The 54,966-nt window shown below is 73.3% G+C and carries 53 protein-coding genes and 1 riboswitch (2 of these 54 only partly in view); of the genes, 24 read left to right on the forward strand and 29 right to left on the reverse strand.

Translation table 11 applies throughout. From position 1 onward, the window contains the following. Positions 1–306, forward strand: partial view of a carbohydrate-binding protein gene (locus tag ACZ6AA_RS19000; RefSeq protein WP_468457441.1) — the final stretch only. 732 nt of this gene lie to the left of the window's left edge; the window shows 306 of its 1,038 coding nt (coding positions 733–1,038); its start codon lies off the left edge, out of view; the stop codon is at positions 304–306. Between the two features lie 115 nt (positions 307–421). On the opposite strand, the gene ACZ6AA_RS19005 is transcribed toward ACZ6AA_RS19000, so the two are convergent. The 3 genes from ACZ6AA_RS19005 to ACZ6AA_RS19015 all read right to left on the reverse strand — a co-directional run bounded on the left by ACZ6AA_RS19005 (position 422) and on the right by ACZ6AA_RS19015 (position 3,641). Continuing rightward, positions 422–1,357, reverse strand: coding sequence for a 1-phosphofructokinase family hexose kinase (locus tag ACZ6AA_RS19005; protein ID WP_468457439.1), 936 nt, complete (start codon positions 1,355–1,357; stop codon positions 422–424). A 123-nt stretch (positions 1,358–1,480) separates the two neighbouring features. Beyond that, on the reverse strand, positions 1,481–2,629 hold the full coding sequence (gene nagA / locus ACZ6AA_RS19010; protein WP_468457437.1) for an N-acetylglucosamine-6-phosphate deacetylase: 1,149 nt from the start codon (positions 2,627–2,629) through the stop codon (positions 1,481–1,483). Positions 2,630–2,636: 7 nt separating this feature from the next. Further along, entirely contained in the window at positions 2,637–3,641 is a 1,005-nt protein-coding gene (locus ACZ6AA_RS19015; RefSeq protein WP_468481255.1) for an ROK family protein, read from the reverse strand. A 256-nt stretch (positions 3,642–3,897) separates the two neighbouring features. Here ACZ6AA_RS19015 and ACZ6AA_RS19020 point away from each other — a divergent pair, with 256 nt between their 5' ends. From ACZ6AA_RS19020 to otsB, 3 genes are read left to right on the forward strand one after another with little or no spacing between them, the layout of a single operon-like run. Continuing rightward, on the forward strand, positions 3,898–5,169 hold the full coding sequence (locus ACZ6AA_RS19020; protein WP_468457433.1) for an ABC transporter substrate-binding protein: 1,272 nt from the start codon (positions 3,898–3,900) through the stop codon (positions 5,167–5,169). Between the two features lie 30 nt (positions 5,170–5,199). Next, the gene (locus ACZ6AA_RS19025; protein ID WP_468457432.1) at positions 5,200–5,472 is read left to right on the forward strand and encodes a DUF3263 domain-containing protein; all 273 of its coding nucleotides are present in this window, start codon (positions 5,200–5,202) and stop codon (positions 5,470–5,472) included. Between the two features lie 16 nt (positions 5,473–5,488). Continuing rightward, positions 5,489–6,337 (forward strand): trehalose-phosphatase, encoded by an 849-nt coding sequence (gene otsB, locus ACZ6AA_RS19030; RefSeq protein WP_471459028.1) that lies wholly within the window; start codon positions 5,489–5,491, stop codon positions 6,335–6,337. A gap of 46 nt (positions 6,338–6,383) precedes the next feature. Here the strand turns inward: otsB and ACZ6AA_RS19035 are convergent, their stop codons facing one another. Together ACZ6AA_RS19035 and ACZ6AA_RS19040 are read right to left on the reverse strand one after the other, a co-directional pair. After that, positions 6,384–7,778: an alpha,alpha-trehalose-phosphate synthase (UDP-forming) gene (locus ACZ6AA_RS19035; protein ID WP_471459030.1), complete on the reverse strand. Its 1,395-nt coding sequence runs from the start codon at positions 7,776–7,778 to the stop codon at positions 6,384–6,386. 210 nt (positions 7,779–7,988) lie between these two features. After that, positions 7,989–8,972, reverse strand: a complete 984-nt coding sequence (locus tag ACZ6AA_RS19040; protein ID WP_468457426.1) for a glucosyl-3-phosphoglycerate synthase — start codon at positions 8,970–8,972, stop codon at positions 7,989–7,991. A gap of 131 nt (positions 8,973–9,103) precedes the next feature. Next, a riboswitch (SAM riboswitch) is annotated at positions 9,104–9,255 on the forward strand. Between ACZ6AA_RS19040 and thrC the strand changes: the two genes are divergently transcribed. The 7 genes from thrC to ACZ6AA_RS19075 all read left to right on the forward strand — a co-directional run bounded on the left by thrC (position 9,249) and on the right by ACZ6AA_RS19075 (position 16,263). After that, positions 9,249–10,571: a threonine synthase gene (gene thrC, locus ACZ6AA_RS19045; RefSeq protein WP_468457424.1), complete on the forward strand. Its 1,323-nt coding sequence runs from the start codon at positions 9,249–9,251 to the stop codon at positions 10,569–10,571. It overlaps the preceding riboswitch by 7 nt. Positions 10,572–10,684: 113 nt before the next feature. Next, positions 10,685–10,960, forward strand: a complete 276-nt coding sequence (locus ACZ6AA_RS19050) for a ubiquitin-like small modifier protein 1 (RefSeq protein WP_150169311.1) — start codon at positions 10,685–10,687, stop codon at positions 10,958–10,960. A 420-nt stretch (positions 10,961–11,380) separates the two neighbouring features. Then, complete coding sequence (locus tag ACZ6AA_RS19055; RefSeq protein WP_005315736.1) at positions 11,381–11,584, forward strand: cold-shock protein; 204 nt, start codon at positions 11,381–11,383, stop codon at positions 11,582–11,584. A gap of 409 nt (positions 11,585–11,993) precedes the next feature. After that, positions 11,994–13,616, forward strand: a complete 1,623-nt coding sequence (gene groL, locus ACZ6AA_RS19060) for a chaperonin GroEL (protein WP_468457422.1) — start codon at positions 11,994–11,996, stop codon at positions 13,614–13,616. Between the two features lie 174 nt (positions 13,617–13,790). Further along, positions 13,791–14,288 carry a SigE family RNA polymerase sigma factor gene (locus tag ACZ6AA_RS19065; RefSeq protein ID WP_471459033.1) on the forward strand — a complete coding sequence of 166 codons (498 nt, stop codon included), beginning with the start codon at positions 13,791–13,793 and terminating at the stop codon, positions 14,286–14,288. Further along, positions 14,281–14,811: a hypothetical protein gene (locus ACZ6AA_RS19070; protein ID WP_471459035.1), complete on the forward strand. Its 531-nt coding sequence runs from the start codon at positions 14,281–14,283 to the stop codon at positions 14,809–14,811. The genes ACZ6AA_RS19065 and ACZ6AA_RS19070 overlap by 8 nt, the downstream gene beginning before the upstream one ends. Positions 14,812–14,955: 144 nt before the next feature. Then, the gene (locus ACZ6AA_RS19075; protein ID WP_471459037.1) at positions 14,956–16,263 is read left to right on the forward strand and encodes a mannosyltransferase family protein; all 1,308 of its coding nucleotides are present in this window, start codon (positions 14,956–14,958) and stop codon (positions 16,261–16,263) included. 66 nt (positions 16,264–16,329) lie between these two features. On the opposite strand, the gene ACZ6AA_RS19080 is transcribed toward ACZ6AA_RS19075, so the two are convergent. From ACZ6AA_RS19080 to ACZ6AA_RS19090, 3 genes are all read right to left on the reverse strand, one after another. Beyond that, positions 16,330–17,571 (reverse strand): hypothetical protein, encoded by a 1,242-nt coding sequence (locus ACZ6AA_RS19080; protein ID WP_468481257.1) that lies wholly within the window; start codon positions 17,569–17,571, stop codon positions 16,330–16,332. A 155-nt stretch (positions 17,572–17,726) separates the two neighbouring features. Continuing rightward, the gene (gene murQ / locus ACZ6AA_RS19085) at positions 17,727–18,677 is read right to left on the reverse strand and encodes an N-acetylmuramic acid 6-phosphate etherase (protein WP_471459038.1); all 951 of its coding nucleotides are present in this window, start codon (positions 18,675–18,677) and stop codon (positions 17,727–17,729) included. Positions 18,678–18,805: 128 nt separating this feature from the next. Next, a complete protein-coding gene (locus ACZ6AA_RS19090; protein ID WP_289949263.1) occupies positions 18,806–19,735 on the reverse strand; it encodes a MurR/RpiR family transcriptional regulator in 930 nt (309 codons plus the stop codon). A gap of 118 nt (positions 19,736–19,853) precedes the next feature. Between ACZ6AA_RS19090 and ACZ6AA_RS19095 the strand changes: the two genes are divergently transcribed. Then, entirely contained in the window at positions 19,854–20,240 is a 387-nt protein-coding gene (locus tag ACZ6AA_RS19095) for a hypothetical protein (RefSeq protein ID WP_468457410.1), read from the forward strand. Then, positions 20,237–20,518: a DUF4031 domain-containing protein gene (locus ACZ6AA_RS19100; RefSeq protein ID WP_468457408.1), complete on the forward strand. Its 282-nt coding sequence runs from the start codon at positions 20,237–20,239 to the stop codon at positions 20,516–20,518. The genes ACZ6AA_RS19095 and ACZ6AA_RS19100 overlap by 4 nt, the downstream gene beginning before the upstream one ends. A 70-nt stretch (positions 20,519–20,588) precedes the next feature. Here the strand turns inward: ACZ6AA_RS19100 and ACZ6AA_RS19105 are convergent, their stop codons facing one another. From ACZ6AA_RS19105 to ACZ6AA_RS19120, 4 genes are read right to left on the reverse strand one after another with little or no spacing between them, the layout of a single operon-like run. Then, positions 20,589–21,860: an ABC transporter permease gene (locus ACZ6AA_RS19105; RefSeq protein ID WP_468457407.1), complete on the reverse strand. Its 1,272-nt coding sequence runs from the start codon at positions 21,858–21,860 to the stop codon at positions 20,589–20,591. Continuing rightward, positions 21,857–22,636 (reverse strand): ABC transporter ATP-binding protein, encoded by a 780-nt coding sequence (locus ACZ6AA_RS19110; protein WP_468457406.1) that lies wholly within the window; start codon positions 22,634–22,636, stop codon positions 21,857–21,859. Before ACZ6AA_RS19110 ends, ACZ6AA_RS19105 begins: the two co-directional genes overlap by 4 nt. Further along, positions 22,633–23,697 (reverse strand): peptidoglycan-binding protein, encoded by a 1,065-nt coding sequence (locus tag ACZ6AA_RS19115; RefSeq protein WP_468457405.1) that lies wholly within the window; start codon positions 23,695–23,697, stop codon positions 22,633–22,635. Before ACZ6AA_RS19115 ends, ACZ6AA_RS19110 begins: the two co-directional genes overlap by 4 nt. After that, the gene (locus tag ACZ6AA_RS19120; RefSeq protein ID WP_468457403.1) at positions 23,698–24,420 is read right to left on the reverse strand and encodes a hypothetical protein; all 723 of its coding nucleotides are present in this window, start codon (positions 24,418–24,420) and stop codon (positions 23,698–23,700) included. Between the two features lie 135 nt (positions 24,421–24,555). Between ACZ6AA_RS19120 and ACZ6AA_RS19125 the strand changes: the two genes are divergently transcribed. The 3 genes from ACZ6AA_RS19125 to ACZ6AA_RS19135 are packed head-to-tail and all read left to right on the forward strand — an operon-like array spanning position 24,556 to position 27,340. Next, complete coding sequence (locus ACZ6AA_RS19125) at positions 24,556–25,245, forward strand: response regulator (RefSeq protein ID WP_468457401.1); 690 nt, start codon at positions 24,556–24,558, stop codon at positions 25,243–25,245. A gap of 2 nt (positions 25,246–25,247) precedes the next feature. Beyond that, the gene (locus ACZ6AA_RS19130) at positions 25,248–26,810 is read left to right on the forward strand and encodes an ATP-binding protein (RefSeq protein ID WP_471459042.1); all 1,563 of its coding nucleotides are present in this window, start codon (positions 25,248–25,250) and stop codon (positions 26,808–26,810) included. Further along, a complete protein-coding gene (locus ACZ6AA_RS19135) occupies positions 26,807–27,340 on the forward strand; it encodes a hypothetical protein (RefSeq protein ID WP_471459044.1) in 534 nt (177 codons plus the stop codon). Before ACZ6AA_RS19130 ends, ACZ6AA_RS19135 begins: the two co-directional genes overlap by 4 nt. 23 nt (positions 27,341–27,363) lie before the next feature. Here ACZ6AA_RS19135 and ACZ6AA_RS19140 read toward each other — a convergent pair whose 3' ends face one another. The 3 genes from ACZ6AA_RS19140 to ACZ6AA_RS19150 form a co-directional block, all read right to left on the reverse strand. Beyond that, positions 27,364–28,590, reverse strand: a complete 1,227-nt coding sequence (locus ACZ6AA_RS19140) for a Cmx/CmrA family chloramphenicol efflux MFS transporter (protein ID WP_468481261.1) — start codon at positions 28,588–28,590, stop codon at positions 27,364–27,366. A gap of 113 nt (positions 28,591–28,703) precedes the next feature. After that, the gene (locus ACZ6AA_RS19145) at positions 28,704–29,804 is read right to left on the reverse strand and encodes a GNAT family N-acetyltransferase (protein WP_471459046.1); all 1,101 of its coding nucleotides are present in this window, start codon (positions 29,802–29,804) and stop codon (positions 28,704–28,706) included. Positions 29,805–29,813: 9 nt separating this feature from the next. Next, positions 29,814–30,461, reverse strand: coding sequence for an HD domain-containing protein (locus tag ACZ6AA_RS19150; RefSeq protein ID WP_468457391.1), 648 nt, complete (start codon positions 30,459–30,461; stop codon positions 29,814–29,816). Positions 30,462–30,701: 240 nt separating this feature from the next. On the opposite strand from ACZ6AA_RS19150, the gene ACZ6AA_RS19155 reads away from it, so the two are divergent. Next, a complete protein-coding gene (locus ACZ6AA_RS19155) occupies positions 30,702–31,382 on the forward strand; it encodes a maleylpyruvate isomerase family mycothiol-dependent enzyme (protein ID WP_468457390.1) in 681 nt (226 codons plus the stop codon). Positions 31,383–31,428: 46 nt separating this feature from the next. Here the strand turns inward: ACZ6AA_RS19155 and ACZ6AA_RS19160 are convergent, their stop codons facing one another. After that, positions 31,429–32,379, reverse strand: a complete 951-nt coding sequence (locus ACZ6AA_RS19160) for a hypothetical protein (RefSeq protein WP_471459048.1) — start codon at positions 32,377–32,379, stop codon at positions 31,429–31,431. 145 nt (positions 32,380–32,524) lie between these two features. Here ACZ6AA_RS19160 and ACZ6AA_RS19165 point away from each other — a divergent pair, with 145 nt between their 5' ends. Further along, a complete protein-coding gene (locus ACZ6AA_RS19165; RefSeq protein WP_471459050.1) occupies positions 32,525–34,831 on the forward strand; it encodes a heavy metal translocating P-type ATPase in 2,307 nt (768 codons plus the stop codon). Positions 34,832–35,004: 173 nt separating this feature from the next. Further along, positions 35,005–35,694 carry a copper homeostasis protein CutC gene (locus ACZ6AA_RS19170; RefSeq protein ID WP_468481264.1) on the forward strand — a complete coding sequence of 230 codons (690 nt, stop codon included), beginning with the start codon at positions 35,005–35,007 and terminating at the stop codon, positions 35,692–35,694. Positions 35,695–35,754: 60 nt separating this feature from the next. Here the strand turns inward: ACZ6AA_RS19170 and ACZ6AA_RS19175 are convergent, their stop codons facing one another. Continuing rightward, positions 35,755–37,803, reverse strand: a complete 2,049-nt coding sequence (locus ACZ6AA_RS19175) for a HelD family protein (RefSeq protein ID WP_468457382.1) — start codon at positions 37,801–37,803, stop codon at positions 35,755–35,757. Positions 37,804–38,172: 369 nt separating this feature from the next. On the opposite strand from ACZ6AA_RS19175, the gene ACZ6AA_RS19180 reads away from it, so the two are divergent. Continuing rightward, positions 38,173–38,382: a hypothetical protein gene (locus tag ACZ6AA_RS19180; RefSeq protein WP_468457380.1), complete on the forward strand. Its 210-nt coding sequence runs from the start codon at positions 38,173–38,175 to the stop codon at positions 38,380–38,382. A 203-nt stretch (positions 38,383–38,585) separates the two neighbouring features. Here ACZ6AA_RS19180 and ACZ6AA_RS19185 read toward each other — a convergent pair whose 3' ends face one another. After that, complete coding sequence (locus ACZ6AA_RS19185; protein WP_468457378.1) at positions 38,586–40,229, reverse strand: DNA repair helicase XPB; 1,644 nt, start codon at positions 40,227–40,229, stop codon at positions 38,586–38,588. 161 nt (positions 40,230–40,390) lie between these two features. Between ACZ6AA_RS19185 and ACZ6AA_RS19190 the strand changes: the two genes are divergently transcribed. Beyond that, entirely contained in the window at positions 40,391–40,585 is a 195-nt protein-coding gene (locus tag ACZ6AA_RS19190) for a hypothetical protein (protein WP_468481266.1), read from the forward strand. A gap of 1 nt (position 40,586) precedes the next feature. Here the strand turns inward: ACZ6AA_RS19190 and ACZ6AA_RS19195 are convergent, their stop codons facing one another. After that, a complete protein-coding gene (locus tag ACZ6AA_RS19195) occupies positions 40,587–43,040 on the reverse strand; it encodes a helicase-associated domain-containing protein (protein ID WP_468457374.1) in 2,454 nt (817 codons plus the stop codon). A 119-nt stretch (positions 43,041–43,159) separates the two neighbouring features. After that, on the reverse strand, positions 43,160–44,077 hold the full coding sequence (locus tag ACZ6AA_RS19200; RefSeq protein WP_468457372.1) for a trypsin-like serine peptidase: 918 nt from the start codon (positions 44,075–44,077) through the stop codon (positions 43,160–43,162). Between the two features lie 281 nt (positions 44,078–44,358). Between ACZ6AA_RS19200 and ACZ6AA_RS19205 the strand changes: the two genes are divergently transcribed. Further along, positions 44,359–45,606: a hypothetical protein gene (locus ACZ6AA_RS19205; RefSeq protein ID WP_471459054.1), complete on the forward strand. Its 1,248-nt coding sequence runs from the start codon at positions 44,359–44,361 to the stop codon at positions 45,604–45,606. Positions 45,607–45,667: 61 nt separating this feature from the next. Here ACZ6AA_RS19205 and ACZ6AA_RS19210 read toward each other — a convergent pair whose 3' ends face one another. The 4 genes from ACZ6AA_RS19210 to ACZ6AA_RS19225 are packed head-to-tail and all read right to left on the reverse strand — an operon-like array spanning position 45,668 to position 49,681. Continuing rightward, positions 45,668–46,642, reverse strand: coding sequence for an ABC transporter substrate-binding protein (locus ACZ6AA_RS19210; protein WP_468457368.1), 975 nt, complete (start codon positions 46,640–46,642; stop codon positions 45,668–45,670). After that, positions 46,639–47,556: an ABC transporter ATP-binding protein gene (locus tag ACZ6AA_RS19215; protein ID WP_468457366.1), complete on the reverse strand. Its 918-nt coding sequence runs from the start codon at positions 47,554–47,556 to the stop codon at positions 46,639–46,641. The genes ACZ6AA_RS19210 and ACZ6AA_RS19215 overlap by 4 nt, the downstream gene beginning before the upstream one ends. Next, on the reverse strand, positions 47,553–48,686 hold the full coding sequence (locus ACZ6AA_RS19220) for a FecCD family ABC transporter permease (protein WP_468481270.1): 1,134 nt from the start codon (positions 48,684–48,686) through the stop codon (positions 47,553–47,555). Before ACZ6AA_RS19220 ends, ACZ6AA_RS19215 begins: the two co-directional genes overlap by 4 nt. After that, positions 48,683–49,681: a FecCD family ABC transporter permease gene (locus ACZ6AA_RS19225; RefSeq protein WP_468457362.1), complete on the reverse strand. Its 999-nt coding sequence runs from the start codon at positions 49,679–49,681 to the stop codon at positions 48,683–48,685. The genes ACZ6AA_RS19220 and ACZ6AA_RS19225 overlap by 4 nt, the downstream gene beginning before the upstream one ends. A 99-nt stretch (positions 49,682–49,780) precedes the next feature. Between ACZ6AA_RS19225 and ACZ6AA_RS19230 the strand changes: the two genes are divergently transcribed. Further along, positions 49,781–50,437, forward strand: a complete 657-nt coding sequence (locus ACZ6AA_RS19230) for an HAD family hydrolase (protein WP_468457360.1) — start codon at positions 49,781–49,783, stop codon at positions 50,435–50,437. Here the strand turns inward: ACZ6AA_RS19230 and ACZ6AA_RS19235 are convergent. Continuing rightward, positions 50,401–50,664, reverse strand: a complete 264-nt coding sequence (locus ACZ6AA_RS19235) for a hypothetical protein (RefSeq protein ID WP_468457358.1) — start codon at positions 50,662–50,664, stop codon at positions 50,401–50,403. The genes ACZ6AA_RS19230 and ACZ6AA_RS19235 overlap by 37 nt on opposite strands. Before the next feature lie 210 nt (positions 50,665–50,874). On the opposite strand from ACZ6AA_RS19235, the gene ACZ6AA_RS19240 reads away from it, so the two are divergent. After that, complete coding sequence (locus ACZ6AA_RS19240; protein ID WP_030363393.1) at positions 50,875–51,258, forward strand: cold-shock protein; 384 nt, start codon at positions 50,875–50,877, stop codon at positions 51,256–51,258. 185 nt (positions 51,259–51,443) lie between these two features. Here ACZ6AA_RS19240 and ACZ6AA_RS19245 read toward each other — a convergent pair whose 3' ends face one another. The 4 genes from ACZ6AA_RS19245 to ACZ6AA_RS19260 form a co-directional block, all read right to left on the reverse strand. Beyond that, complete coding sequence (locus tag ACZ6AA_RS19245) at positions 51,444–52,307, reverse strand: 1,4-dihydroxy-6-naphthoate synthase (protein WP_471459058.1); 864 nt, start codon at positions 52,305–52,307, stop codon at positions 51,444–51,446. Then, positions 52,300–53,076 carry a futalosine hydrolase gene (locus ACZ6AA_RS19250; protein ID WP_471459060.1) on the reverse strand — a complete coding sequence of 259 codons (777 nt, stop codon included), beginning with the start codon at positions 53,074–53,076 and terminating at the stop codon, positions 52,300–52,302. Before ACZ6AA_RS19250 ends, ACZ6AA_RS19245 begins: the two co-directional genes overlap by 8 nt. Further along, positions 53,040–53,540: a DUF2771 domain-containing protein gene (locus ACZ6AA_RS19255; protein ID WP_468457352.1), complete on the reverse strand. Its 501-nt coding sequence runs from the start codon at positions 53,538–53,540 to the stop codon at positions 53,040–53,042. Before ACZ6AA_RS19255 ends, ACZ6AA_RS19250 begins: the two co-directional genes overlap by 37 nt. Positions 53,541–53,670: 130 nt before the next feature. Next, positions 53,671–54,966, reverse strand: partial view of an MFS transporter gene (locus ACZ6AA_RS19260; protein ID WP_471459062.1) — the 3' portion only. It continues 69 nt past the right edge of the window; 1,296 of the gene's 1,365 nt are visible here — the last part of the coding sequence; its start codon lies off the right edge, out of view; the stop codon is at positions 53,671–53,673.

The following is a 54,966-nucleotide window of genomic DNA, read 5'->3' on the forward strand; positions in this document are numbered from 1 at the left end:
GTCACGTGGACCGTCGACGGGATTCCCAAGAGCGGGGCCTACACCGTCTTCGTGGGGTACTCCGTGCCGGGCAAGGCCGCGGAGACCACGCTCGGGATCAACGGGACCGCCTCCGGGCGGAAGTTGAACATGGACAACTTCACCGGGGCCAAGGAGGGGGCGTGGGACAAGGGGTGGACGAAGACCTTTGCCTTCGTCCAGCTCAACAAGGGGACCAACACGGTCACCGTGTCCTGTCAGTCGGGGGACAAGTGTGATGCTGTGCTTGATCGGGTCTGGTTGAAGGCTGGGCACGTCAAGGAGTGAGGTGTTCCCCGATCCCGCCCCTTCCCGGCTGTGGGCCGGCCGGAAAGTTCCTGCGAGATGGGCTGAAAAATTCGCCGGGGCGGGATCAAAAGGGGCTGCGCCACTCGTTGGTTGGTCATGCCGCGGGTGGTTTTCCTGTCACCGCTACCTTCGGTAGGACGTCCTCGTAGACCGCCGCGTCGAACTCTCCTGCCACGGGGGCCGCTACCGTCGCCGCCGACAGGGCCACCGCCCGGGACAGGCGGTCCGGCCAGGGGAGATGGCGGACGAGGCCGGAGAGCAGGCCTGCCACGGCTGAGTCGCCTGCGCCGGTGGGGTTGCCGTGGACCGGGGTGGGGGGCTTGGCGCGCCAGGTGCCGTCGGGGGTGAGGGCGAGGAGGCCTTCGGGGCCGAGGGAGGCCACGACGGCGTGGGCGCCGCGGCGGCGGGCGTCGCGGGTGGCCTGGGACGGCTCGTGGGCGCCGGTGAGTTCGGCGAGTTCGTCGGCGTTGGGCTTGACGATGTCGGGACGGGCGGCGACGCCGCGGCGCAGTGGTTCGCCGCTGGTGTCGAGGAGTACGGGTACGGAGGCGGCGCGCGCGGCGCGTATCAGGAGGGCGTACGCGCCCACCGGCACGCCGGGCGGGAGGCTGCCGCACAGGGCCACGGCCGTCACGTCGTCGCCGGTCAGCAACTCCTCGTAGGAGCTGAGGAATCCGGCCCACTCGGTGGGCGAGACGGTCGGGCCCGGCTCGTTGAGCTGCGTGGTGTCGCCGCTGCGGGCGTCCACGACGGCCAGGGTGCGGCGGGTGGCGCCCGCGACGGGGCGCAGGCCGTCCCGGACGCCGGGCACACCGGCGAGGTGGTCGCGCAGGGTGCGGCCGGTGTCGCCGCCCGCGAAGCCGGTCACCGTCACGTCGTGGCCGAGGGCGGCGAGCACACGGGCGACGTTCAGGCCCTTGCCGCCCGCGCGTTCGGTCACTTCGGTGACGCGGTGCGAGGTGTGCGGGATGAGGGAGGGCACTTTGTACGTGATGTCCAGGGCGGCGTTCAGCGTGACCGTGACGATCACTGCTTCACCCCCGGGACCACGGATCCGCGTGCTGCGTGCGCGTGCGGCTTTCGGGCCCTGATCATGCCAAAAAGAAGGCGGTTGGCCCAGGGCTTGGACCAACCGCCGCTGCTATGGGGTGAATTAGGGCTCGATGACCCACTCGCCCTTGCGCAGCACGCCCTTGAGCGTGAACTCCGCGTCCAGGACGACGATGTCGGCGTCCTTGCCGGGTTCGAGCGAGCCGACGCGGTCGTACGCGCCGAGGAGCTTGGCCGGGTTCGCGGAGGTCGCCGCGACGACGTCCTCGACGGGCAGCTTGTCGACGGTCACCGACCTTTTGAACGCGCGGTCCATGGTCAGCGTCGAGCCGGCGATGGAGCCGCCCTCGGTGAGCCGCGCGACGCCCTCCTTCACCTCGACCTCCAGCGGGCCGAGCAGGTAGGTGCCGTCGCCGAAGCCCGCCGCGTCCATGGCGTCCGTGATGAGGGCGACGCGGTCCGCGCCCGCGTGGTGGAAGGCGAGACCGAAGGCGGCCGGGTGCAGATGCGTGCCGTCGTTGATCAGCTCGACGGTGATCCGCTCGTCCTCCAGGAGGGCGGCGATGGGGCCGGGGGCGCGGTGGCCGAGGCCGGGCATGGCGTTGTACAGGTGCGTGGCGACGGTGGCGCCCGCGTCGATGGCGGCCTTCGTCTGCTCGTACGTGGCGTCGGTGTGGCCGATCGCCGCGATCACGCCGTGCTCGGCGAGCAGGCGTACGGAGTCGATGCCGCCCGGCAGCTCCGTGGCGAGGGTGACCATGCGGGCCTGGCCGCGGGCCGCGTCGATGAGCTTGCGGACCTCCGCCGGGTCCGGGTGGCGCAGCAGGGCCTCGCTGTGGGCGCCCTTGCGGCACGGCGAGATGAACGGGCCCTCGAAGTGGACGCCCGCGATGTCGCCCTGCTCGGCCAGCTCGGAGAGCAGGCCCGCGCGCTGCGCGAGGGCGTCCGTCTCGCCGGTGACCGTCGAGGCCACGACCGTCGTGGTGCCGTGCAGGCGGTGCGTCTGTACGCCCCGCAGGATGTCCTCGGCGGTGCCGCTCGTGAAGGACGCGCCGCCGCCGCCGTGGTTGTGGATGTCGACGAAGCCGGGGACCAGCCAGTGGCCGGTCAGGTCGATCGTCTCGATCGCGCCGGGGTCCGCGGGAGCGCTCCCCGCGATGCGGCCGGTGTCCGAGACGATCACGCGGCCGTTCGGCACGGTCCCGGTGGGCAGTACCACCTGAGCACCGGCGAGAACCTTGCTAGTGGCCATCAGGTGGTTACCTCCGGGGAGTCGGGGTCGTGGGGTGGTCGGTCGTGGTGGTGGTGCCTGGTGTGGCGGGGGTGGCCGGGGCCTGCCCGGTGGCGTCGAGCAGGTCCCACGCGAGCAGGCCCGCGCCCAGGCAGCCCGCCGCGTCGCCGAGTGCCGCCGGGACGATCTCCGGCAGCGTCTGGAACTGGACCACGCGGGCGGCGACGGCCGCGCGCAGCGGTGTGAACAAGGTTTCCCCGGCCTCCGCCAGGCCGCCACCGATGATCAGGGTGTGCGGGTCCAGCAGGGTGAGGGCCGTGAGCAGGCCGTCGGCGAGGGCGTCGACCGCGTTCTGCCAGACGGCGAGGGCGCGGGGGTCGCCGGAGCGGACCGCCTTCGCGCAGTCCGCCGCGTCCGCCGTCGGGTCGCCGCTGGCCTCCGCCCAGGCCTTGCTCACCGCGGAGGCGGACGCCAGGCGCTCCAGGCAGCCCCGCTGGCCGCAGCCGCACGGGGGGCCGCCGGGGCGTACGACGATGTGGCCGATCTCGCCCGCGGAGCCGTGGGCGCCCGGTTCGATGGTGCCGTCGATGCCGATCGCGCCCGCGATTCCGGTGCCCAGGGGGACGAAGAGGAAGCGGTCGGCGCCCTTGCCCGCGCCCAGGCGGCCCTCGGCCAGGCCGCCCGTGCGGACGTCGTGGCCGAGTGCCACGGGGATGCCTTCCAGGCGGGTGCTCAGGAGGGCGCGCAGGGGTACGTCGGACCAGCCCAGGTTGGCCGCGTACACCGCGATGCCGTGGGTGGCGTCCACGATGCCCGGTACGGCCACGCCTGCCGCTGCCGCCGGTTCGCCCAGGTGTGCCACTCCGTGGGCCCTCAGGTCGGCTGCGAACTCGACGATCGACTCGACCACGGCGGTGGGGCCTCGGTCTCGGCCGGTCGGGCGGCGGGCCTCGTGCAGCAGTGTGCCGTCCGCCCCTACCAGGGCGGCCTTCATTCCTGTGCCGCCCACGTCCAGGGCGATGACATGTCTCACGGGGACAGTGTCGCGTGTGACCCCGCGAGAGGTCTAGTCCACCTGCGCCCCAGGGTGGGTGTCCCGTTGCCGTGGGACGGGGCGCCGCCGGTCGCGCTGCGCGCTCGTCCTCAAACGCCGGACGGGCTGAAAACTCGCCGGACGTGGGCAATAAGGCAAGGCCGTTGCAGAAGTGATACTCGGGTGGTGTAGACCTTGTATCCGGGCGCGGGGGAAACTCGCGGTTCTGTACGTACGACGAGGGTGGGAAACAGCAGTGCAGCGGCGCGTGACAGGTCTGACCGCGGCGGTGGCCGCACTGAGCATGACGGCGCTGCTCGCCGGCTGCGGCGGCGACTCCGGGGACTCCGGGGACGTCACCCTCAAGCTCGTGGCCGCCGACTACGGCGACTCCTCCGCGAACAGCTCCAAGAAGTACTGGGGCGAGCTGACGAAGAAGTTCGAGGCCGACCACCCGGGCATCAAGGTCGATGTGACCGTGTACTCGTGGACGGACGTCGACCGCGAGGTCAAGGAGATGGTGAAGGACGGGAACGCCCCCGACCTCGCCCAGATCGGCGCGTACGCCGACTACGCCGCGCGGGACAAGCTGTACTCCGCCGACGACCTGCTCTCCATCCCCACCCAGGCCGACTTCCTCGCCCCGCTCTCGAAGGCCGGCGAGGTGAACCGGGTGCAGTACGGCATGCCGTTCGCCGCGTCCACGCGCCTGCTCTTCTTCAACGAGAAGCTGTTCAAGAGCGCCGGGATCAAGCCGCCGCAGAGCTGGACCGAGCTCCAGGCCGCCGCCCAGAAGCTGAAGGCGCGCGGCGTGAAGATCCCCTACGCGCTGCCGCTCGGCCCGGAGGAGGCGCAGGCCGAGACGATGCAGTGGCTGCTCAGCGGGGGCGGCGGCTACACCGACAACGTCGGCTCGTACGACATCGACTCCAAGCAGAACGTACAGACCTTCGACTGGCTGAAGAACGAGCTGGTCGGCAAGGGCCTCACCGGGCCCACCCCGCCCGCCCAACTCGACCGCGCCGAGGCCTTCGCCGCGTTCACTCGCGGTGACGTCGGCATGCTCAACGGGCACCCCACGCTGATGCAGATGGCCTCGAAGAAGGGCCTGAAGTACGGCATGGTGCCGATGCCCGGCGTCAACGGCAAGGCCCAGTCCACGATGGGTGTCGCCGACTGGATGATGGCCTTCAAGCAGAACGGCCACCGCAAGGAGATCGGCGAGTTCCTCAACTTCGTCTACAGCAAGAAGAACGTCCTGGACTTCTCGCGCGAGTACGACCTGCTGCCCGTCACGACGTCGGCGTCGCAGGAGATGACGGACAACAAGCAGGACTCCGCGAAGCTCGGCCAGTTCCTGGAGGAGCTGCCCGCCTCGCAGCTGTACCCGGTCGACAAGACGTCCTGGGCGCAGGTCTCCGTGCAGATCAAGAAGTACATCGGCAAGACCGTCGACAAGAACGGCAGCCCCGAGTCCATCCTCGGGCAGATCGAGTCGAAGGCGGACGCGGAGGAGAGCGCGCAGTGACGCGGGGGCGCCGGGGTTAGCGTGGGCGCCATGACGGACGACGACGCGCAGGCCGGGCCCGGTGAACCCGCCGGTCCCGGTGAACTCTCCGCGCGGGCCAAGGCCGTGCTCGCCCTGGAGCGGCGCAACTGGGCCGGGCCCGGCGCCAAGGAGCGGGCCATCCGCGAGGAGCTGGGGCTCGCCCCCGTCCGCTACTACCAGATCCTGAACGCCCTCCTCGACGACGAGCGGGCCCTCGCCCACGATCCGGTCACCGTGAACCGACTGCGGCGGGTTCGACAGGCGCGGCGCGCCGAGCGTTGACGTTAAGGTCTGGCCCATGGGTGACCCGACGCACTCCCTGCCGCAGCCGCTCACTCCCGCCGGGCGGGACGGGCTCGCCGCGCTTCTGGCCCGGCCCGAACATGCCGTGATCGCCCTCGACTTCGACGGCACGCTGGCGCCGATCGTGCCCGATCCCGAGCGGGCGCGGGCCCATCCCGACGCGGTGCCCGCGCTGGCCGCGCTCGCCCCGAAGGTCCGCTCCGTGGCCGTCGTCACCGGCCGGCCCGCGGGGGTCGCCGTCCGCTACGGCGGGTTCGCCGGGGTTCCCGGGCTCGAACACCTCGTCGTGCTCGGGCACTACGGGGCCGAGCGGTGGGACGCCGTCACCGGGACCGTGCAGGCCGCCGAGCCGCATCCCGGCGTCGCCGCCGTGCGGGCCGAGCTGCCCGGGTTCCTGGACGCGATCGGGGCGTGGCGGGGGACCTGGATCGAGGAGAAGGGGCGGGCTGTCGCCGTCCACACGCGGCGGGCCCTGGATCCGCAGGCCGCGTTCGAGGCGTTGCGGGGGCCGTTGGGGGAGCTGGCCTCGCGGCACGGGCTGATCGTCGAGCCGGGGCGGCTCGTCCTCGAACTGCGGCCGCCCGGCGTCGACAAGGGGGTCGCCCTCGTCGACTACGTACGTGAGGTGGGCGCCGAGTCCGTCCTGTACGCCGGGGACGACCTCGGGGACGTGCCCGCCTTCACGGCGGTGGACAAGTTGCGGTCGGACGGGGAGGTGCGGGGGCTTCTTGTGTGCAGCGGAAGCCCCGAGGTCACGGAGCTGGCCGACCGCGCGGACGTGGTGACCGACGGGCCTGTCGGCGTGGTCGCCCTCCTGTCGGCCCTGGCGGCCCGACTGCCCTGACGGCACGGCGGCCGCCCCCGTCGCGGAGCCGCGGGCCAGGGGGTGGTCAAGGGGTGGTCAGGGCGTGGAGTTGGTCCAGGAACCACTGGGTCGGGGGGAGGGCGGTGGCGGCCGCGGCCAGGCGTTTGGTGCGCTCCGCGCGTTCCGCGGGGGGCATCAGGAGGGCCTCGTGGAGCGCCGCGGCCGTCGCGGACACGTCGTACGGGTTGATGGTGAGCGCGTCCTCGGAGAGCTCCTCGTAGGCCCCGGCCTCCCGGGAGAGGACGAGCGCGCAGCCCTCGTCGGAGACGACGGGGACCTCCTTGGCGACGAGGTTCATGCCGTCCCGGATGGGGTTGACGAGGGCGACGTCGGCGAGCCGGTAGGCGGCGAGGGAGCGGGCGAAGTCGTCCTTGACGTGGAGGACGACCGGCGTCCAGCCGTCGGTGCCGTACGTGGAGTTGATGGCGTCGGCGACCCGCGCCACCTCCGCGGTGTACTCGCGGTAGACGGCGAGGTCCTGCCGCGACGGGTAGGCGAAGGCGACGTGCACGACCCGCTCCCGCCACTCGGGCCGCTCGGCGAGGAGCTGCGCGTAGGCGTGCAGTCCGCGCACGATGTTCTTGGACAGCTCGGTCCGGTCCACCCGGACGATGACCTTCCGCCCGGGCCCGACCTGCTCCCGCAGCGCGGCGAGGCGCTCCTCGACGTCGGGGCGCCGCGCCCGCTCCCGCAGGAAGTCCGCGTCGGCCCCGAGCCCGTGCACCCCGATCCGGGTCCCGGACGTCCCGCCGAGGACGGCCACGCAGCACGCGGTGAAGGCGTCCGCCCAGCGCCCGGTGAGGAAGCCGAGCCGGTCCGCGCCGAGCATCCCGCGCAGGAGCTGCTCGGCGATGTCGTCGGGAAGGAGCCGGAAGTAGTCGGCGGGCGCCCAGGGCGTGTGCGAGAAGTGCCCGATGCGCAGGTCGGGGCGGAGTTCGCGGAGCATGCCGGGGACGAGCGCCAGGTGGTAGTCCTGCACGAGGACGGCCGCGCCCGGCGCCGCCTCGCCCGCGAGCGCCTCGGCGAACGCCCGGTTGTACGTCTCGTACGCGGCCCACTGGGCGCGGAACTCCGGCCCGAAGGCGGGTTCGAGGGGCGTCTGGTACAGCATGTGGTGCACGAACCACAGCACCGAGTTCGCGACGCCGTTGTACGCGTCGGCGTGCACGGCGGCGTCGATGTCGAGCATCCGCACCCCCGGCTCGCCGACCCCGCGCCGCACGGCCTCCCGGTCGCCGTCGCCGAGCGCCGAGCACACCCACAGGGCGTCGGCCTCGTCGCCGATGGCACTGAGCCCGGAGACGAGCCCGCCGCCGCCGCGCTTGGCGGCGAGCGTCCCGTCGGCGCCGAGGGAGTACGTCACCGGGCCGCGGTTGGACGCGACGAGGACCTGGGCTGCGCCCGCCTGCTCGGAAGCCATGTGCCGAAACCTAGCCGCTCGCGGAAACGCTCAAACGTACGGCCGGGAACGTCACATCCCTGAGCGGCCCTGCCGGGCAGCCCTGCCGGAGGCACCCCCTCCGCGCCCCGCGCGCGAACGGCGGACGGACGGCGGACGGACGCCGGGCGGACCGTATACGACCTGCCCGCAGCCCCTGGCCCAGCCCGCACGTCACCCCGGCCCGCCCCCTCAGGCCACCCGCCGCTCCGCGTACTCCGCCACCTCCACCATCGGCGGCCGCTCCTCCGTGTCCACCGCGTACGTCCGCGGCTCGAAGCCGTGCTCGCCGCGGACGAACTGGGTCAGCTCGGGGCGTACGAGATGGGCGCGGGCGAGCCGCAGCTGCGCGGTGCGGTAGATCGCCGCCGCCATCCGGCCGAGCGCCTGCCCGTCCTGGTGCCGGTGTCTGCGCACCCCCACGTCGACCTGCGCGAGCGCGTCCAGGCCGACGGTGTGCAGCGCGTCGACGAGCAGGCCGAGCTCCACGCCGTACCCGACGGGGAAGGGGAGGCGTTCGAGGAGCGATCTGCGGGCCGCGTACTCGCCGCCGAGGGGCTGCACGAAGCCCGCGAGCTGCGGCCAGTGCATGTTCAGCAGGGGCCGCGCCATCAGCTCGGTGACCCGGCCGCCCTGCCCGGCCGTCGCGCCGGACGCGGGTCCGTCGGCCGCGGGGCCGTCGGACACCGTCATCGGGCGGTCGTACATCGCCTTCACGAACTGCACGTCCGGCTCCGTGAGCAGCGGCCCCACGATGCCGGAGACGAAGTCCGCCGAGAACTCCTTCAGGTCCGCGTCGACGAACGCCACGATGTCACCGCGGGTGACCAGCAGGGAACGCCACAGGACCTCGCCCTTGCCCGGCACGGCGGGCAGCCGCGGCAGGATCGCGTCCCGGTGCACCACCCGGGCTCCGGCGGCCGCCGCCACCTCGGCCGTGCGGTCCGCGGAGCCGGAGTCGATCACCACGAGCTCGTCGACGAGCGGCACCCGCTCCATCAGCTCCTCGCGGATCTCGGCGACGATCCCGCCGACCGTCTCCTCCTCGTCGAGGGCGGGCAGCACCACGCTCACCGAGGTGCCGAGGTCACGCTTGGCGGCTGTCAGGGCGCCGGGCGCTCGGTCGGCGACGGACCAGGAACGCCTGCTCAGCCAGCGCTCGACCTCTTCCAGCACGCGCGTCCTCCCGGTTGTGATCCATCTCGCGCATCGGACGACTATCTCAAGGGTCCAAGGCTTCGGTTACAGTCTTGAACAACGCCGGTGACCATCGCATGTCGGGGGTCCCGGGCGTCACAATCGAATACCGCTCATCCAGAGGGGCAGAGGGATACGGCCCGTTGAAGCCCCGGCAACCCTCCAGCCGGTCTCGTCGCCGCGAACGCGCGCCGCGAGGCTCCCGGCTCGGGAAGGTGCCAATTCCGTCTCGCGGCGAGATGCGCCGCGGGGAAGATGAGGAGAAAGGGCCTCGCCTCCATGGCTGTGCAGACTGTCGCCACCACCACGCCTTCCGCGGACACCGTCGATCTCGGACCCGCGTCCGGGCTCTCCTGCCGCGAGTGCGGAACCCGCTTCGACCTCGGCCCCATCTTCGCCTGCGCCGAGTGTTTCGGACCCCTGGAAGTCGCCTACGACCTTCCCCTCGGCGACCCGGAGGGCCTGCGCAAGCGGATCGAGTCAGGCCCCGCCAACATCTGGCGGTACGCCCCGCTGCTTCCCGTCCCCGCCGACGTGGCCGACAAGCCGAACCTGAACCCGGGCTGGACCAAGCTCGTCAAGGCCGACAACCTCGCCGCCGAACTCGGCGTCGAGCAGGGCAAGTTGTTCGTCAAGGACGACTCGGGCAACCCCACGCACTCCTTCAAGGACCGCGTCGTCGCGCAGGCGCTCGAAGCCGCGCGCGCCTTCGGCTTCACCACCCTGTCCTGCTCCTCCACGGGCAACCTCGCCGGTGCCGTCGGCGCCGCCGCCGCCCGCGCGGGCTTCCGCTCCTGCGTGTTCATCCCGCACGACCTGGAGCAGGGCAAGGTCGTCATGGCCGCGGTGTACGGCGGCGAGCTCGTCGGCATCGAGGGCAACTACGACGACGTGAACCGCTTCTGCTCCGAGCTGATCGGCGACCCGCTCGGCGAGGGCTGGGGCTTCGTCAACGTGAACCTGCGGCCGTACTACGGAGAGGGCTCCAAGACCCTCGCGTACGAGATCTGCGAGCAGCTCGGCTGGCGCCTGCCCGACCAGCTCGTCATCCCCATCGCCTCCGGCTCCCAGCTCACGAAGATCGACAAGGGTCTGAAGGAGCTGATCGCCCTCGGCCTCGTCGAGGACAGGCCGTACAAGATCTTCGGGGCGCAGGCGGAGGGCTGCTCGCCGGTGTCCACCGCGTTCAAGGCGGGCCACGACGTCGTGCGGCCGCAGAAGCCGGACACCATCGCCAAGTCCCTCGCCATCGGCAACCCGGCCGACGGGCCCTACGTCCTCGACATCGCGCGCCGCACGGGTGGCGCGGTGGAGGACGTGAACGACGAGCAGGTCGTCGACGCGATCAAGTTGCTCGCGCGCACGGAGGGGATCTTCGCGGAGACCGCCGGGGGTGTGACGGTCGGCGTCACCAAGAAGCTGGTGGAGGCCGGGCTCATCGACCCGACCCTCACCACGGTGGTGCTGAACACCGGTGACGGCCTGAAGACGCTCGACGCGGTCGCCGAGACGTCCCAGGCGACGGCCACGATCAAGCCGAGCCTCGACGCGTTCCGCTCCGCGGGGCTTGCCGGTTAGTCGCCGTAGGGCCTGTGGTCCGCTGCCGACTGCGGGTCGCGGTCCGTCCTCGCGCAGTTCCCCGCGCCCCTGACGGGGCGCCCCCGTCCTCCCCGTACCCCTGAGGTGAACCCATGAGTGTCAACGTCCGCATCCCCACCATTCTTCGCACCTACACCGGTGGCAAGGCCGAGGTCGCCGCCGAGGGGGCGACTCTCGGTGAGGTCATCGCCGACCTGGAGAAGAACCACACCGGTATCGCCGCCCGGGTCCTGGACGACCAGGGCAAGCTGCGGCGGTTCGTGAACGTGTACGTGAACGACGACGACGTGCGGTTCGAGCAGGGTCTGGAGACCGCGACGCCGGACGGCGCCGGGGTTTCGATCATTCCCGCCGTCGCCGGCGGCTGAGCGCACGCAGAGTCACCGGGACTGCCCCCTCCGCGAGAGAAGCGGAGGGGGCAATTCTGTATGGTTGAGCGCGGTACAGTTGGGAATGGAGCGCCGTTTCCGGCGTACGCAGTGCCGCGCGCATATTCGAAGTCGGCCGCGGAGCCGACAAGAAGTAGCCAAAGTGTCCTGCCTATTTGAGCCCTATGCGACATTTGTCGGGCCCGACTTGCCCTGAGTTCCGTGGAATTCTCCGGAAATCTCCGATAGCGCGTGCCCAGAATTCTCGTCCGATTGACCTGTTGCAGAGGGCAGTTGGACAGATACATTCAGCCGCGGTCGACGCGTTCCGGCGCACACCCCCAACCCATGGGGGGTGAGGTCTGACCCGGGTCCGCGAAGTGCGGGTCTGCGCAAGGGCCAGTAATAGGGGAGTTAGGCATGGCTCAGGGCACCGTCAAGTGGTTCAACGCGGAGAAGGGATATGGCTTCATCGCGGTCGACGGTGGTGCGGATGTATTCGTCCACTACAGCGCGATCCAGATGGACGGCTACCGCACCCTGGAAGAAGGTCAGCGAGTCGAGTTCGAGATCTCGCAGGGCCAGAAGGGTCCGCAGGCGGACATGGTCAAGCTCGCCGTCTGAGCGGCTTGACGCGATCGGCCACCGACGCGACGCAATAGACGTAGGGCCCGCACCCCGGGAACGGGGCGCGGGCCCTTCGTCGTTCCAAGATCGGGGTGTTGCGCCGGGGCGCGGGTGTCTCGTGCGGGAGCCGGGGATCCACGTACGAGACCTGAGGGCGACCTTGCGCCCGCCCGTCTCCCGACCGCCGCCCCTCATCGACGCCTCTTCGAGGCGACCTTGCACTCTAGGGGGTCGAGTGCTAATCATTGGCGTTAGCACTCTACGAGTGAGAGTGACAGAACTTGGATCGGGTCGGTGAGGTCCGCAGGCCGGGTGGGGCAAGGAACCACACGGCGCGCAGGCCGTCCGTCGCGGGCACCAGCACGGTCCGTTTGCTTTTCCACCCCGTCCGGGAGGACCACTTCACATGGCCAAGATCATCGCGTTCGACGAGGAGGCACGGCGCGGCCTCGAGCGCGGCATGAACCAGCTCGCCGACGCCGTCAAGGTGACCCTGGGCCCCAAGGGTCGCAACGTCGTCCTCGAGAAGAAGTGGGGCGCCCCCACGATCACCAACGATGGTGTGTCCATCGCCAAGGAGATCGAGCTCGAGGACCCGTACGAGAAGATCGGCGCCGAGCTGGTCAAGGAGGTCGCGAAGAAGACGGACGACGTCGCCGGTGACGGCACGACGACCGCGACCGTCCTCGCCCAGGCGCTCGTCAAGGAAGGCCTGCGCAACGTCGCGGCCGGCGCCAACCCGATGGCCCTCAAGCGCGGCATCGAGAAGGCCGTCGAGGCCGTCTCCGGCGCCCTGCTCGAGCAGGCCAAGGACGTGGAGACCAAGGAGCAGATCGCTTCGACCGCCTCCATCTCCGCCGCCGACACCCAGATCGGCGAGCTCATCGCCGAGGCCATGGACAAGGTCGGCAAGGAAGGCGTCATCACCGTCGAGGAGTCGCAGACCTTCGGGCTCGAGCTTGAGCTCACCGAGGGCATGCGCTTCGACAAGGGCTACATCTCGGCGTACTTCGCGACCGACATGGAGCGCATGGAGGCGGCCCTGGATGACCCGTACATCCTGATCGTCAACTCCAAGATCTCGAACGTGAAGGACCTCCTTCCGCTCCTCGAGAAGGTCATGCAGTCCGGCAAGCCGCTGCTGATCATCGCCGAGGACGTCGAGGGCGAGGCCCTGTCCACGCTGGTCGTCAACAAGATCCGTGGCACCTTCAAGTCCGTCGCCGTGAAGGCCCCGGGCTTCGGCGACCGCCGCAAGGCCATGCTCGGCGACATCGCCATCCTCACCGGTGGCACGGTCATCTCCGAGGAGGTCGGCCTCAAGCTGGAGAACGCCGGTCTCGACCTGCTCGGCCGCGCCCGCAAGGTCGTCATCACCAAGGACGAGACGACCATCGTCGACGGCGCCGGTGAGAGCGACCAGGTCCAGGGCCGCGTCAACCAGATCCGCGCCGAGATCGAGAACAGCGACTCGGACTACGACCGCGAGAAGCTCCAGGAGCGCCTGGCGAAGCTCGCGGGCGGCGTGGCCGTCATCAAGGCCGGTGCCGCGACCGAGGTCGAGCTCAAGGAGCGCAAGCACCGCATCGAGGACGCCGTTCGCAACGCGAAGGCGGCCGTCGAGGAGGGCATCGTCGCCGGTGGTGGCGTGGCCCTGCTGCAGGCCTCCTCGGTCTTCGAGAAGCTGGAGCTCGAGGGTGACGAGGCCACCGGTGCCGCCGCTGTGAAGCTGGCCCTGGAGGCCCCGCTGAAGCAGATCGCGGTCAACGCCGGTCTCGAGGGCGGCGTCGTCGTGGAGAAGGTGCGCAACCTGACCGTCGGTCACGGCCTGAACGCCGCGAACGGCGAGTACGTCGACATGATCGCCGAGGGCATCATCGACCCGGCGAAGGTCACGCGTTCCGCCCTGCAGAACGCCGCGTCCATCGCCGCGCTGTTCCTCACCACCGAGGCCGTCATCGCCGACAAGCCGGAGAAGGCCGCCGCGGCCGCTCCGGGCGGCATGCCGGGCGGTGACATGGACTTCTGATCCCTTCGAGGATCGGCGGTTCGTCGCAGCACGCGCACGAGGGCGGCACTCCCTGTCTCAGGGGGTGCCGCCCTCCGGCGTTTCCCGGCCCGGAAAAAATCTCGCGACCGGTGTCAACCGGACGCACCCCCGCCGGTCTAGAGAAGGTGTACCGACCAGATGGGGAGCACGTCATTGACCGCTGAGGAGTTCGAGGAGTTCTACGCCCACGCGGTCCGACGGCTCACCGGCCAGCTGTACGTGATGCTCGGCGACCTCCAGGAGGCGCAGGACGTCGTGCAGGAGGCGTTCGTCAAGGCCTGGAGCAGGCGCGGGCGCCTGGTGAAGGAGGCCTCGCCCGAGGCGTGGATCCGCACCGTGGCCTGGCGGCTCGCCGTGCGCCGCTGGCACGGGCGGCGGCGCACCGAGCAGGCCTGGCAGCGGCACGGCGGCGCGCTGCCCGCGGGCGCGCCCGACCCCGGTTCGGTGGTCCTCGTCGAGGCGCTGAAGGGGCTGTCCCCGCAGCAGCGCAGGACGGTGGCGCTGCACTACATCTGCGATCTGTCGGTGGAGCAGATCGCCGGGGAGACGGGCCAGTCCACCGGCACGGTCAAGACGCATCTGTCCCGGGGGCGGGCCGCACTGGCCGACCGCTTGCAGGACCCTCGTACCCAGGAGGCGCACGGTGACTGAGCACCACCACGACGATCCGCTGGCGGACGCGCTCAGGGAGCTGGCCGCGGCGGCGGAGCGCGGCACCGACCCGGCGCCCGCGCCCGTGGTCACGGCCCGCGGCGAGCGGGTGCGGCGGCGCAGGTTCGCCGTGCTCGCGGCCAGTGCCGTGCTGCTGTGCGGCGGGATGGGCGGCGCGGTCGCCGCCGGGCTCGCCGGGTCCGAGGAGCGGGTGTCCCCGGCCGACACCCGCGACCCGCGCCCCGCGCCCTCCTCCGGCGACCCCGTGCCCGACCCCACCGACACCTCGTCCTCGCCCGGCCCGACCGAGACCACCGACCCCCCCGACGCCAGCGAGCCGCCCGCCACCACCGGCACCACCGGCAGTTCCGCCGACACCGGCGCCGACCCGAGCCGCTCGCCGACGCACCCCCCGAGCACCCCGCCCCCGACCACCGGCACCCTGGGCGCGACCGAGACTCCGTACCGGGGCGCGCGGACCACACTGCCCCCGACGTCGGACACGACGGACGACCCCGGCTGATCCCCCGGGGCCGCGGCCGTCCCTCCGGGGCATCCCCGCCCACAACCGCCCCCCGGCCTGTTAACCGGCACCCCCGCAGCACCCCCGACCGGCGGCGCACCGCGCGCCGCCGGGCGATTCCGCGCGCCCGAACGGAGACCACGCATGCCTGCGGCACCGGCGACCACCGCCACCCGGCCCTCCCCGCGCCCGCCCTGGCCCGACGTCCGGGAGCGGGAGCGGCCCGGTGGCGGGCGGGCGGTGCTGCGGCGGCTCGCGGGGCGGCTCGACGCGACCGACCGGTTCGTGCTCCAGGTGTATCTGGGCACGCGGGTGGGGCTCTTCGTCACCGGGTACTGCGTGGGATGGCTGTTTCCCGCGAACTCCCGTGCCAAGAAGGCGCCCGGACTGTTCTCGGTGTGGGAGCAGTGGGACTGGACGCACTTCCGGCACATAGCGGAGTACGGCTACTTCGGGCCCGCGCCGGGGTACGCGGACGGCCTGGAGAACGAGGAGGCGTTCTTCCCCGGGTTTCCGCTGATGCTGCGGGCGGTGCGGCTCGTCGTGCCGGACTGGGTGGCGGCCGGGCTGCTGATCTCGCTGGTCTCGGGCGCGGTCGCGATGCTGGCGCTGGCGCGGGTGGCGAGGCTCGCGGGGGCGGACAAGGGCGCGGGCAGGGGCGCGGGTGTCGGTGTGGGGGCGGGGGCGGCGGTCCGGCTCGGGGGTGCGGAGACCCTCGCCCGGCGGGCCGTGCTCGTCGTCCTGCTCTCGCCCTGTGCCGTCTTCCTCGCCGCGGGCTACTCCGAATCCCTCTTCCTCGCCTTCGCGCTGCCCGCCTGGCTCGCCGCCCGGTCGGGCCGCTGGCGGCTCGCGGCGACGCTCGCCGCGTGCGCCACGGCGACCCGCGTCAGCGGCCTGTTCCTCGCCGCCGCCCTGGCCGTCGACTTCCTGCTCGCCCGGGACGGCCGCCGCGACTGGCGCCGACTGCCCTGGCTGACGCTGCCCGCGCTGCCCCCGCTCGCGTACACGCTGTACCTGTACGACCGCACCGGCGACTGGATGGCCTGGAAGCACGCCCAGGAACGCGGCTGGTACCGCACCTTCCACCCGCCGTGGGAGGCCTGGGGCAACACGTGGAACGCGGCGTTCGACGGCCGTTACTCCACCGGGTACGCCCTGATGTCCCAGGCCGAACTCGCCGCCATGGTCGTCGGGTTGGCGCTGCTCGGCCGGCTGCTGTGGCGCGGGCGGTGGCCGGAGGCGGCGTACATCGCCCTGAACCTGTGGGCGCTCGGCACCTCGTACTGGTACACGTCCGTGCCCCGCGCGACCCTGCTGTGGTGGCCGCTGTGGACGGGTCTGGCCGCGTGGAGCCTGCGGGCGCCGTGGCGCGCCTACGCGGGCCTGTGCGTGCTCGCGCCGCTGAGCACGCTGTTCGCGGTGACGTTCCTGTCGGGGAGATGGGCGGGCTGACCCCCGTGCCCGCGGCGGCAGCCGCCCCGCGACGGCCGCCACCGCGGGCGGGTGCCCGCCCTTCGGCTACGGCAGGCGGTCCAGGATCCAGGTGCACAGCTCCTCGGTGATGTGGGTGTGGGGCTCGTTGTGGGAGGCGACCTTGAACTCGTCGAGCTCGCTGTCCTCGGGGGCGAGGGAGTTGATGTCGGCGTAGAGGTCGTCGTGCGTGTGCACGTCGCGGATGGCGACGGCGCTGACCGCGGGCACGAAGCAGTGCTCGCGCACGGGCACGTCGACGCCGAGGCCGAAGACCTGGTTGAGGCTGTCGGCGAGGATGCCGAAGCCCTCCAGGGTGCCGCCGGGCGCGCCGTCGAACTCGGGCAGGCCGGAGGTGTGGATCTGCGGCTTCTTCAGGGTGAGGACGCGGAGCGTGGCCACGAGCTGGTCGTCGCCCGCGGACTGGGTGTTGAGGTCGGTGCCGACGATGCCGATGCCCTTGCCCTTCACGGCGTCCACGCCGGGCCGGATGCCGTTGCCCTCGCCCGTGCCGACGCCGTTGGCGACGCCGATCTTCCGGGGCCGCCGCGGCCAGTGGTGGACGCGTCCCAACTCGGCGAGGAACTCCTCGCGTTCCTTGTCGGGCGCAGGGCTGTCCTGCCACTCGGCGATGTGCTGGGCGAGCAGCTGCCGGGCGGCGGGGCTGTTCATCTGGTTCGAGAACCGGGCGTCGAGCTTGCGGATGTAGTGCGCGAAGGCCTGCAGCCCGATGGGGATCCAGGCGCCGCGGTGCGGGCTGTCGTACGAGAAGTAGAGCTGCGTCTCGTGGTCGTCCCCGCCGGACTCGGCCTCCATCCTGGCGAGGGCGTACCGCGTGACGAGTCCGCCCATGCTGAAGCCGCCGACGGCCAGCGGGTGCTTGCCCACGCGCTCCGCGTTGGCGCGCCGGATGGCGGCGATCGCGGCCTGCGCGTTGTCGAGGATCGACGCGCTGCGCTCCTGGAAGCCGACCAGGACGACGTCCCTGCCGCGCTTGCGCAGCTCGCTCAGGAGCGGGTACGCGGCGTTGAACTCCAGCCCGTTCCAGGAGAATTCGGCGGTGCTCGGCCCCGTGTTGAAGCCGTCGGCGAGGAGCACGGGGCGGGTCAGGGCGCTGTTGCCCTCGCCCCGGTACACCCAGGCGGTGCCGCCGGGCAGCTCCCAGACGTCGTGCGGCACGGGCGGGAGCTGGGTCGGGGCCTCCCGCGGGCCCGGGGCGAGAATGATCGGCGGCGCGGCGCGCAGGGCCTCCTGGGCCTGGGTTTCGGTGGGCGCGTTCTGCTCGGGCATGCGCGTTCCCTTCCCTTGAGCGTCACCAGCTGACGGTCAAGGGCATCCTCGTGAGGGCCCGTACGCTCCGTAAGGTGACTTTCGCGCCGTAAATCCGGAGTCCACCAGGCCCCAACAGTCCCTATGGCATACGGGAGTTCGCTTCGTGCGGGAGTTCACTTCGTACGGGAGTTGTCGAGCGCCGCGCGGAGGTGGCCGTTCGACTCGTCGAGGAGGCGGGCCGCCGTGGGGCCGTCGACGGAGCCGATGAGGGTGAGGATGGCGTTCTTGACCTCGCCGTCGGTGGCCGCGAGTGCCGCCTCGATCTCCTCGTCGGAGGCGCCGGTGGCGAGGGCGACGATGCGGCGGGAGCGGGCGCGCAGCTTCTCGTTGGAGGCGCGCACGTCGACCATCAGGTTCCCGTACGTCTTGCCGAGGCGGATCATCGTGATCGTCGACAGCATGTTGAGGACGAGCTTCTGGGCCGTGCCCGCCTTCAACCGGGTGGATCCGGTGAGGAGTTCGGGCCCGACGACGACCTCGATGCCGTGCTCGGCCGCGGCGGCGAGGGCGCTGTCGGCGTTGCAGGACAGGCCGATGGTCAGGGCGCCGCGGGCGCGGGCGTGCTCGACGGCGCCGATGGCGTAGGGCGTGCGGCCGGAGGCGGAGACGCCGACCACGGTGTCGTCGGCGGTGAGGCCGAGCGCGTCCAGGTCCGCGGCGGCCAGGTCCTTGCGGTCCTCGGCGCCCTCGATCGAGGTGATCACGGCGGTGGGGCCGCCCGCGATGAGGCCGACGACGTTGCCCGGGTCGGTGTTGAACGTCGGCGGGCACTCGGAGGCGTCGAGCACCCCGAGCCGCCCCGCGGTGCCCGCGCCCGCGTAGACGAGCCGCCCGCCGCGGGCCATGCGCTCGGCGGTCGCGTCGATGGCGGCGGCGATCCGCGGCACCTGCGCGGCGACGGCCGTGGGCACGGAGGCGTCCTCGCCGTTCATGATCGCGGCGATCTCCGCCGTGGGCAGCCGGTCGATCTCGGAGAGCTCGGGCCGGAACGCCTCGGTGGTGAGGGTCTCCAACTGGGCACGGAGTTCGCCGTAGGCGGCGGGCCCTGTGGGCGTGGAGGTCATAGGGGTGCGGCTCTTTCGGGGGAGGGGGTACGGGCGGGGTGCGGTGCGGCGGTGGGTAGTGATAGCCCGTCCGGCGCTTGAGGACGAGGCCGAAGGCCGATCGGCGCCCGCCCACGCCGAGGGCACTGTCAACGACTGCCGGCGCCCCCGCGAGGGCTGTGCCGGTGGGCCAGAGCCTCGTACGAAGCGGCGAGCGCAGGCGCCGCGGTCTCATAGGTCCGCTGAGCCACACCCACGAACAGGCAGTCCACGACCAGGAGCTGACTGGTCCTGGAAGACATGGCGGCGGGCCGGAGCTCGCTCTCGCGGGCGGTGGACGTGGTCAGTATGTGATCGGCGTACTGGGAGACGAGGCCGTCGGGCCGTCCCGTGATCGCGACGGTGGTCGCGCCGTGCTCGAAGGCGACCCGCAGCGGCTCGATGACGTCACCGGTGGACCCGGAGTGCGTGATCGCGATGGCGACGTCCTTGGCGCGCAGCGTCACCGCGTTGGTGACGGCCAGGTGCGGATCGGAGTGCGCGTGCGCGACCTGCCCGATGCGCAGCAGCTTCTGTACGAGGTCCTGGGCGACGAGCCCGGACGCGGCGACGCCGTACACCTCCACGCGGCGGGCCGCGGCGAGCGCGCTGACGGCCGCGCCGAGCTGGACGGTGTCGAGCCCGGCGGCGGTGTCGGCGAGGGTCTGCTGCTCGTCGTAGGCGAGCTTCGCCACCACGTCCGCGATGGGGTCGTCCACGGCGATGTCGGCGGTGACGGCGGGGGCGCGGCCCGACTGCTGCTGGGCGGCGAGCCCGGCGAGGGCCAGGCGCAGGTCGCGGTAGCCGGGGTAGCCGAGGAGGCGGGCGGTGCGGACCACGGTGGCCTCGCTGGTGCCGGTGAGCTCGGCGAGGCCGGTGACGGTGAGGGCGGCGGTGCCCGCCGGGTCGCCCGCGACGGCCTCGGCGACCCGCTGCATGGAGCGGGTCATCGACGGCGCGAGCGTGCGGACCTTGGCCGCGAGGGCGGCCGGGGCCGGGGGCGCTCCACCCGCGAAAATTTCCTTCACGTCATGGGTCACTCTTGAAAGATATTTTCGGGCCCGGGGCGGGTCAAGACCCCCGACGCCCCGGGCCCGCGGGGCCGGGGGCGCCATCGCCCCGGACCGGCCCGCGCGCGGCGGGGCGCACAATGGCTGTATGGACTCCTCCGCATCCTCCGTCCCCGTCGGCCCGCTGGAGCGGGCGCTGCACGCGGCCCGTGCGCTCGTCCTCGCCGACCTGGTCGCGGACGAGGTCGCCGAGCCGGACGTGGTGTCGTTCGTCGAGGACTCCGTGGCGCAGCGCCGCTGGTGGGTCGAGCAGTGGCCCGAGGGCGTCGACTTCGTCGCCGGGCTCGTCGCGCAGGACGTGCAGGACGCCCTCCTGGAGCGGTACGGGCGGTGGCCGCTGTGTCCGGTGTGCGGCTCGGGCGACCCGCACGCGCTGGACGTGGAGCCGGAGTTGGGCGCCGATCCGCACTGGGTGTGCGCGAAGGCGGGCGTGACGGTCGCCGCCGTCGGCTCGCTCGGGTCGGTGCGCCGGTGACCCTCTACATCGACCCGCCCGTCTGGCCCGGCCACGGCCGCCTGTGGTCGCACCTGGTCAGCGACGTCTCGTACGAGGAACTGCACGCGTTCGCCGCGCGGATCGGCGTGCCGGAGCGGGCCTTCGAGCGGGACCACTACGACCTGCCCGCGCACCGGTACGGGGACGCGGTGCGGGCGGGGGCGGTCGAGATCGGGTCCAAGGAGCTGGTGCGGCGGCTGACGGAGGCGGGGCTGCGGCGGCGCAAGGGGCGGGAGCCGTCAGAGCGGGAGGCGTAGGGGCCGGGAGGCGTCGGGGCCCGACGCCACAGGCCGGGGCGTGTCCGGGCCCTAGGCGTGGGGCGCCCCCTCACGTGGCGTTCAGGGCGACCGTCGGGTGCAGCCGCGAGGCCCGTACCGCCGGATAGAGACCCGCGAGCACGCCGATGAGCAGGGTCGCCGCGAACCCGGCCGCCACCGACCACGGCGGGACCACCGCCGTCCAGCCCTGCGCGAGGGCGAAGCCGAACGTCGCCGCCGTCCCGAGCGCCGCGCCCGCCGCCCCGCCGAGCGCCGAGAGCAGCAGGGACTCCGTGAGGAACTGGAGCCGGACCGCGTTCCTGGTGGCGCCGAGCGCGCGCCGCAGGCCGATCTCCTGGCGGCGCTCCAGGACCGAGATGACCATGGTGTTGGCCACGCCGACCCCGCCGACCAGGAGCGCCACCGCGCCCAGGCCGAGCATCAGGCTGGTCAGGCCCTTGTCGGTGGCGGCCTTCGCGGCGAGTGCGTCCGAGGGCCGGGAGACCTTGACGGCGCCGTCGGAGCCGGGGCTGACCGTGCGGGCGAGGACGGCGCGGACGTCCTCGACCGTGCCGTCCGGGGACCGCTCGAAGATCATCGAGGGGTGGCCGTCGAAGCGGAAGTGCTTCGCCGCGGCCGGGAAGCCGATCATCGCGACCCGGTCCAGGGTGGGGACGAGTTCCACCGGCTGAAGGATGCCGACCACGACGACGTACTCGTCGTTCATCATGATCTTCCCGCCCGGCTCGGTGATGCCGAGGCGCTCCGCGGCGACCGAGCCGAGGACGGTGACGGGCAGCCGCTCGTTGGCCTTGTTCAGCCAGATCCCCTTGGCCACGCGGGCGTTGAGGGCGTCGAGGAGGTCGGTGCGGGCCGCCTGCGCGGTGACGCCCGCCGTCCGCTCCTCGGGCACCACGTCGCTGCGCCGGATCCTGGCGTCGACGTTCCCGGTCGCCGTGGCGTGCTGGACCGGCCCGACGCGCTCGACCATCGCCACCGCCGACTTCGGCAGCTTCAGCTCCCTGCCCTGCCGGTCCTCGCCCGCCTCGACGGTGAGGAGGTTCGTGCCGAGCCGGTCCAACTGCGCCATCAGGTCCGACTTGCTGGACTGGGACAGGCCCACCACGGCGACCATCGTGGCGATCCCGATGGCGATGCCGAGGGCGGACAGGACGACCCGGGTCCGCCGGGCGCGCAGGCCGACCGCGCCGAGGCGCAGGATGTCGCGGGGCGCGAGCGGGGAGGGCCTGAGCCGGGAGGACCTGAGCCGGGCGGGCTTGGCTCGGGAGGGCTTCGGCCGGGGCGGCTGGTGGGACGGCTCGGGCCGGGGCGTGGGCGTCATCGTGACATCGCCTCCTGGCAGCGGGAGTCGGACACGATCTCGCCGTCCCTGAACCGGACCCGGCGCGGCAGCGAGTCCGCGATCTCCTGGTCGTGGGTGATCACGCAGATCGTCGTGCCCGCCGCGTTCAGCTCGTGCAGGAGCTCCATGACGACCTCGCCGGACGCGCTGTCCAGGGCGCCGGTCGGCTCGTCGGCGAGCAGCAGGTCCGGCTCGCCGACCAGCGCGCGGGCGATGGCCACGCGCTGCTTCTCGCCGCCGGACAGCTCGGCGGGCCGGTGCCCGAGGCGGTGGCCGAGCCGGACCCGCTCCAGGGCGGCGCGGGCGCGGGCCCGGCGCTGCCTTCGGGGCACGCCCGCGTACAGGAGTCCGTCCGCGACGTTGTCGACGGCGTCGCGGCCCGCCGCCAGGTGGAAGTGCTGGAACACGAAGCCGATGTGGCGGGCGCGCAGCGCGGACAACTGCGCGTCCGACAGGCGCCCCACGTCGTACCCGGCCACGCGGACCGTGCCCGCCGTGGGCGCGTCGAGCGTGCCGACGACGTGGAGCATCGTGGACTTGCCGGACCCCGAAGGGCCGACGACGGCGAGGAGTTCGCCCGCGCCGACGGTGAGGCTGACGCCGCGCAGGGCGTGCACGTCACCGGCGTACGACTTGGTGACGTCGCGCAGTTCGACGACAGGGGCGGGGCCGATGGGCGCGGAGCCGACGGGTGCGGGGCCGGACGAGGGGGCGGACGTGGGGCCCGGCGCCGGGCCGGGTGTGGAGTGCGTCATTCCGTGGCCACCCCCACCGTCAGCCCCTCCTTGATCCGGGGGCCGCTGACCTCGATGCGCCCGTCGGCCGTCATCCCCGTCTCGACCCGCACCATCCGGGACGTGCGGCCCTCGACGAGCTGGAGGCCGTAGCCGCCGTCCGTGCCGCGCAGCGCGACGACCGCCTCGACCGGGACGGTCAGGACGTCCTCGCGGCTCTCGCTGACGAACTTCACGCTCGCCGTGGCCTTGGCGTCCTCGCCGGAGGCCGCCGCCGCGCCGCCGTCCAGGGAGACCTCGACGGTGATGGTGTCCCCGGCCGCCTCCTCCTCGCCGGAGCCCTCCGGCTTGACGGTTCCGGTGACCCGGCCGCGCTTGGTGGTGCCGCTGGGCAGGGCCACCTCGACCCTGGTGCCCCTCGCGGTGAGCGAGGCGTCGGTCTGGTCGAGCTGGGCGCGGACGACGGGCCTGGTGGAGGCGACGGTGAGGGCGGCCGTGTCCGGGCCGACCTGGTCGGCGAGGGCCGCGTCCGCGCGGACGACCTTGACCTGCTCGGGCTGGAAGACGACGTCCCCCTTGCCGACCCTGCCGGTCGGCGTCCGGTTGAGGGAGCGCTGCCACCGCTTGACGGCGGCGGCCGTGGCCCGGTCGTAGCGCGGGTCGACGTACAGGCCGCCGCCGTGGCCGAGCGCGACGAGATTGCGCTCCAGTTCCAGGACGTCGCTGCCGCGGGCGCCGACCTTCATCTCGCGGAAGGCGGGCACCGGGCCGTACAGGAGCGTGACGGGCTTGTCGTCCAGTTCGTAGAGGGCCTGCCCGCGGGTGACCGTGGCGCCCTCGCGGGCCGCGACCGTCACCGTGCCGGGGACGGCGGACTTCACGGCGCGGCGCCGCGCGTAGTCGATCTTCCCGTCGACGGTCTTGGACAGCACGAGGTCGGTCCGGGTGACGGTGGTGGTGGCGGGCGGCCGCTCGGACCGGCCGCCGCCCGCGTCGCCGCCCCCGTACGCCAGGGCGCCCGCGCCCACCGCCACGGCGGCCGCGGCGACGCCGCCGAGGAGGATTCCCGTACGCCGCTTCATCTACTGCATCCCGTCCAGGCCTTCGAGCAGCTTGCCCTTGCACGCCTCGCGGGCCTGCTTGTACGCGGGCGAGCCCTGGTCGAGCGCCGGGTTCGCGGGGCTGGGGTCGCCGCCGGGGACGACGTTGCCGCCGGACATCGTGGGGTTGGTGAACTTGGAGACGCCGTTGTCGCGCATGCACTTGGCGTGCGCGAGCATCGACTCGTAGTCCTTCTGCGCGTCGCGCTTGGGCGCCAGGTCCGAGGCGGCGACGAACTCGTCGGCGCAGACGCCGTTCTTGCCGCCCTTGTACTCCTCGCCGTGGCCCTTCGGGTCGACGAGCTTGTCGATCTTCGACCAGTCCAGGTAGCCGCTCAGCTTCGGGTCGGGGTAGTCCTTCAGGCCGCCCTTGGTGCGCATGCAGCGGACGTAGGTCAGCTGGGCGTCGTAGAAGGCGCTCTTGCCCTCGGCGGCGGGCCGGGAGTCGTCCTTGCCCCGGCCGCCGTCCTTCCCCTTGTCCTTGCCGGAGGCCCCGTCCGCGGTCGGCTCCTCGGGGGCGGAGGCGACGCCCTCGTCCTTGACGCCGTCGTCCTCGCCGCCGCAGGCGACGCAGAGGGCGAGGAGGGGGGCGGCGACGGCAGCGGCGACGCGGAGGCGGGTGGTGCGCCGGGACGCCGTGCGCCGGGCGGCGGGGCTCAGGGAGCTTCGGGCGGCGGAGCCCCGGGAAGCGGTGTGGATGCTCATGCGGACCACCGTCGGGCCCGTACATGGTGGCCGGTCCATGGCCGCATGATGAGCACGTAACAATGCGCGAGAACGCCGGTCCCGGCCCCCGCGACCGGGCCTGAACAGGGCAAACCCTCGCGCATAATCGGCCGCATGGCCCATGTACTGCTGATCGAGGACGACGTGTCCGTGCGCGACGGCATGGAACTGGTGCTGCGCAGGCACGGCTACGACGTCGCCACGGCCGCCACCGGTGAGGACGCCCTCGCCCTCCTCGCCGACCCGGCGGGCACGGCCGTCGAACTCGCCGTGCTCGACCTGATGCTGCCCGGCATCGACGGCTTCGAGGTCTGCCGACGGCTGCGCGAGGGCGGCTCCACGGTGCCCGTGATCATGCTGACCGCGCGCGGCGACGACACCGACATCGTGCGGGGCCTGGAGGCGGGCGCCGACGACTACGTGGTCAAGCCGGTGACCGCGCCCGTACTCGAAGCAAGGATCCGGGCGGCGCTGCGCCGGGCCGAACCCTCCCAGGCGGCACGCGGCGAGGACCACGCGGGCCTCGTCATCGACCGTGCCGGGCTCACCGTCGCCAAGCGCGGCGCGCCGATCGCCCTGCCGCCCACCGAACTGCGCCTGCTCCTGGAGCTCTCGGCGTCCCCGGCGCACGTCTTCAGCCGCGAGCAGCTGCTCCAGTCCGTGTGGGAGCACGGCTTCCTCGGGGACTCCCGCCTCGTGGACGCGGCGGTGGGCAGGCTCCGCGCCAAGATCGAGGACATTCCGGCGCGGCCGCGCTACATCCAGACGGTACGGGGCTTCGGCTACCGGTTCGGGCCGGTGTGAGGGTGGTCCGCCGCAAGGAGCGGGCGCGGGGGCCGGAGGCCGAGGGTGCCGCGGGCAGCCGTACCGACGCAGGGCCCGGCGACTCCCGCCGCCCCGCCGAACCGCCCCGCCCCCGAGGCGGCCCCCGCGGCGCGCTGCGGCGCCTCGTCGGCCTCCGCACCCGCCTCGTCGTGGCCTTCGTCCTCATCGCCCTGGTCAGCGCGGTCACGGCGACCGCGCTCGCGTACCGCGAATCCCGTACCGCCGTCCTCGAACGCAAGCAGGACGCGGTGCGCACCGCCTTCAAGAACCGCGTCGAGCAGGCCGCCGCGGACTTCGACGTCCCCGCCGACGAGGTGTCCCTGACCCGCTTCGCCACCACCGTCGCGGACGGCCTCGGCGACGACGCCGTGGTCGTGGCCCGCTACCGCTCCCTCACCGTGTCGTCCGACGCGTCCGCCGACCGCTCGCGGATCACGCCCGCCCTGCGCGAGGCGGTGCGCGCCCACAACCGCATGAGCTTCCAGCGGGTCGACCGCGACGGCAGCCCCTACCTGGTCGTGGGCACCCCCGTCACGTTCGACGGCGCGGCGCCCTCGGGCCTCGACGCCTTCGCCATCACGTCGCTGCGGGCGGAGAGCGAGGCGACGGCCGGTGTCCTGGACGCGGTGCGGAACGGCATCGTGCCGGTGGTGCTGCTCGCCGCGGTCCTCGCGCTGCTCTCCGCCGGTACGGTCCTTCGTCCGGTACGCGAACTGGGCCGCGCCACGCGCCGCCACGCCGCCGGAGACCTCACCTCCCGGGTACGCGTCCGGGGCCGCGACGAACTCGCCGACCTGGCGAGGGACTTCAACAAGACCGCCGACGCCCTGGAGGCGTCCGTCGCCGAACTCCGCGAACAGGACGCACGGGCCAAGCGCTTCGTCGCCGACGTCTCGCACGAACTGCGCACCCCGCTCGCCGCGATGACGATGGTCGCCACCGTCCTCGACGAGGACGCGGACGCGCTGCCGCCGGACTCGGCCCACGCGGCCCGCACCGTCAGCGAGGAGACGGCGCGGCTCTCCCGGCTCGTCGACGACCTGATGGAGATGTCCCGCTTCGACTCGGGCGCCGCCCGCCTCAACCTCACCCCCACCGACCTCGCGGAAGCCGTCGCCGCCTCGCTGTCCCTGCGGGCCCTGACCGACCGCGTACGCACCGAACTGCCCCCCGGCGTCCGGGCCATGGTCGACCGCCGCCGCGTCGACGTGATCGTGGCCAACCTCGTCGGCAACGCCCTGCGCCACGGAGCGGCCCCCGTGAACCTGACCCTCGCCACCGACCCGGCGGGCGACTGGCTGACCGTCGAGGTGGCCGACCGCGGCCCCGGCCTCCCGCCCGAGACCCTCGCCCACGTCTTCGACCGCTTCTACAAGGCCGACTCCGCACGCACCCGCTCCGAGGGCAGCGGCCTGGGCACCGCCATCGCCCTGGAGAACGCCCGCCTGCACGGCGGCACGATCGAGGCGGCCAACCGCCCGGACGGCGGCGCGGTGTTCACGCTGCGGCTGCCGTGGCGACGCCCGAGGGAGGCCCACGCGTGAGGCCCACGACCAGGCGCGCGTCCCTCGCCCTGGCGGCTCTGGCCACCGTACTGCTCACCGGCTGCGGAGTCCGCCCCACCGGCGTCCTGGACGGCGGCGAGGCACCCGGGGGCCTCACCAAGGGCCTGCGCCTCTACTTCGTCTCGCAGGCGGGCCGCCTGGAGGGCGTCGCCCGCCCCGGCATCCCGGCGTCCCGGGTCACGGACCCCAAGACCGTCATCAAGTACCTCCTGGTCGGCCCGGTGGACTCCGAACGCGACGCCGGACTCACCACCTTGCTGGGCGACGACGGCAGCTACGACGCCACCGTCGACGACGGCAGGGTCACCGTCCACATCCCAGCAGGAGCACTCAGCGGCTCCCCCGTGGAGAACCGCAACCTCAAGGGTCAACTCGTCTGCAGCATCGCAAGGGCCCGAGCGATGGCCGACGCCAAGGGCACGACCCGGACGGACGACATCCGCATCACACTCCGCCCGAGGGCCGACGCCCGCCCGGGAACGTACGTGTGCTCGGACTTCCTGAAGTGAACAAGTGGCGTCGGTGAGCGATCTCAGCCCCTCCGGCGCTTGAGGAGCGGGGGCCTGGGGGCGGAGCCCCCAGCTTCGGGAAGGGGCGGGATCGGGGAGCTCTCGGCAGAGCCCCGCACCCGCACGGACACCGCAACAGTCGCCAACGCCAACGTGGTGAGCCCAGCCCCCGCCCAAGCAGCCGACTCATACCCCCACCCCTCATCGATGACGGTCCCCCCGAGCCACGGCCCCGCCGTGTTCCCCAGGTTGAACGAGGCCGTGGCGGTGGCCCCCGCGAGGGTGGGCGCCGCGGCCGCGACCTCGAAGACGCGGGCGTTGAGCGCGGGCCCGGTATAGAAGGCGGACACCCCCAGCAGAAACGCAAGAATCACCGCGGCGACGGCACTCGCGGAGAGCAGCGCGAGGGAGCCGAGAAACACGGTGGACGCGGCGATCCCACTGAACAGCACGGTGAAGAGCCGCCCATCCGTCACCCGCCCCCCGATCGCCGTACCGATCAACGCCCCCACCCCGAACAGCGCCAGCACCCCCGGCACCCAGCTCTCCCCGAGCCCCGCGACATCGGTGAGGAGCGGAGCGAGATAGCTGAACGCGCAGAACACCCCGCCGGCGGCGAGCGCGACGACGGCGACGGCGAGCCACACCTGCCGGTCGCGGTAGATGACGAGTTCGCGCCGCAGGACGGGCTGTTCGGCGGGCGGGGCGATGCGCGGGACGAGCAGGACGACGCCGACGAGGGCGAGCGCGGAGGCCGCGGCGACCGCCCAGAAGGCGGAGCGCCACCCGAAGTGGTCGCCGAGGAAGGCACCCGCGGGCACGCCGAGGACGTTCGCGAGGGAGAGGCCGCCGAGCATGACGGCGATGGCCCGCGCCCGCTGTGTCACCGGCACCATCGCGACGGCGACGGCCGCGCCGACGGCCCAGAACCCGGCGCAGGCGAGCGCGCTGACGACGCGGGACGCGAACAGGACGGCGTACGAGGGGGAGAGGGCGCCCGCGATCTGGCCGAGGCCGAAGACGCTGATCAGGGCGATGAGGGTGGCTCGGCGCGGCAGCCGCAGGGTGGCGGCGGCGAGCAGCGGGGCGCCGACGACCATGCCGATGGCGAACGCGGAGATCAGCAGTCCGGCGCGCGGCACGGAGACGTTCATGTCGTCGGCGACGGCGGGCAGCAGCCCCGACAGCATGAACTCACTGGTGCCGAGCGCGAAGACGGCGACGCCGAGGGTGTGGACGGCTATGGGCATGCGAGAGGGCACGTTTTTCGCCAACGCGTTCGGAGGTGTGGGCATTCCCGCTGTTGGGCGGGCCGGTCGACGGGGATGTGGCCGGGCGCGGTCGGGCGTCGGCCGGGGCGCGGTCAGGCGTCGCGCGGGTGTTCGAAGACCACCGCGTCCTCCCGATCGGCCGCGCGGCTGAACCCGGCACGGGCCAGGACGCCGTGGGAGGCGGTGTTCCCGACGTCGGAGAGGGCGCGCAGGCCCCGGACGTCGGTGTGGTCGGGGTGGGCGAGGGCCCAGGCGGTGAGCGCGCGCAGGGCCCGCGTGGCGTAGCCGTTGCCGCGGGCCGCGGGGACCAGGCTGTAGCCGACCTCGGCCCAGCCGTCCTCGCCGGGCACGCCGTGGAAGCCCATGGCGCCGACGGCGCGCTGGTCCTCGGTGCGGACGACGGCGAACATGCCCCACTCGGGGCGGTGCGTCCCGGCGGCGTACGCCTTCGCGGTGCGGTCGGCCGCGCCGCGCGTGCCCCCGGACGGGCCGTCGTCGGCCCAGGCGAAGCCGCCCGTGCCGCCCGCGGCGATGTCGGCGGCGGCGTCCGGGGACACCTCGACCAGGTCGACGGGGCCCGCGGGCAGCAGCAGGGGGTTGTGCCAGCGCCAGCGGTCCAGGCGGGCGTGGCCCTCGCGGGTGCCGCGGCCGGTGGCCCACAGCAGGACGCGCCAGTGGTCCTCGCCGTCGTGGGCCGGGGGGACGTTCGGGAACAGGCGGGAGAGGAGGGCCTCGCACAGGTCGGCAGGGGGTGCGTAGGCGACGCCGAAGGCGCGCAGGACGTCGTAGGTGTGCAGGAGCAGCTCCGCGACGCCCATCGCGGCGAAGCCGGTCGCGTCCGCGCTGCCGGACGGGTAGGGGTGCCAGCCGCGCACGCCCCGCGGTGTGGTCCGTGCGACCGCCGCGAGCAGGCCCGCCGTCGCCTCCACGACGCGCACCGCGCCGTCCGCGTCCGTGCCCTCTTCAAGGCGCATCTCGACGGGGACGTACGCGCCGGTGCCCGCGGTGCGGCCGGTGAGCTGCGTCGCGTACGCCGTGAAGTCCTCCGCGATGTGCTGCGCCGTGTCCAGGCAGCTCCACTCCAGGTCGCCCGCGGGCGCCGTCCAGTCGTACTCCGTCGTCGCCACCGCGCGCAGCGCCGCCACCGCGTGTGCCGTCGCCTCGTCGATGCGTTCCCCGCCGTTGAAGAGCATGGCGCGAGGCTACGCGAGCAGGTCCAGCTCCGTCGTCAGGTTTTCCCTGGCCAGGGGCTCCCAGTGGGTCGCTCCGTACTCCGTGCGGAACAGGCGGGGCAGGGCGAGGAGTTGGCGCAGGACCTCCGCCCGGCCCGCGCGGAACGCCTCGTCGGGGACGAAGGCGTACTCCTCGCGGACCGCCGCCGCGTAGGTGGCGTACGCGTCCGGGGGTGCCGCGAGGATCGCGAGGTCCGCGTCGCACAGGACCTCGCCGTTCGCGTCGCCCTCCGCCGGGTCGTGGGTGGTCGTGAGGCGGACCAGGCGGGCCACCTCCGCGGTCGCCTCCGGGGGCAGGCCCGCCTCCGGCAGGGCCCGTTCCGCCAGGCGGGCGCTGCGTTCCTCGTTCTCCGAGCGGTCCGGGGCGTAGACCGCGTCGTGGAACCAGGCGGCGAGCCGCACCAAGTGCGGGGTGTCCGCGTGGGGGTGGAGGGTGTCGATGTGGTTCAGGACGGCGAGCAGGTGGTCCGTGGTGTGGTACCGCCGGTGCGCCTCGCCCCACCGGGCGATCAGATTCTCCCCGTACGCCTCCGGGTCCGGGCCCGGACCCGGCCCCCGCGCCCCGAGCAGCGCCTCCCGCCACCGAACCCGAAGCCCTTCGACACCCTCTGCAGCCATCCCCCGACCCTAGCGGCACTCCCCACCGCACCCCGATCGCCGGACGGGGTGGGTGCCCCGCGCGGCCGGGCCGACCACACCTCCGACCACGCTCCGAGCCCGTCCGGCGATTGAGGACGAGCGCGCAGCGCGATCGGGGGCCCCGGCGCGAGGCCGCAGGCCGGTTGGGGGGTGCGTCGGTCGGGGGGAAAACGTTTCTGGGCGTTGCCTTTCGGGGCAACGCCCGCTTGGCTGGCCGCCATGACGTACGACGACGCGAACACGCCCGACGAAGCGTACGAATCCGACCGCCCGGGTCGGCTCCTGCGTACGGAGCGGGACGCCCTGATCCCCCTCCTCCGCTCCGCCGCCGACGAGGCGTTCGCGACCCCCACCTGCTGCCCCGGCTGGACAGTCCGAGACGTGCTCGCGCACTGCTCGGCCGCCCTGAGCCGAGTGATCGAGAGCCGCTTCGAGGAGGGGGTGTTCACCGCCGAGGGCAACGACCGGGACATCGCCGAACGCGCGCACTGGCCCACCTCCCGCATCGTGGACGAGCTGGAGCACGGCATGACGAACGCGGGCGCGGCCATCGCCGCGTCGAAGGGCCTCTTCGACGGTGTCGCCCTCGGCGAGTGGGTGCACGCGGGCGACGTACGGGACGCGTGGGGCCTGCCGGGCGCGTACGGCGGCGCCGGACTCGCCGACGCGCTGCCGCTGCTCACCGCGTTCAGCAAGCAGTCCGAGGCCCCGCCCCTGCACGCGGACCTCGACGGCTACGACGAGCCGTTGATCCTGGGCGTGACGGACGGCAGCCGCCCGCCCGCCCGGTACATCGGGGACGCCCCGACGCTGGTGCGCCTGTACGCGGGCCGCCCCCTGTCCGACGCGAAGTTCGAACTGGCGGGGGCGACACAGGAGGAGTTGAGCATTTTCAGCTGAGGACGAGGTCGAGGCCCGGCAGGTCAGGCCGGCCCGGTGGGGCGGGTCAGTGGCCGTGGGGCGACTCGGCGCCGGTCCCCGCCTCGTGGGCCCCCGCCCCACCCGCCCGCACCGTGAACGCCGCCGTCCGCACCACGCCCTCGTGCCGGAAGTCCAGGAACAGGCGGTACGCCCCCGCGCTCGGCGCGGTCGCCGTGAAGGACACCTCGGGGCCGGGCTTCGTGGCGCCGTCGCCCGGTTCGCCGTTCGGGTGGACGTGGAGGTAGGCGAGGTCACCGGCGCGCAGCGCGACGAGGTGGCCGTAGGCGCCGAGGTAGGGCTGGAGGTCGGTGACCGGCTTGCCGTCGCGGGTGACGCGGAGGGTCACCTCGCGGGGCTTGCCGGGGGTGAGCCCGCCGGTCAGCCGCACCTCGTAGCCGTCGGGGGCCTTTGCCGTCGCGGTCGCGGGCGGCAGCTTCCCGGGGGCGTACGGGCCGGTCACGGCCAGGTCGGTGCCGAGGGTGACCTTCGCGTCGGCGCCCCGGGGCGTGAAGTCCGCGAACACGCGGTAGTCCCCGGCCTTCGGCAGCGTCGCCGGGACCGACCAGGTGCCGTCGGCGGCACGCGCGGGGTGCAGATGGCGGTAGGTCGTCAGGTCCCGTGAGGCGAGGATCAGGTGCAGCTCCTTGCCGTGGTCCTTCTTGTACGTCTTCAGGGGCGCCCCCGAGGACTCCTTCAGGACGGTGAAGCGCAGGTCGGTGCGCTCGCCCGCCTTCGCACGCGGGGTCCTGAGGTCGAGCGCGTACCCCTGGTCGGAGACCTGCAGCCCGGCCGGTGCGGCGGCCGCGCCCGCGGGCTTCTCGTGCCTGCCGCCGTCCTTCCCGTGCCCCCCTTCGCTCTTCTCGCTGTGCGCCGCGGGCTTGCTCACGGTGTCGACGTTCGTGCCGACGCCGTACGCGGCGGTGAAGGCGGCCGCTACGGCCGCGGCGTACGCGGTGATCCTCAGTCCGGTCTTCATGTCGACGACGATACCCCCTGGGGGTATGAAGTCAAGCGGTTGCCCCGAGGGTGATCTGCTTGCGTCTTGATACCCCCCAGGGGTATACATGGACTCGTAAGCGATACCGGGCCCGGGTATGCCGGGCAGGAGGAGAGCGGCTGACATGTCGACCACGCAGTCCACCCGGCCCACCGGCTCCCCGCAGGCGGCGGGGACCACGGAGGTAGAACTCTCCATCGGCGGCATGACCTGCGCCTCGTGCGCGGCCCGCATCGAGAAGAAGCTCAACCGCATGGACGGCGTGGCGGCGACCGTCAACTACGCCACCGAGAAGGCCAAGGTCACCTACGACGGCGACGGCATCGCCGTGGCCGACCTGATCGCCACCGTCGAGGCGACGGGGTACACCGCCAAGGAGCCCGCCCCGCCGAGCGCGGAGCCCGGCGGGGGAGGAGTGGGCGAGGCGGGCGGCGAGGACGCCGACGCCGCCGCGCTGCGGCCGCTGCGGGAGCGCCTGATCACCGCCGTCGTGCTCTCCGTGCCCGTCATCGCGATGGCGATGGTCCCGGCACTGCAGTTCGAGTACTGGCAGTGGCTGTCCCTGACGCTCGCGGCGCCCGTCGTGACGTACGCGGCCTGGCCCTTCCACAAGGCGGCGGTCACCAACGCCCGGCACGGCGCGGCCACCATGGACACGCTGATATCGGTCGGTACGTCGGCGGCGTTCCTGTGGTCGCTGTGGGCGCTGTTCTTCGGCTCGGCCGGGACGCCCGGCATGACGCACGCCTTCGAGCTGACCATCGAGCGCAGCGACGGCGCCGCGAACATCTACCTGGAGGCCGCCGCCGGGGTCACCGCGTTCATCCTCGCCGGGCGCTACTTCGAGGCCCGGTCGAAGCGGAAGGCGGGCGCGGCCCTGAAGGCGCTGCTCGAACTGGGCGCCAAGGACGTCACCGTGGTGCGGGACGGGCGGGAAGAGACTGTTCCGGTCGGCGAGCTGAAGGCCGGTGACCACTTCCTCGTCCGGCCCGGCGAGAAGATCGCCACCGACGGGCGCGTCGTCGAGGGCTCGTCCGCCGTCGACGCCTCCATGCTCACCGGCGAGTCCGTGCCCGTGGAGGTCGCCCCCGGCGACGCCGTCACCGGCGCCACCCTGAACGTCGGCGGCCGCCTCGTCGTCGAGGCGACCCGCGTCGGCGCCGACACCCAGCTCGCCCGGATGGCGCGGCTCGTCGAGGACGCACAGAACGGCAAGGCCGCAGCCCAGCGGCTCGCCGACCGCATCTCGGGCGTCTTCGTGCCCGTCGTCATCGCGCTCGCCGTCGCCACGCTCGGCTTCTGGCTCGGCAACGGCGCGGGCCTCACCGCCGCGTTCACGGCCGCCGTCGCCGTACTGATCATCGCCTGCCCGTGCGCCCTCGGCCTCGCCACGCCGACCGCGCTCATGGTCGGCACCGGGCGCGGCGCCCAGCTCGGCATCCTGATCAAGGGCCCGGAGGTCCTTGAGTCCACGCGCCGCGTCGACACGATCGTCCTGGACAAGACCGGCACGGTCACCACGGGCCGGATGACGCTGCTCGCCGCGCACGTGGCCGAGGGCACGAGTGAGGACGAAGTCCTGCGGCTCGCGGGCGCGTTGGAGCACGCTTCGGAGCACCCGATCGCCCAGGCCGTCGCGGCGGGCGCCGCCGAGCGGGTCGGCGCGCTGCCGGTGCCGGAGGACTTCGCGAACGTCCCCGGGCTCGGGGTGCAGGGGATCGTCGAGGGGCACGCGGTCCTGGTGGGCCGTGAGCAACTGCTGGCCGAGTGGGCCATGGAGCTGCCGGAGGGGCTGAAGCGGGCCAAGGACGCGGCCGAGACGGCCGGGCGTACGGCCATCGCGGTCGCCTGGGACGGCGAGGCGCGGGCCGTCCTCGAAGTCGCCGACGCCGTCAAGGAGACCAGCCCGGAGGCCATCCGCCGCCTGCGCGACCTCGGCCTCACACCGATCCTGCTCACCGGCGACAACGCGGCCGTGGCGCGGTCCGTCGCCGCCGAGGTCGGCATCGCGCCGGAGCACGTCATCGCCGAGGTGCTTCCGCAGGACAAGGTCGACGTGGTCAAGCGGCTCCAGGGCGAGGGGCGTTCGGTCGCGATGGTCGGCGACGGCGTCAACGACGCGGCGGCGCTCGCGCAGGCCGACCTCGGGCTCGCCATGGGCACGGGCACGGACGCGGCCATCGAGGCGGGCGACCTGACCCTCGTCCGGGGCGACCTGCGGGCCGCGGCCGACGCCATCCGGCTCTCGCGCCGCACCCTCGGCACCATCAAGTCCAACCTGTTCTGGGCCTTCGCGTACAACGTCGGCGCGCTGCCGCTGGCCGCGGCGGGACTTCTGAACCCGATGATCGCGGGCGCCGCGATGGCGTTCTCGTCGGTCTTCGTGGTCGGCAACAGCCTGCGGCTGCGCGGGTTCAAGCCGCTGAGCTGACACTGCTGTGGCCTGATCAACTCGGTTCGTGGCCTGATCACCCCGGTGCGGTTCGATTCGCGCCGGGGTGATCTGCGCGTACCCTGGTAATTGGACTAGACCTGTGTTTCTGTAGTCGGCGCTCCGCACGACGTCAGCCCACAGTCGGCCCCGACTCCAGAAGGAAGACATCCATGAGCAAGCGCGCGCTCCTGGAGGTGATCGCCCTCGACGCCGAGGACGCGGTCGCCGCCCAGGCCGGAGGTGCGGACCGCCTAGAGCTGGTCACCGACATGGCCGCGGACGGGCTCACGCCGTCCGTCGCGACGTTCACGGAGATCCGCTCCTCCGTCGACATCGCGCTGCGCGTCATGCTGCGGCTCGCCGACGGGTTCGCCGCCGGGGACGTGGCCGTGCTGGCGCGCCGGGCGCGGGAGTTGCGGGACGCGGGGGCCGACGAGTTCGTCCTCGGCTTCCTCGACGAGGCGGGCGGCGCGGACGTCGCCGCCGTCGACGCGGTCGTGGAGGTCCTCGACGGGTGCCGGTGGACGTTCCACCGGGCCATCGACCGGGCCGCCGACCGGGACGCCCTGCGCAAGCAGCTCGCCGACCTGCCCGGGCTCGACACCTACCTCACCGCCGGTGCCGCCGCCGGTGTCGACGAGGGCCTGCCCACGCTCCTCGCCGAGGCCGCGCGCTCCGGGGAGCCGGGGTACGAGCCCCGCATCCTCGTCGGCGGCGGCCTCCGCCTCGACCACGTGCCGGGACTCCGCGCGGCCGGGCTCGACGCCTTCCACATCGGCGGGGCGGCCCGGCCCGACGGGTGGGACGCGCCGGTCTCGGCGGAGGCCGTCTCGGCCTGGCGGCGGGCGCTGGACGCCTGACCCGCCCCCCCCGGGCGGGCCAGGCCGACCGGCACGCTCCGGCTCCGGCCGACCGCCACGTCACGCCGTCGCCAGCACCTCCGGCAGCGGCGTCGAGTGCAGCACTGTCAGCCCCGACACCGCCCGCGTCAACGCCACGTACAGGCGCCGCAGGCCGGTGCGTTCGTCGGGTTCGGCGGCCACCACCGCCGCGGGCTCGTCCAGGACCACGTAGTCGTATTCGAGGCCCTTCGCCAGGGACGCGGGGACGAGCGTGAGGCGGGTGTCGGGGGTGGTCTCCTCGCCGGGGGAGAGGTGGGTGACCCCGGCCTCGGCGAGTGCCGCCGCCAGGGCGGGGACGCGGTGGTCGGCGGCGATGAGGCCGATGGACCCCTCGTGGCGGAGGGACTCGGCGCAGGCGGCGAGGGCGGCCGCGTCGGGGTCGTCGACGTGGCGTACGGACAGGGAGCCGGGGGACTGGCGCACCGAGCTGACCTCGGCGAGGCCGGGCGCGATGGCGGGCAGCAGCCGCGAGGCGTACGCGATCACCTCGCGCGGCACGCGGAAACCGGCCGTCAGCTCCTCCACCACGGCGTCGGACTTGCCCAGATGGGCCAGCGCCTCGTCCCAACTCGGCGTCGCCCACGGCGTGGTGCCCTGCGCGAGGTCGCCGAGCACGGTCACGGACCCGGTGGTGCAGCGCCGCCCGACGGCCCGGTACTGCATCGGGGACAGGTCCTGCGCCTCGTCGAGGACGACATGCCCGAGCGAGTGCGTACGGGCCACCAGGTCCGCCGCCTCGTCGATCAGGACGGCGTCCGCCGCCGACCACTTGGCGCTCTTCGGTGTACGCGGCGCCTTCGCCCAGAGCACCGCCTTCTGCTCCGCCTCCGAGAGCAGCCCCTCGGCGTGCTCCGCCAGGAACTCCGCGTCGCCCAGCAGCCGCAGCACGAGCCGCGCCGGATCCACCTGCGGCCACACCGCCTTGACGGCCGCCTTCACCGCCGCGTTGCGCGCCACCGCGTCCTGCACCCGGTCGTCCGGCGCCTCCCCGGACCGCTCCATCTGTACGAGCACGGCGTGCGCGACGCGCTGCGGCAGGGCCTCGCGCGCGGCCCCGTACCGCATGTCGCGGGCCAGCAACTCCCCGACGATCTCCTCGAACTCGTACGCCGGTACGCGCCAGCGCCGCGACCCGCGCACCACCACGATCGCCTCCCTCGGCATCGTGACGTGCGACCGCAGCGCCCGCCGCAGCACCTCCGCCATCCGCGCGTCACCCTTGATCAGGGCGGCCTCCGGCTCGTCCGTGCCGCGCACCTCGACATGCGCGACGAGGTCGGCGACCGTCGCCTGCCGCACCTCCAACTCGCCGAGCGCGGGCAGCACTTGCTCGATGTAGTGCAGGAAGGAGCGGTTCGGCCCGATGACCAGCGTGCCGGTGCGGGCGAGCCGCTCCCGGTGGGCGTAGAGGAGGTAGGCGACCCGGTGCAGGCCGACCGCCGTCTTGCCCGTGCCGGGCCCGCCCTGCACGCACACGGACCCGCCGAGGCCGCCGCGCACGATCTCGTCCTGCTCCGGCTGGATCGTCGCGACGATGTCCCGCATCGGGCCGACGCGCGGCCGCTCGATCTCCTCCTGGAGCAGCCTGCTGACCTGCTCGGCCTCGGTGGTGTCCGTCAGGTGCTCGTCCTCGTACGCCGTGAGGTCGCCGCCGGTGTAACCGAACCGGCGGCGGAGGCCGACGTCCAGCGGGTCCTTCTTCGACGCGCGGTAGAACGGCTGTGAGACGGGTGCGCGCCAGTCGATGACCATCGGGTCGCCGTCGGCGTCGTGCACGTGCCGTCGCCCGATGTAGAACCTCTCGCCGTCCGCCCCCTCGGCCTGGTCCGCGCCGGGCGCGTGCAGGAAGTCCAGCCTGCCGAAGAACAGCGGTGTGTGCGAGAGGTCGGCCAGGGCCTTGATGCGCTCGTCGATCTGGCCCTGCAGTACCTCCGCGTTGACCCAGTTCGCCGTCACGTCCCGGATGTCCAGGGACTCCGCGTCCTCGCGCATGGCGCGCAGCGCGGCACGGGACGCGGTCAGGTGCGCCTGTTCGCGGGCAAGGGGGTCTGGGGGCGCGGCGTTCACGGGGGCCTCCGGCGGCGGGTGCGGGATGTGCTCGGTGCGTGGCTCAGGGCCGCCGGTTTCCGGCCGGGCGGCGGCGCTCCAACAGGGCGGGAGGCGGGAAGGGGGAATCCTAGTCAGGGGGGTGGGACGGGCCAAACGGTTTTTCGGCGGGGCGGGACCCGGGAGGCGTCGAGGGCGGCAAACCCTGACGCACCCCCGAGAAAACCCTGAGGGCGGGCGTCCCCGCGCGTCCCTCCCGAGGCGTACGGGCAGACCCCCGGCGGTCCTACCGGCGGAGGCCGCCCATGACCCCCGAGTCCTACCGGCGGACGCCGACGTTTACCCCCGCAGGCCGATGTGCGCGGGCCCCGCGAAACCGACCATGGAGACATGAGCAGCGCAACCTTCACCCCCGCGTCCCTGTCCGCCCCGAAGCTCCCCGGACCCCGCCCCGCCCCCGGCGCGACGGCCTTCTCCGACACCCACCGCCCGCACCGCCTCGGCGCCACCCTGCGTGCCGCGAAGGTGTTCGCCACGGCGGCGTTCGGCGTGGCCGTCCTCGGCGAGTACGCGGAAGAGGCGGGTGTCCGCCGCCGCTGACCGCGCTCCCCGCCGCCGGCCGCGCTTCCCGCCGCTGTCCGTGGCCACCGTCGCGAAGCGACGTACTGTCACCCCTTCGTCACCCACCGCGGTGACCGTAATCCTCCTTTTTGCCACCTCCCGCACCGGCTTCGCGCTCCTCGCGCCCGCCGTTCGCCGCGCTCCTCGCGCCCGCCGTTCGCCGCGCTCCTCGCGCCCGCCCGCTACTCCTCCGCCAGCACCGAATCCGCGTCCAGGATCCGGTACGCGTACCCCTGCTCCGCCAGGAACCGCTGCCGGTGCGCGGCGAAGTCCTGGTCGATGGTGTCCCGGGCGACGACGGAGTAGAAGCGGGCCTCGTGCCCGTCGGCCTTGGGCCGCAGCACGCGCCCGAGCCGCTGTGCCTCCTCCTGCCGGGACCCGAACGTCCCGGACACCTGGATGGCGACGGTCGCCTCGGGCAGGTCGATGGAGAAGTTGGCGACCTTGGAGACGACGAGCACGGAGATCTCACCCTGGCGGAAGGCGTCGAAGAGCTTCTCGCGCTGGGCGTTGGTGGTCTCACCCTTGATGACGGGCGCGTCGAGATGCTCACCCAGCTCGTCGAGCTGGTCGATGTACTGCCCGATGACCAGCGTCTGCTGCCCCTGGTGCTTGCGCACCAGCGCCTCGGTGACCTTCCGCTTGGTCGCGGTGGTCGCGCAGAACCGGTACTTCTCCTCGGCCTCGGCGGTGGCGTACGCGAGCCGCTCGCTGTCCGTCAGATTGACGCGCACCTCGACGCAGTCGGCGGGCGCGATGTACCCCTGGGCCTCGATCTCCTTCCAGGGCGCGTCGAACCGCTTGGGCCCGATGAGGGAGAAGACGTCCGACTCGCGCCCGTCCTCACGTACCAGCGTCGCCGTGAGACCGAGCCGCCGCCGCGCCTGCAGGTCCGCGGTGAACTTGAAGACGGGCGCGGGCAGCAGATGCACCTCGTCGTAGACGATGAGCCCCCAGTCCCGGGAGTCGAAGAGCTCCAGGTGCGGATAGACGCCCTTCCTCCTGGTCGTCAGCACCTGGTACGTGGCGATCGTGACGGGCCGGATCTCCTTCTTCGTACCGCTGTACTCACCGATCTCGTCCTCGGTGAGGGAGGTCCGCTTGACCAGCTCGTGCTTCCACTGCCGGGCGGAGACGGTGTTCGTGACGAGGATGAGGGTCGTGGCCTTGGCCTCGGCCATGGCACCGGCGCCGACGAGCGTCTTGCCGGCGCCGCAGGGCAGCACCACGACGCCGCTGCCGCCGTGCCAGAAGCCCTCGACGGCCTGGCGCTGGTAGGGGCGCAGGGCCCAGCCGTCCTCGCGCAGGTCGATCTTGTGGGCCTCGCCGTCGACGTACCCGGCGAGGTCCTCGGCGGGCCAGCCCAGCTTGAGGAGGGTCTGCTTGATCTGGCCGCGCTCGGAGGGGTGCACGGCGACGGTGTCCGGGTCGATCCGGGCGCCGACGAGCGGCTGGACCTTCTTGGACCGCAGGATCTCCTCGAGCACGGGCCGGTCGGTGGAGGTGAGCACGAGCCCGTGCACGGGGTGCTTGCTGAGCGTGAGGCGCCCGTACCGCGCCATGGTCTCGGCCACGTCCACCAGCAGGGCGTGCGGCACGGGATACCGGGAGAACTCGACCAGGGCGTCCACGACCTGCTCGGCGTCGTGCCCGGCGGCCCGCGCGTTCCACAGGCCGAGCGGCGTGACGCGGTACGTGTGAATGTGCTCCGGCGCACGCTCCAGCTCCGCGAACGGGGCGATCGCGCGGCGGCAGGCGTCGGCCTGGTCGTGGTCGACCTCAAGAAGCAGAGTCTTGTCCGACTGGACGATGAGCGGTCCGTTCACCAGGGGGTGCCCTTTCGCTAGGCCAAACATCCAGTGTGCCGCATCCCCGCCCGGACGGCGGCTGCCTGCTGGGGCGCCTGAGTACGAACACACGGCCGCGGCCCCGCCGCCTGAGTACCCGCACGGTGTCGCACCCCCGCCCCGACGGCTTGGCTGTCCCCATGAACACCCGCCCCGGCCGCCCCCAGTGGTACGCACCCCCGACCCCCCGAAGCCCACGGCGCACCCTCGCCCTGACGGCGACGCTGACCGCGGCCCTGCTGACGACCGCACTCCTGCTGGCCAAGCCGATCCTGGAGGCGCTCGGCGTGATGGTGTTCCTGGTGCTGCTGCTGACGGGGAACGCGTCGTCCTGACTCAGTCGTCCGCCAGTTCCGCGACCCCCGTGACCCGGTGCAGGGGATACGTGCGGACCTCGTCGGCCGTGTGGTCGTAGGCCGTGACGAAGCCGCCCTCTACGCGGACGGGGGCGATGACGCGTTGGCTGGCGGCGCCTTCGGCGTTGACGTAGCCGATCCAGAGGGTCTCGCCGGTGAGGACGGCTGCCTGCATGGTGGCGAGGGTCTCGGCGGGGGTGGTGCGGGGGAGTTCGCCGGTGTCGGGGGTGGTGGTCTTGCGGGGGGTGGTGGAGGCGAGGTCGCCGGCGCGGATGGCGCGTACGGCGGCGTCGATGAGGGTGGTGTCGGGCAGCGGCGGGCCGTCCGGGACCGGCTCGGGCGGGGTGCGCGGCGGGGTGCGGTGGCTGTGGGTGCGGGTGATGAGGACGTCGCCCTCGGCGCTCTCCGCGGACGGGGCGAAGCCGAGGGAGCGCAGGCCGTCGAGGAGCGCGGCCGGGTCGGCCTGGGTGGCGAGGACGGTCGGGGCGAGGCGGCGCAGGCGCAGGCCCTGGGCTCGCTTGTCGGCGAGGATCTCGTTGAGGACGCCCTCGTCGTCGCAGCGGACGTACGCGGACGCGGCGCCGATGCGCAGATGGCCGTGCTTTCTCGCGACGTCGTCGATCAGGTACGTGAGGGGCTGGGGGACCGGCGTACGGGAGTGCGCGGCGAGGAAGGCGTGCAGGTCGGACGCGCTCTGCCCGGCGTCGAGCGCCCGCCGCACGGAGCCGGGCGTGAACCGGTACACGGTCGCCCCGCCCTTCGACTCGACATCGGCGAGCACGGTCAGCGCGTCGGCGAGCGGCCGCCGCAGCGGCCCCGGCGCGACGGCCGTGAGGTCGGCCTGGAGGAGGACGTGGTCGAGGGGTTCGGGGAGGAGGGGGGCGAGGAGCCGGGCGGCGTCCGCCTCGCCCGCCTCCGGGCCCGCGGCCAGCAGCGCGCGGGCGTGGGACGCGAGTGCGCCCCGCCCCGTCACACCGAGGAGTTCCGCCTCGTCCAGCGTCCAGGTGGCCAGGCGGGCCCGCAGGTCGGAGGCGCCCGCGCCAGGGGGGCGTTCCCAGCGGAGGCGGGCGAGGAGGGAGTCGGGGGCGGGGGCGGAGCCTTCGGGGAGGTCGGCGAGGAGGGTCAGGACGCGGTGGCGCACCTCGGGGGCGGCGGAGCGGTCGAGGCCGGGGCCGAGCGCGGACAGGGTGCGGTCCTTGGAGTCGCGGCCGCCGACCAGGCCCGCCGTGCGGGTCGCGGTGAGCCACGCCGTGGCGAGGCGGGCCCAGCGCTCGGCGGCGGGCAGCTCCTGCCAGGTGTCGTACGCGGGCGTCGCCGCGTACCGCTCGTCGGCCTCGCCGTCGGCCGCGAGGAGCCCGGCGGCGTACGCGAGTTCCACCCAGAACGCGGCCTGCGGCTCCGGCACGTCGAGGGCCACCGCGGTCCGCTTCAGGTCGCGCACGCTCAGGCCGCCCGCCCGCAGCACCGCGGGCCCGCCCTCGTCCCAGTCCTTGAGCAGCTCCTCGACGGTGGCGAGCGCCATGTGCGCCTGGCCCGCGGCGGTCGCGTCCACAACCTGTGGACGGTGTTCGCGCGCGGCCTCGACGGGCGGCGCGGTCGCCTCCAGTACGCGGTGGGCGCGGCCCCCGCGCAGGTGCAGGGCCGCCTCCCGGGGCAGCACGACGGTGCCCGGCGCGGTCGGCAGGAGCAGGCCCCGGTCGATCAGCCAGCGCAGGTGCGCCGCCGGTTCGGCGGTGACCTGGCCGTACGGCGGCCCCCACACGAGCCGCGACAGGACCTCCACGGACTCGGCGGGCGCCTCGTCCAGGAGCGCCGCCATCCGCTTGCGGTCGGTGAACAGCGCCGTCAGCGCCTCCACGGCCGACACCGCGTCGTGCGTCGCGGCGAGCCCCGCCGCCGCGACCAGGGTCTGCACCCGCCCCGGCGACATCCCCGCCATCGCCTCCGCGACGGTCGGCCCGAGGCCCGTCGGGGACGGCCGCTGCGGGGTCGGGGCGAGCAGCTCGCGGGCGGTGCGGACCAGGCGGAGACGGTCGTCGCCGCCCCAGACGAGGGCCTGCCCGCGCAGCGTGGCGAGCGCGCGGTCGAGGGCGCCCCGCACTCCGGCGGCGTCGGCCCCGTCGGCCCAGGCCGCGTCGGCCCCGCCCCCACCCGTCGCCCCGTCGTCCCCCGCCAGCAACCCCAGCAGCTCCGGATACGTCGCCGGTTCCCGCGCCACCGCCAGCGCCTCCGCGACCTGCTGCGCGAACCGGTCCAGCCGTTCGAGCGCGCGCACGACGGACGCCCGCGTGCCCGCGCGCGTCGCGAGCTGCGTGAGGTCGTTCGGGACCGGCGTCAGGAGGTCCGGCCGGGTCCGCAACAACGCGACCATGGCCGCGTCGTCGCTCGCCCGGAGGGCTTCCGCCAGGGAACGGGGGGCGTCCGGGGTGCTCATCCTCGCCACGGTAGCGGGTCGCCCGCCGGGCCGGGCCGGGGCGGGCGCCCGCGCGGCACCGTGCGGGGCCGGGCTTCAGGCGCGGCGCGGGCACCGGTTCAGGTGTCCCGCCCGCCGCGTCAGGCGTGCTGCGCCCGGTCGTACACCTTCTTGGCCAGCCCCCCGAACACCTCTCCGTACATCTTCGTCGGCTCCAGGGAGTCCAGCGCGCTGTTGACCGAGATCAGGGTGCCCCGGCCGGTGCTCGCGTTGAAGTCGGCGAACCAGGGGCCGCCGCTGGAGCCGCCGGACATGTCGCAGGGGATGGCCTGCGTGCCGTGCTCCTTCTTCGCCGTACCGACGCAGCGCAGCAGGGACTCGCCGCGCTGCGGGCGGGTCGCGGAGTAGCCGAGGGCGGAGACGGTGCCGCCGACGGGGCGGTCGAAGGCGACGGCGCGGGCGCCCACGACGTCGGTGAGCTTCTTGCCGTTCTTGTCGGGGGCGACGACCAGCGTGGCCATGTCGTCGGTGGAGTCCGTCTCCCAGGCGCGCGGGGTGATGGCCTGGCGGACCGGGAACACGCCGTGGGGCGCCTTGCCCTGGTGGTAGCCGGGTACGAACACCATCTCGATGTTGGTGTTCACGGGGGAGGAGCCCCGGCGCACGCAGTGGGCGGCGGTCATCACGGCGGAGCGGTTGGCGCTCTTCACGGCGGTGGCCGTGCACCAGGTGTCGGCGCCGCCGGAGTTGACGAAGAACAGGCGGCCCACGGTCTTGAGCTTGGGGCCCTGCCACGGCTTGGCCTTCGGGCCGGACGGGCCGAGGTCCACGGACCTGCCGACGGCCTTCATCCGGGCGGGCGTCCAGTACGCGAGGGCGTCCTTGCGCTCCGCGGCGGTGAACTTCAGCGCGGAGGTCGGGTCGGCGGCGGCACCTGCCTGACCGGCCGCGGCGGTCACCACGACGGGCGCGGCGACGGCCAGGGCCGCACCGGCCACGGCGAGCCCCTTGGCGCGGCCACGAAGGCGCCGGAACAGGGAAGGGGGTGTGGCGGTCATGGCGGGGGTCTCCTCAACTCGGCGCGGGCGGCGAACGGCGAACAGCGATCAACGAACAGAAGGTGTCGGGCTGCTCTACAAGAACGGGGAACACGTGTGTTCGGTTGGCGCTGTCGTCGTTCTGTGACAGAAGTTCGTGACAGAGGTCCGTGGCAGAAGCATGCGACGGACGGGGGGACGGCCGGGGCGGTGCGGCCGCCTCGGGGGCAGGGGCGCCGGGCGCCGCGGATCACGGTAACGTCGAGGTCGGGCCACAACACCGCAGCCCCGGAGGGAACTTCGTGGGGATCGAGAGCGACCAGCTCGTCTTCGACTATCTGAGCCGCGTCGGCGACGTGGCCCAGCAGCGCCAACTGCCGTCCGGCACCCGGATGCGGCTCGTCTCCGGGCTGCGCGGCGAGATCGACCGCCGCCGCGCGGGCGCCGCCGACAGCCCCGCCGCGATCCGCCGCATCCTGGACGGCCTCGGCACCCCCGACGAACTGGTCGACGCGGCGGCCGACAACCCCGACGACATCAGCGCCGCCATCCCCGAACAGCGCGCGGAACCCCAGACCGGCCGCCTGCGCCGAGTCGTCCCGCGGCCCCGCCCGCGCCCGGCGACGCAGCGCCCCGCGGCCACGGACAACCCCGCGCGCCCCGCCCCCGAGCCCCCGGCCCCCGAACGCCTCCCCCGCCCCGCGAAGTCCCGCCCCGCCCGCCCCGCCAGGCGCCGCCCCGCCGCCCCGCCGCCCGCTCCCCGCCCCGCGCCCCCGCACCTCGCGGGCACGGACGAACTGGGCGTCACCGGCGCCGACTTGGAGCCGGACTGGTGGCGCGTCGACAGCTCACCGGCGGCGGGCAAGGACACCGTGCCCGGCTTCGTCGGCGGGGTGGAGATCCCCGAGATGCTGAAGCGCCCTTCGGTGAGCATGGCGAAGCGGGGGCCCGGCGCGCCGGGGACCGAGGACTCCGAGGACGAGTACGGGGACGAGTACGACGACGAAGAGGTCCACGGGGCCGAAGAGGAGGGGGCGGAGGAGGAAGCGGGCGAGGGCGAAGCCGTCGAGGCCGCCCCGCGCAGCCGGTTGCGACGGCTCCTCGCACCCGCCGCGAAGGCCCTCCCCGAGGAGGACACCGCCGAGGAGGACGAGCCCGCCCCGGTGGCGAAGGGCGCCAACGCGAAGGCGGGTCTCGCCCGCGCCCTCGCCAACCCCGTCCCGCTCCTCGCGGCGATCGCGCTCGTCGTCGGCGCCGTCATCGGCAACTGGTTCGCGCTGGCGGGCGGTTGGGTCGTCGCGTGGTTCTCGCGGAAGCTCAGCCCGGCGGAGCGGAAGGTCGGCGTGTTCGTCGTGCCGGGCCTCGCCATCGCGTCGGGCATCGCCTGGCTGTGGGGCCGTTCGCAGGGCAAGTGGGGCGAGCCCATCGTCAAGGGGCACATGAACGAGGCGGTGGCCGACACCTGGCCGTGGGTGGTCCGCGGGGCGGCCGTCGCCTCCGCGCTCTTCCTGGTGTGGAGGGCGCAGCGGCGACGGCCGTCGGCGGACTAGCGCCGCCCCCGCGAAGGCGGGCCCGCGCCCGCCCGGGAGCCGAACCCGGGCGGCCGGAAGGCTACTTCGTCAGGTCGGCCTGCATCTGGTCCAGAATCTTCGCGGCGGCCGTGTAGCCGATGCCCTGGATCCACAACTCGTCGTCGACGACGTGGACGTTGCCGGACTTCACGGCCTGCATGTTCTTCCACAGCCCGCTGCGCACGGTCCGGGTCTGCTTGGACTTCTCCGGATCGCCGTACGTGGACTGGAAGATGACGTCCGCGTCGGCCATGTCGATCTTCTCGGGGCTCAGGTCGTACGAGAACCCGTCCTTGGCCTTCTTCGCCAGCGGCGGCCGGCCGAGCCCGACGTCCTTGAGGATCGTGGCGACGTACGTCTGCTCGCCGTACACGCGGATGTCCGCGCCCTCCACGAAGCGGACGACGTTGACCTCGGTCGCCTTGGCCTTCGCGGGGCCGCCGACGGCCGTCGTGACCTTCTTGGCGTGGGCGGTGTAGTCGGCGACGGCCTTCTTCGCCTCGGCCTTCCTGCCGAGGGCGTCGGCGTGGGTCTGGAAGTTCTCCTTCCAGGGGTAGCCGGTGGTCTCCGTCATCACGGTCGGCGCGATCTGCTTGAGCTGGTCGTACTTCGCCCCGTGCCGGATCTTGGACGTGAGGATCAGGTCGGGCTTGAGACCGGCGATGACCTCCATGTTGGGGTTCAGCATCTCCCCGACGTCCTTGATGCCCGCGACCTCGTCCTTCGGCAGATAGCCAGGGAACCCTTCGGCCGCCTCGACGTGCGTGGCGCCGACCGGCTTCACGCCGAGGGTGATCGCGGAGTCCAGCTCGGCGGTGTCGAGCACGACGACCCGCTTCGGCTCGACGGGCACCTTCACGTCGCCCATGGCGGTCTTGACCGTGTGCGTCCTGCCCGAACCCGACCCCGAGCCGCCGGAGTCGTCCGAGTCGGACCCGCAGGCGGTGAGGGCGAGGGCGCCGGACAGTGCGAGGGCGCCCGCGGTGAGGGCGCGGCGACGGGGGAAACCAGTCATGACGTGGGCCTTTCGTCGAGGGGTGGTTTCTTGTCCGAGGGAGCCGACGGCCCAGCGGGGGCCGCGGACCTCCCGGTGGCCGGCGGCTGCCAGGGCGTGCCCGGCACCACCAGCGGCGAGCCCGTCACCGGGTCGGGGACGACCACGCAGTGCAGGCCGAAGACCTCCTGCACGAGTTCCTCGGTGACGATCTCCGCGGGCGTTCCGCGGGCGACCACCCGCCCCTCCTTCATGGCGACGAGGTGGTCGGCGTACCGGGCTGCCTGGTTCAGGTCGTGCAGCACGACCACGACCGTCCTGCCCCGGTCGCCCTCCGGCGTGGGCGCGGCCAACTGGCGCACCAGATCGAGGACTTCGACCTGGTGGGAGATGTCCAGATAGGTCGTGGGCTCGTCCAGGAGGAGGATGTCCGTCTGCTGCGCGAGCGCCATCGCGATCCACACGCGCTGGCGCTGCCCGCCCGACAGCTCGTCCACGGACCGCTCGGCGAGCGCCGCCACGTCGGTGCGCTCCATCGCCTCGGTCACCGCGGTCTCGTCGGCGTCGGACCACTGCTGCCACCAGCGCTGGTGCGGCTGGCGGCCGCGCGCCACCAGGTCGCCGACGGTGATCGCCTCGGGGGCGACGGGCGTCTGCGGGAGCAGCCCGACCTGCTGGGCGATGTGCCGCGTCGGCAGCTTCGCGAGGGCCTCGCCGTCGAGCAGGACGGCCCCGCTCCTGGGCCTCAGGAGCCGTCCGAGGGCCCGCAGGGTCGTGGACTTGCCGCAGGCGTTCGGGCCGACGATGACGGTGACCTTGCCGTCGGGGATCGCGAGGTCCAGGTCGTGCACGACGGTGCGGTCCTCGTACGCGAGGGTCAGCTCGCGGGCCGTGAGGCGGGCGGCCGCCGTGCTTGCGGGGGCGGGGGCGGTCACGCGGTGCCTCCATTGCGTACGGAACGACTGCGGATGATGAGCCAGATCAGATACGGGGCCCCGACGGCCGCCGTGAGGACACCCACCGGCAGCTCCGTCGGCGCGAACAGCTTCCGGGCGAGCAGGTCGGCGAGGACGACGATCAGCGCGCCCAGGAGGGCCGAACTCAGCAGCGGGATCTGGGCGGTGCGGGTGAGGCGGCGGGCGATCTGCGGGGCGAGCAGGGCCACGAAGTCGACCGGGCCCGCGGCGCCCGTCGCCACGGACGCGAGCACCACGCCGAGCAGGACCAGGCCGAAGCGGACGCGGCCCAGGCGCACGCCGAGGGCCGTCGCCGTGTCGTCGTCCATCGCGGCCGTGCGCTGGGCGCGGGCCGCCCAGGCCACGAACGGGAGCAGTACGAGCAGGGTCAGGGCGAGCGGGTCGGCCTCCGGCCAGCCGCGGCCGTTCAGCGAACCCGTCATCCAGATCTGCGCCTGCTGCGCGACCAGGTAGTCGCCCTTCGTCATGAACAGCGTCGTGACCGAGCGGAGCGCGATGGCGAAGCCGATGCCGATGAGGACGAAGCGGGTGGCGTGCAGGCCGCCTCGCCAGGCGAACACGTACACGAGCAGGGCGGCGAGGATGCCTCCGGCCACGGACAGGTACGGCAGGAGCGTGTACGACGTCACGCCGTACGTCATCGCTCCCACCGTCACCGCGCTCGCGCCCTGGCTGATGCCGATGATGTCCGGGCTGGCCAGGGGGTTGCGGGCGACCGTCTGGATGAGGGCGCCCGCGACGCCGAAGGCCGCGCCCACGAGGAGGCCCACCGTCATCCGTGGCTCGCGCAGGGTGCCCACGACCAGCTCGTCGGGGGAGGGGTGGCCGAAGACGACCTTCAGGGCCTCGACGGGCTGTACGAAGGTCTCGCCGACGCAGAGGTACGCCAGGCAGGCGCCCGCGAGGGCCAGGCCGAGGGCCAGCGCGACGACGGCGGAGCGGCGGTGGAGGAGGAAGGCGGCCTTCCTGAACCGGAGGACGGCGTAGCCGGGGGGACGGGCGCGGTACGGCTGCCCGGCACCGGGGGCAGGGCGCGTGGAGGCAGCGGCCGGGTGGCCGGAAGCGGATCGGTCGTCGGTCTTCGTCATGCCGCCACCGCCTTCCTGCGGACCAGGGTCACCAGGAACGGCACCCCGATCAGAGCCGTCATGACCCCCGCCGGGACCTCGCTCGGCGGGAAGACGACGCGGCCGACCGTGTCGGAGACCAGGAGCATGACCGGGCCGAGGAGGGCCGCCAGGGGCAGGACCCAGCGGTGGTCGCTGCCGATGATGGCGCGGGCGATGTGCGGGACGGCGAGGCCGATGAAAGCGATGGGTCCGGCGGCGGCGACGCCGACGGCGGTGAGGACCGTGGCGCCGAGGCCGCCCACGACGCGTACCGTCGCGACCTTCTGGCCGAGGCCCTTGGCCACGTCCTCGCCGAGGGCGAGGGCGTCGAGGCCGCGGGCGACGAAGAGCACGAGGAGGAGCCCGACGAGCAGGAAGGGCCAGATCTGGGCGGCGATGTCGGCGTCGCGGCCGGACAGCGAGCCGACCTGCCAGAAGCGGAACTCGTCCAGGGCGGAGGCCTTGGTGGTGAGGACGGCGGTGGTGACGGAGACGAGCAGGGCGTTGATGGCGGCGCCGCCGAGGGCGAGCTTGACCGGGGTGGCGCCGCCGCGCCCGCTGCTGGCGATGGCGTACACGGCGACGGAGGCGATCCCGGCGCCCGCGAAGGCGTACCAGACGTAGCCGGTCAGGGTGTGCACGCCCGCGTAGGCGATGGCGAGGACGACGCCGACGGAGGCGCCCTGGCTGATGCCGAGGATGCCGGGGTCGGCGATGGGGTTGCGGGTGATGCCCTGCAGGGCGGTCCCGGCGACGGCGAGGGCAGCGCCGACCATCACGCCGATGACGGTGCGGGGCACCCGCAGCTCCCGGATCACCTCCGCGGCGTCGCTGTGCCCGCCGTGCAGGAGGGCGTCGAGGACGGCGGAGGGCGCGATCGCGCGGGCGCCGACGGCGAGGCTGAACAGGATCGCGAGCAGCAGGGCCACGACGGCCGCCGTCATCGCGACAGCCCGTCTGACGGACACACGCATCGGCTGGGGCTCGTTTCGCAGGGGCTGGTAAGGCTTGGCTAAGTCTAAGCGGGGCCGGGTTCCCCGCCGGGGATCCGCGGGCCTCGGCACAATGGCCCCATGACCTCACGGACTGACCGGACCACCGCCCCCCTCACCGTCGGCTTCGACCTCGACATGACGCTGATCGACTCCCGGCCCGGCATCCACGCCTGTTACCTGGAGCTCGCCGCGCGTACGGGGACGTACATCGACGCGGACCTGACGATCACCCGGCTCGGACCGCCCCTGGAGGAGGAGTTGAAGCACTGGTTTCCAGCCGATCGTGTCGCGGCCATGGCCACGCTCTACCGTGAGATGTATCCCACATACGCGATCACCGCGACGCCCGCGCTGCCCGGAGCCCGCGAGGCCGTCGACGCGGTGCACGCGGCGGGCGGCCGCGCCCTGGTCGTGACCGCCAAGTTCGAGCCGAACGCGAAGCTCCATCTGAAGCATCTGGCCATCGACGTGGACGCGGTCATAGGTGACCTGTGGGCGGAGAAGAAGGCGGAGGCGCTGACCGAGCACGGGGCTTCGGTGTACGTCGGCGACCACACCGGTGACGTACGCGGCGCGCGTACGGCGGGCGCGCTGTCCGTGGCGGTGGCGACCGGGCCGTGTGACGCAGCGGAACTGCGCGCGGCGGGCGCGGACGTCGTACTCGACGACCTGACCCTGTTCCCCGCCTGGCTCGCGGCCTACCGGGCCGACGGCTCCGTCGCCGACCTGGCCTGACGCCGCTGCACCGCGATACCGCGCAGCACGCCCGCGCCCGCGATGAGGAAGCCCACCCCCATCAGCATGCAGACCGCGTACGCGATGGGTGGGAAAGTGTCGCCGCCGAGGAACAGCGGTGCCACCGTGGCCAGTGTGGCCACGGCGCCGACGAAGAAAACGATCGCGCCAATCCGTACGAGGCCGTCGCCCGGTCCGGTGGAATTCGCTTGGGTTTTGTCACGCACCGGACCAGGGTAGTTCCCAGCGCGTAGGAAGAAACCGGGGACGTCTTGTCACCGGCCCGGGGACCAATAGTCTTGGATCCGGCGGGTCGGGGCGACCCGCTGTACTGCTATCCAGAGCCGTTTACGCCCGGCGGGCCGGACCGACCCGTCCGCCGGAACGCGTCGCGGCACAGACGAGTACGACGACGAGTACGAGGACGAGGACTTCACGTGCCTACCGGCAAGGTCAAGTGGTTCAACAGCGAGAAGGGCTTTGGCTTTCTCTCCCGCGACGACGGCGGCGACGTCTTCGTGCATTCCTCCGTACTGCCCGACGGCGTCGACACCCTCAAGCCCGGCCAGCGCGTGGAATTCGGCGTGGTCGCCGGGCAGCGGGGGGATCAGGCTCTTTCCGTGACGTTGCTCGACCCGACGCCGTCCGTCGCCGCGGCGCAGCGGCGCAAGCCGGACGAACTGGCGTCCATCGTCCAGGATTTGACGACTCTGCTCGAAAACATCACGCCGATGCTGGAAAAGGGGCGCTACCCGGACAAGGCCTCGGGCGCGAAGATCGCAGGCCTCCTCCGAGCGGTGGCCGACCAGCTGGACGTGTAGCTCCCCAACCCCCCGCACCCCCGCTGATCGGCGCTTCGCGCCTCGTCCTCAATCGCCGGACGGGCTGGATGTGTGCTGCTGTTGTATTTCAGCCCCTCCGGCGTTTGAGGAGCGGGGGTCTGGGGGCGGAGCCCCCAGTTACGGGAAGGGGCAGGCTTGGGGAGGCCCCGGCAGGGCCCCACCCCTCACGGAAACGCCAGCGCCCCGGGGCGCAGCGCGGGGACCAAGCCCTCCGCGGCCGCCCGCGTGAGGAGCCCCCGGACGGCGGCGTAGCCGTCCTCGCCGAGGTCGGCGGTGAATTCGTTGACGTAGAGCCCGATGTGCTGATCGGCGACGGCGGGATCCATCTCCTGGGCGTGCTCACGGACATAGGCCCGGGACGCCTCGGGATCGTCCCAGGCCATCCGCACGGACGTGCGGGCGGCAGCGGCAAGCTCCCGCAGGACGTCCTCCCCGAGCGCCCGCCGAGCGATGATCGCCCCGAGCGGAATGGGCAGCCCCGTGACGGCCTCCCAGTGCTCCCCCATGTCCGCGAGCTTGTGCAACCCGTAGTCCTGATAAGTGAACCGCGCCTCGTGGATGACGAGCCCGGCGTCCACGTCCCCGTCCCGCACCGCGGGCATGATCTGGTGGAAGGGCAGGACGACGATCTCCCCGACCCCTTCGGGCAGGACGTCCGCGGCCCAGAGCCGGAAGAGGAGATAGGCGGTCGACTTCTCGCTGGGGACGGCGACGGTCTTCCCGCTCAAGTCGGCTCCCGCCTCCCGGGTCAGCACGAGCGGCCCGCACCCCCGCCCGAGCGCACCGCCGCACGGCAGCAGCGCGTACTCGTCGAGGACGTAGGGCAGCACGGCGTACGACACCTTCAGGACGTCGAACCCGGCGGAGCCGCGCTCGGCCATGCCGTTGGTGATGTCGATGTCGGCGAAGGTGACGTCGAGTTCGGGGGCGCCCGGCACCCGCCCGTGCGCCCACGCGTCGAAGACGAAGGTGTCGTTCGGGCAGGGCGAGTAGGCGATCTTCAGGGACCGGGGCGGGGCGTCAGTCATGCCTGTTCCAACTCTCCAGTACGGGCGTGAGCTTCCCGAGTACGGGCGTGAACTTCCCGAACGCGCCGGTCAGCGCGGCGAGCGCGGGCCCGATCCGCCAGGCGTCCCGGTCGCGGGGGCCCACCGGGTTGGACACGGCGCGGACCTCCAGGACGGGAAGCCCGAACAGGGCGGCGGCCTCGGCGACCCCGAAGCCCTCCATGGCCTCGGCGAGGACGCCGGGGTGGCGGGCGCGCAGGGCGTCGGCGCGGGCGGCGGAGCCGGTCACGGTGGAGACGGTCAGGACGGGGCCGACCGCGGCGCCGGTGGCGGCGGCCAGGGCGCTCACGAGCGCGGGCGGGGGTACGTGGGTGACCCGGCCGAAGCCGAGGTCGGTGACGGGCAGGAACCCGTCGGGCGTCTCGGCGCCCAGGTCGGCGGCGGTGACGGCGTCGGCGACGACGAGGGAGCCGACGGGGGCGCCGGGCTGGAAGCCGCCGCCGATACCGGCGGAGACCACCAGGTCGTAGGGGGCGTCGGCGGCGGAGGCGAGGGCGAGCGCGCGGCCGGTGGCGGCAGCGGCGGCCGCGGGGCCGACCCCGGCGACGAGGAGGTCGACGACGGGGGCGCGGTCACCGCCGGGGGTGTCGGACCGCTGGGACAGGCCGGACGCCACCGCGTCCCGCTCGGCGGGGACCGCGGTGGCGATCAGGACGCGCGGGCCCGGATGCCGGGTCCGTGGTGCGGTCCCGGTCAGGCGTCCGAGTCCTTCTTGAACTTGAACGACCACAGGCCGGTGGCTTTGGCGCCGCCCTCGGCCTTGCCGCCCTCAAGGAGGCTCACCGTGGTCGCGTCGCCGCTGCCGCCGTACTGCTGGTTGAAGAACACGCTGCCCGGGATGACGACGTACGTCTTCTTGCTGGCCTCGGTCAGCGGGCGGCCGTTCATCAGGAGCGTCCAGCCCTTGTCGGCGATCTCCGGGTCGACGCCGAAGCGGACCTTCTCGTCGGGGTCGACGGTGATGGTCTTGATGTCCTTCTTGTCCTTCAGGCAGTCCTGAACCTCGGACTCCGTCAGTTCCTTGCCGTCGTTGTAGCAGGACGCCTCGGAGTGCACGGAGTCGCTGCCGACCGTCACGGTGGCCAGCGGCGTCGGCTTGTCACAGGCCGACAGGACGAGAAGTCCGGCGGAGGCGGCGCCGAGAGCGGCGACGGTGCGGCGGCGACGCGCCGAGCGGGGTACCAGGAAGGTCATGGCGGAAGGCTATCGGGCGCCGGGGTGACGACTGCGAGGTGGGTGCGGCGTGCCGCCACTCGCGGTGGGGTCGGGCGGGCCGGGCTGCGTGGCCGGGACGGGTCCGGTGGCGTGGCGCGGGCCGTGCGGGTCAGGCCACTCGGGGGCGTCGTTCGCCGCCCCTGCGGGCCGCCGCGAGGAGCCCCTTCACCGTCGGCACCCAGCCCACCGCGACGATCCCCGCCGCGACCCACAGGCCCAGCGTGCCGTTGAGCGGCAGCGCGATGCCGATGCCGCCGCCCACCACCCACGCCATCTGCAGCAACGTCTCGGACCGCGCGAACGCCGACGTCCGCACCTCCTCCGGTACGTCCCGTTGGATCAGCGCGTCCAGCGACAGCTTCGACAGCGCCTGCGCGAAGCCCGCGACCGCCGCGAGCGCGGCGATGCCCACCGGGCTGACGAACAGCGCCGCGCACACCGCCACCCCCAGGACGACCGCCACCACCGTCACGATGATCAGCTCCGGGGCCCGGGCCTTCAGCCACGCCCCGACCGCCGTACCGAGCGCGTTGCCCGTGCCCGCCGACACGCCCACGATGCCCAGCGACACCGCGGCGCTCTGCCCGGCCAGCGGATGCTCGCGCAGCAGGAAGGCGAGGAAGAAGATGAGGAACCCGGAGAGCCCGCGCTGCGCGGCGTTCACGACGAGGCCGTGGGTCACGGACGGGCCGACGGTACGCAGCCCCAGGCGCCCTCTGCGGGAGGTGTCCTCGCGGTCCCGGGCGCGGGCCAGGTGCAGGTGCTCCTCGTCGGCTACCAGCAGCGCCTTGTGCTCGCCCTTCGCCGAGTCCACCTTGTGGGGCAGCGTGAACGACAGGACCGTGCCCGCGACGAACAGCACGAACGCCCCGTACAGCGGCCAGCGCGGCCCCAGCGCCTGCAGGCCCGCGCCGACCGGTGCCGCCACGCCCGTGGCGAGGAGGCCGCTGAGGGTCACCCGGGAGTTCGCCTTCACCAGGGAGAACGCCGGTGGCAGCAGACGTGGCACCACGGCACTGCGCACGACCCCGTACGCCTTCGACGCCACCAGGACGCCCAGCGCCGCCGGATACAGCTCGAGGCCGCCCGTCACCACCGCGCCCGACAGCGTCAGCGCGAGCAGCGCCCGCGCCAGCATCGCGCCCGCCATCGCCGCGCGGCGGCCGTGCGGGAGGCGGTCCAGGAGGGGGCCGATGACCGGGGCGAGGAGGGTGAACGGGGCCATCGTGATCGCCAGGTACAGGGCGACGCGGCCTCTTGCCTCGTCCGTCGGCACCGAGAAGAACACCGTCGACGCCAGCGCGATCGTGATCATCACGTCGCCCGCGCCGTTCACCGCGTGCAGCTCGATCAGCTTTCCCAGGCCCGACTCGCCCGCTCCGTGGGCGTGGGTCGCCTTGCGGAT

This window comes from Streptomyces sp. NPDC040610 (assembly GCF_055594065.1).

Excerpts from the sequence above, each read along its gene's own strand:
- ACZ6AA_RS19170 (WP_468481264.1), top strand. The coding sequence starts at position 35,005 with ATGAGCAAGCGCGCGCTCCTGGAGGTGATCGCCCTCGACGCCGAGGAC.
- ACZ6AA_RS19050 (WP_150169311.1), top strand. The coding sequence starts at position 10,685 with ATGAGTGTCAACGTCCGCATCCCCACCATTCTTCGCACCTACACCGGT.
- ACZ6AA_RS19120 (WP_468457403.1), bottom strand. The coding sequence starts at position 24,420 with ATGAGCATCCACACCGCTTCCCGGGGCTCCGCCGCCCGAAGCTCCCTG.
- ACZ6AA_RS19140 (WP_468481261.1), bottom strand. The coding sequence starts at position 28,590 with ATGCCCATAGCCGTCCACACCCTCGGCGTCGCCGTCTTCGCGCTCGGC.
- otsB (WP_471459028.1), top strand. The coding sequence starts at position 5,489 with ATGGGTGACCCGACGCACTCCCTGCCGCAGCCGCTCACTCCCGCCGGG.
- nagA (WP_468457437.1), bottom strand. The coding sequence starts at position 2,629 with ATGGCCACTAGCAAGGTTCTCGCCGGTGCTCAGGTGGTACTGCCCACC.
- ACZ6AA_RS19195 (WP_468457374.1), bottom strand. The coding sequence starts at position 43,040 with ATGAGCACCCCGGACGCCCCCCGTTCCCTGGCGGAAGCCCTCCGGGCG.
- ACZ6AA_RS19180 (WP_468457380.1), top strand. The coding sequence starts at position 38,173 with ATGAGCAGCGCAACCTTCACCCCCGCGTCCCTGTCCGCCCCGAAGCTC.
- ACZ6AA_RS19095 (WP_468457410.1), top strand. The coding sequence starts at position 19,854 with ATGGACTCCTCCGCATCCTCCGTCCCCGTCGGCCCGCTGGAGCGGGCG.
- ACZ6AA_RS19150 (WP_468457391.1), bottom strand. The coding sequence starts at position 30,461 with ATGGCTGCAGAGGGTGTCGAAGGGCTTCGGGTTCGGTGGCGGGAGGCG.
- ACZ6AA_RS19230 (WP_468457360.1), top strand. The coding sequence starts at position 49,781 with ATGACCTCACGGACTGACCGGACCACCGCCCCCCTCACCGTCGGCTTC.
- ACZ6AA_RS19145 (WP_471459046.1), bottom strand. The coding sequence starts at position 29,804 with ATGCTCTTCAACGGCGGGGAACGCATCGACGAGGCGACGGCACACGCG.
- ACZ6AA_RS19220 (WP_468481270.1), bottom strand. The coding sequence starts at position 48,686 with ATGACGAAGACCGACGACCGATCCGCTTCCGGCCACCCGGCCGCTGCC.
- ACZ6AA_RS19255 (WP_468457352.1), bottom strand. The coding sequence starts at position 53,540 with ATGACCTTCCTGGTACCCCGCTCGGCGCGTCGCCGCCGCACCGTCGCC.
- thrC (WP_468457424.1), top strand. The coding sequence starts at position 9,249 with ATGAGGAGAAAGGGCCTCGCCTCCATGGCTGTGCAGACTGTCGCCACC.
- ACZ6AA_RS19160 (WP_471459048.1), bottom strand. The coding sequence starts at position 32,379 with ATGAAGACCGGACTGAGGATCACCGCGTACGCCGCGGCCGTAGCGGCC.
- groL (WP_468457422.1), top strand. The coding sequence starts at position 11,994 with ATGGCCAAGATCATCGCGTTCGACGAGGAGGCACGGCGCGGCCTCGAG.
- ACZ6AA_RS19245 (WP_471459058.1), bottom strand. The coding sequence starts at position 52,307 with ATGACTGACGCCCCGCCCCGGTCCCTGAAGATCGCCTACTCGCCCTGC.
- ACZ6AA_RS19200 (WP_468457372.1), bottom strand. The coding sequence starts at position 44,077 with ATGACCGCCACACCCCCTTCCCTGTTCCGGCGCCTTCGTGGCCGCGCC.
- ACZ6AA_RS19110 (WP_468457406.1), bottom strand. The coding sequence starts at position 22,636 with ATGACGCACTCCACACCCGGCCCGGCGCCGGGCCCCACGTCCGCCCCC.
- ACZ6AA_RS19035 (WP_471459030.1), bottom strand. The coding sequence starts at position 7,778 with ATGGCTTCCGAGCAGGCGGGCGCAGCCCAGGTCCTCGTCGCGTCCAAC.
- ACZ6AA_RS19055 (WP_005315736.1), top strand. The coding sequence starts at position 11,381 with ATGGCTCAGGGCACCGTCAAGTGGTTCAACGCGGAGAAGGGATATGGC.
- murQ (WP_471459038.1), bottom strand. The coding sequence starts at position 18,677 with ATGACCTCCACGCCCACAGGGCCCGCCGCCTACGGCGAACTCCGTGCC.
- ACZ6AA_RS19165 (WP_471459050.1), top strand. The coding sequence starts at position 32,525 with ATGTCGACCACGCAGTCCACCCGGCCCACCGGCTCCCCGCAGGCGGCG.
- ACZ6AA_RS19155 (WP_468457390.1), top strand. The coding sequence starts at position 30,702 with ATGACGTACGACGACGCGAACACGCCCGACGAAGCGTACGAATCCGAC.
- ACZ6AA_RS19190 (WP_468481266.1), top strand. The coding sequence starts at position 40,391 with ATGAACACCCGCCCCGGCCGCCCCCAGTGGTACGCACCCCCGACCCCC.
- ACZ6AA_RS19210 (WP_468457368.1), bottom strand. The coding sequence starts at position 46,642 with ATGACTGGTTTCCCCCGTCGCCGCGCCCTCACCGCGGGCGCCCTCGCA.
- ACZ6AA_RS19075 (WP_471459037.1), top strand. The coding sequence starts at position 14,956 with ATGCCTGCGGCACCGGCGACCACCGCCACCCGGCCCTCCCCGCGCCCG.
- ACZ6AA_RS19225 (WP_468457362.1), bottom strand. The coding sequence starts at position 49,681 with ATGCGTGTGTCCGTCAGACGGGCTGTCGCGATGACGGCGGCCGTCGTG.
- ACZ6AA_RS19080 (WP_468481257.1), bottom strand. The coding sequence starts at position 17,571 with ATGCCCGAGCAGAACGCGCCCACCGAAACCCAGGCCCAGGAGGCCCTG.
- ACZ6AA_RS19105 (WP_468457407.1), bottom strand. The coding sequence starts at position 21,860 with ATGACGCCCACGCCCCGGCCCGAGCCGTCCCACCAGCCGCCCCGGCCG.
- ACZ6AA_RS19125 (WP_468457401.1), top strand. The coding sequence starts at position 24,556 with ATGGCCCATGTACTGCTGATCGAGGACGACGTGTCCGTGCGCGACGGC.
- ACZ6AA_RS19115 (WP_468457405.1), bottom strand. The coding sequence starts at position 23,697 with ATGAAGCGGCGTACGGGAATCCTCCTCGGCGGCGTCGCCGCGGCCGCC.
- ACZ6AA_RS19025 (WP_468457432.1), top strand. The coding sequence starts at position 5,200 with ATGACGGACGACGACGCGCAGGCCGGGCCCGGTGAACCCGCCGGTCCC.